The sequence below is a fragment of the Pseudomonas sp. W5-36 genome (assembly GCF_046540455.1).
Lineage (GTDB): Bacteria > Pseudomonadota > Gammaproteobacteria > Pseudomonadales > Pseudomonadaceae > Aquipseudomonas > Aquipseudomonas graminis_B.
The window spans coordinates 1-56,627 of sequence record NZ_JAXCIQ010000028.1 but is presented as its reverse complement, the minus strand read 5'-3'; the positions used below and the strand labels follow the sequence as shown (position 1 = coordinate 56,627).

50 protein-coding genes and 2 pseudogenes are annotated in these 56,627 nt (G+C 60.1%); 28 read left to right on the top strand and 24 right to left on the bottom strand.

Translation table 11 applies throughout. The features are described 5' to 3' along the window. The first annotated feature begins 590 nt into the window (after positions 1-590). Both SLW74_RS26465 and SLW74_RS26460 read left to right on the top strand, forming a co-directional pair. Positions 591-1,277, top strand: coding sequence for an SDR family oxidoreductase (locus SLW74_RS26465; protein ID WP_410930602.1), 687 nt, complete (start codon positions 591-593; stop codon positions 1,275-1,277). 170 nt (positions 1,278-1,447) lie between these two features. After that, positions 1,448-2,803, top strand: coding sequence for an 8-oxoguanine deaminase (locus SLW74_RS26460; protein WP_410930601.1), 1,356 nt, complete (start codon positions 1,448-1,450; stop codon positions 2,801-2,803). A gap of 68 nt (positions 2,804-2,871) precedes the next feature. Here the strand turns inward: SLW74_RS26460 and SLW74_RS26455 are convergent, their stop codons facing one another. Then, positions 2,872-3,963 (bottom strand): calcium:proton antiporter, encoded by a 1,092-nt coding sequence (locus tag SLW74_RS26455; RefSeq protein ID WP_065987533.1) that lies wholly within the window; start codon positions 3,961-3,963, stop codon positions 2,872-2,874. 329 nt (positions 3,964-4,292) lie between these two features. Here SLW74_RS26455 and SLW74_RS26450 point away from each other — a divergent pair, with 329 nt between their 5' ends. Beyond that, positions 4,293-5,246, top strand: a complete 954-nt coding sequence (locus SLW74_RS26450; RefSeq protein ID WP_065987534.1) for an adenosine deaminase — start codon at positions 4,293-4,295, stop codon at positions 5,244-5,246. A gap of 71 nt (positions 5,247-5,317) precedes the next feature. Here SLW74_RS26450 and SLW74_RS26445 read toward each other — a convergent pair whose 3' ends face one another. Then, positions 5,318-6,010 carry an ArsR/SmtB family transcription factor gene (locus SLW74_RS26445; RefSeq protein ID WP_065987535.1) on the bottom strand — a complete coding sequence of 231 codons (693 nt, stop codon included), beginning with the start codon at positions 6,008-6,010 and terminating at the stop codon, positions 5,318-5,320. Positions 6,011-6,723: 713 nt separating this feature from the next. Further along, positions 6,724-7,932: a Bcr/CflA family multidrug efflux MFS transporter gene (locus SLW74_RS26440; RefSeq protein WP_410930600.1), complete on the bottom strand. Its 1,209-nt coding sequence runs from the start codon at positions 7,930-7,932 to the stop codon at positions 6,724-6,726. Positions 7,933-8,158: 226 nt separating this feature from the next. On the opposite strand from SLW74_RS26440, the pseudogene SLW74_RS26435 reads away from it, so the two are divergent. Both SLW74_RS26435 and SLW74_RS26430 read left to right on the top strand, forming a co-directional pair. Beyond that, positions 8,159-8,517 (top strand): annotated as a pseudogene (locus SLW74_RS26435) (hypothetical protein). Positions 8,518-8,600: 83 nt separating this feature from the next. Further along, complete coding sequence (locus tag SLW74_RS26430) at positions 8,601-9,095, top strand: GreA/GreB family elongation factor (protein WP_410930599.1); 495 nt, start codon at positions 8,601-8,603, stop codon at positions 9,093-9,095. A 73-nt stretch (positions 9,096-9,168) separates the two neighbouring features. Here SLW74_RS26430 and ettA read toward each other — a convergent pair whose 3' ends face one another. Beyond that, positions 9,169-10,833: an energy-dependent translational throttle protein EttA gene (ettA, locus tag SLW74_RS26425; protein ID WP_410930598.1), complete on the bottom strand. Its 1,665-nt coding sequence runs from the start codon at positions 10,831-10,833 to the stop codon at positions 9,169-9,171. Positions 10,834-10,836: 3 nt separating this feature from the next. Between ettA and SLW74_RS26420 the strand changes: the two genes are divergently transcribed. The 3 genes from SLW74_RS26420 to glyA all read left to right on the top strand — a co-directional run bounded on the left by SLW74_RS26420 (position 10,837) and on the right by glyA (position 16,552). Continuing rightward, entirely contained in the window at positions 10,837-11,028 is a 192-nt protein-coding gene (locus SLW74_RS26420; protein ID WP_192132875.1) for a hypothetical protein, read from the top strand. A 217-nt stretch (positions 11,029-11,245) separates the two neighbouring features. Continuing rightward, a complete protein-coding gene (locus SLW74_RS26415) occupies positions 11,246-15,085 on the top strand; it encodes an EAL domain-containing protein (protein WP_410930609.1) in 3,840 nt (1,279 codons plus the stop codon). A 213-nt stretch (positions 15,086-15,298) separates the two neighbouring features. After that, positions 15,299-16,552, top strand: coding sequence for a serine hydroxymethyltransferase (gene glyA, locus SLW74_RS26410; RefSeq protein ID WP_410930597.1), 1,254 nt, complete (start codon positions 15,299-15,301; stop codon positions 16,550-16,552). A gap of 192 nt (positions 16,553-16,744) precedes the next feature. Here the strand turns inward: glyA and yjiA are convergent, their stop codons facing one another. The 3 genes from yjiA to SLW74_RS26395 form a co-directional block, all read right to left on the bottom strand. Then, complete coding sequence (gene yjiA, locus SLW74_RS26405; protein ID WP_410930596.1) at positions 16,745-17,716, bottom strand: GTPase; 972 nt, start codon at positions 17,714-17,716, stop codon at positions 16,745-16,747. A 132-nt stretch (positions 17,717-17,848) separates the two neighbouring features. Then, positions 17,849-18,046 (bottom strand): YbdD/YjiX family protein, encoded by a 198-nt coding sequence (locus SLW74_RS26400; protein WP_065987541.1) that lies wholly within the window; start codon positions 18,044-18,046, stop codon positions 17,849-17,851. 26 nt (positions 18,047-18,072) lie between these two features. Beyond that, on the bottom strand, positions 18,073-20,142 hold the full coding sequence (locus tag SLW74_RS26395; protein WP_410930595.1) for a carbon starvation CstA family protein: 2,070 nt from the start codon (positions 20,140-20,142) through the stop codon (positions 18,073-18,075). A gap of 153 nt (positions 20,143-20,295) precedes the next feature. Between SLW74_RS26395 and SLW74_RS26390 the strand changes: the two genes are divergently transcribed. Continuing rightward, the gene (locus tag SLW74_RS26390) at positions 20,296-20,664 is read left to right on the top strand and encodes a PilZ domain-containing protein (RefSeq protein WP_410930594.1); all 369 of its coding nucleotides are present in this window, start codon (positions 20,296-20,298) and stop codon (positions 20,662-20,664) included. 11 nt (positions 20,665-20,675) lie between these two features. Here SLW74_RS26390 and radA read toward each other — a convergent pair whose 3' ends face one another. Next, positions 20,676-22,043: a DNA repair protein RadA gene (radA, locus tag SLW74_RS26385; protein WP_074888638.1), complete on the bottom strand. Its 1,368-nt coding sequence runs from the start codon at positions 22,041-22,043 to the stop codon at positions 20,676-20,678. Between the two features lie 198 nt (positions 22,044-22,241). Here radA and mscL point away from each other — a divergent pair, with 198 nt between their 5' ends. After that, on the top strand, positions 22,242-22,691 hold the full coding sequence (gene mscL / locus SLW74_RS26380) for a large-conductance mechanosensitive channel protein MscL (protein ID WP_065987544.1): 450 nt from the start codon (positions 22,242-22,244) through the stop codon (positions 22,689-22,691). A gap of 239 nt (positions 22,692-22,930) precedes the next feature. Here mscL and SLW74_RS26375 read toward each other — a convergent pair whose 3' ends face one another. Further along, complete coding sequence (locus SLW74_RS26375) at positions 22,931-23,707, bottom strand: ferredoxin--NADP reductase (protein ID WP_410930593.1); 777 nt, start codon at positions 23,705-23,707, stop codon at positions 22,931-22,933. A gap of 320 nt (positions 23,708-24,027) precedes the next feature. On the opposite strand from SLW74_RS26375, the gene SLW74_RS26370 reads away from it, so the two are divergent. After that, on the top strand, positions 24,028-24,276 hold the full coding sequence (locus tag SLW74_RS26370; RefSeq protein WP_065987546.1) for a helix-turn-helix transcriptional regulator: 249 nt from the start codon (positions 24,028-24,030) through the stop codon (positions 24,274-24,276). 159 nt (positions 24,277-24,435) lie between these two features. Then, positions 24,436-25,560 (top strand): methyltransferase, encoded by a 1,125-nt coding sequence (locus SLW74_RS26365; protein ID WP_410930592.1) that lies wholly within the window; start codon positions 24,436-24,438, stop codon positions 25,558-25,560. An 82-nt stretch (positions 25,561-25,642) separates the two neighbouring features. Here SLW74_RS26365 and SLW74_RS26360 read toward each other — a convergent pair whose 3' ends face one another. From SLW74_RS26360 to SLW74_RS26325, 8 genes are all read right to left on the bottom strand, one after another. After that, positions 25,643-25,843, bottom strand: coding sequence for a DUF2474 domain-containing protein (locus SLW74_RS26360; RefSeq protein ID WP_410930591.1), 201 nt, complete (start codon positions 25,841-25,843; stop codon positions 25,643-25,645). Positions 25,844-25,900: 57 nt separating this feature from the next. Continuing rightward, positions 25,901-26,908 carry a cytochrome d ubiquinol oxidase subunit II gene (gene cydB, locus SLW74_RS26355; protein ID WP_369318969.1) on the bottom strand — a complete coding sequence of 336 codons (1,008 nt, stop codon included), beginning with the start codon at positions 26,906-26,908 and terminating at the stop codon, positions 25,901-25,903. 3 nt (positions 26,909-26,911) lie between these two features. Beyond that, positions 26,912-28,351, bottom strand: coding sequence for a cytochrome ubiquinol oxidase subunit I (locus tag SLW74_RS26350; RefSeq protein WP_065987550.1), 1,440 nt, complete (start codon positions 28,349-28,351; stop codon positions 26,912-26,914). Positions 28,352-28,688: 337 nt separating this feature from the next. After that, positions 28,689-29,624, bottom strand: coding sequence for an alpha/beta hydrolase (locus SLW74_RS26345; RefSeq protein ID WP_410930590.1), 936 nt, complete (start codon positions 29,622-29,624; stop codon positions 28,689-28,691). Positions 29,625-29,663: 39 nt separating this feature from the next. Further along, positions 29,664-30,605, bottom strand: coding sequence for a choline ABC transporter substrate-binding protein (gene choX, locus SLW74_RS26340; RefSeq protein WP_410930589.1), 942 nt, complete (start codon positions 30,603-30,605; stop codon positions 29,664-29,666). Positions 30,606-30,858: 253 nt separating this feature from the next. Continuing rightward, entirely contained in the window at positions 30,859-33,078 is a 2,220-nt protein-coding gene (locus SLW74_RS26335; RefSeq protein WP_410930588.1) for a xanthine dehydrogenase family protein molybdopterin-binding subunit, read from the bottom strand. Further along, the gene (locus tag SLW74_RS26330) at positions 33,078-34,064 is read right to left on the bottom strand and encodes an FAD binding domain-containing protein (RefSeq protein WP_065987554.1); all 987 of its coding nucleotides are present in this window, start codon (positions 34,062-34,064) and stop codon (positions 33,078-33,080) included. Before SLW74_RS26330 ends, SLW74_RS26335 begins: the two co-directional genes overlap by 1 nt. Next, entirely contained in the window at positions 34,061-34,585 is a 525-nt protein-coding gene (locus tag SLW74_RS26325; RefSeq protein ID WP_410930587.1) for a (2Fe-2S)-binding protein, read from the bottom strand. Before SLW74_RS26325 ends, SLW74_RS26330 begins: the two co-directional genes overlap by 4 nt. A 306-nt stretch (positions 34,586-34,891) precedes the next feature. Here SLW74_RS26325 and SLW74_RS26320 point away from each other — a divergent pair, with 306 nt between their 5' ends. The 10 genes from SLW74_RS26320 to SLW74_RS26275 all read left to right on the top strand — a co-directional run bounded on the left by SLW74_RS26320 (position 34,892) and on the right by SLW74_RS26275 (position 44,300). Next, on the top strand, positions 34,892-36,184 hold the full coding sequence (locus SLW74_RS26320; protein WP_133776863.1) for an NCS2 family permease: 1,293 nt from the start codon (positions 34,892-34,894) through the stop codon (positions 36,182-36,184). Next, a complete protein-coding gene (trmA, locus tag SLW74_RS26315) occupies positions 36,181-37,266 on the top strand; it encodes a tRNA (uridine(54)-C5)-methyltransferase TrmA (protein ID WP_410930586.1) in 1,086 nt (361 codons plus the stop codon). The genes SLW74_RS26320 and trmA overlap by 4 nt, the downstream gene beginning before the upstream one ends. A gap of 203 nt (positions 37,267-37,469) precedes the next feature. Beyond that, positions 37,470-38,762 carry an MFS transporter gene (locus SLW74_RS26310; RefSeq protein WP_410930585.1) on the top strand — a complete coding sequence of 431 codons (1,293 nt, stop codon included), beginning with the start codon at positions 37,470-37,472 and terminating at the stop codon, positions 38,760-38,762. A gap of 246 nt (positions 38,763-39,008) precedes the next feature. After that, positions 39,009-39,497 (top strand): Hcp family type VI secretion system effector, encoded by a 489-nt coding sequence (locus SLW74_RS26305; RefSeq protein WP_065987559.1) that lies wholly within the window; start codon positions 39,009-39,011, stop codon positions 39,495-39,497. 9 nt (positions 39,498-39,506) lie between these two features. Beyond that, on the top strand, positions 39,507-40,457 hold the full coding sequence (locus tag SLW74_RS26300) for a hypothetical protein (protein WP_410930584.1): 951 nt from the start codon (positions 39,507-39,509) through the stop codon (positions 40,455-40,457). After that, the gene (locus SLW74_RS26295) at positions 40,457-40,828 is read left to right on the top strand and encodes a hypothetical protein (protein ID WP_410930583.1); all 372 of its coding nucleotides are present in this window, start codon (positions 40,457-40,459) and stop codon (positions 40,826-40,828) included. Before SLW74_RS26300 ends, SLW74_RS26295 begins: the two co-directional genes overlap by 1 nt. A gap of 561 nt (positions 40,829-41,389) precedes the next feature. After that, entirely contained in the window at positions 41,390-41,776 is a 387-nt protein-coding gene (locus SLW74_RS26290; RefSeq protein WP_410930582.1) for a hypothetical protein, read from the top strand. Positions 41,777-42,024: 248 nt separating this feature from the next. After that, positions 42,025-42,195: a hypothetical protein gene (locus SLW74_RS26285; protein WP_167355777.1), complete on the top strand. Its 171-nt coding sequence runs from the start codon at positions 42,025-42,027 to the stop codon at positions 42,193-42,195. Positions 42,196-42,421: 226 nt separating this feature from the next. Then, positions 42,422-43,306, top strand: coding sequence for a neutral zinc metallopeptidase (locus SLW74_RS26280; RefSeq protein WP_410930581.1), 885 nt, complete (start codon positions 42,422-42,424; stop codon positions 43,304-43,306). A gap of 4 nt (positions 43,307-43,310) precedes the next feature. Continuing rightward, entirely contained in the window at positions 43,311-44,300 is a 990-nt protein-coding gene (locus SLW74_RS26275) for a hypothetical protein (RefSeq protein WP_065987565.1), read from the top strand. Positions 44,301-44,648: 348 nt separating this feature from the next. Here the strand turns inward: SLW74_RS26275 and SLW74_RS26270 are convergent, their stop codons facing one another. From SLW74_RS26270 to SLW74_RS26260, 3 genes are all read right to left on the bottom strand, one after another. Beyond that, the gene (locus tag SLW74_RS26270; protein WP_410930580.1) at positions 44,649-45,245 is read right to left on the bottom strand and encodes an HAD family hydrolase; all 597 of its coding nucleotides are present in this window, start codon (positions 45,243-45,245) and stop codon (positions 44,649-44,651) included. After that, positions 45,242-46,111 carry an acyl-CoA thioesterase II gene (tesB, locus tag SLW74_RS26265; RefSeq protein WP_065987567.1) on the bottom strand — a complete coding sequence of 290 codons (870 nt, stop codon included), beginning with the start codon at positions 46,109-46,111 and terminating at the stop codon, positions 45,242-45,244. The genes SLW74_RS26270 and tesB overlap by 4 nt, the downstream gene beginning before the upstream one ends. A gap of 128 nt (positions 46,112-46,239) precedes the next feature. Next, positions 46,240-46,803 (bottom strand): GNAT family N-acetyltransferase, encoded by a 564-nt coding sequence (locus tag SLW74_RS26260; protein WP_065987568.1) that lies wholly within the window; start codon positions 46,801-46,803, stop codon positions 46,240-46,242. A gap of 127 nt (positions 46,804-46,930) precedes the next feature. Here SLW74_RS26260 and SLW74_RS26255 point away from each other — a divergent pair, with 127 nt between their 5' ends. Together SLW74_RS26255 and SLW74_RS26250 are read left to right on the top strand one after the other, a co-directional pair. Then, complete coding sequence (locus SLW74_RS26255) at positions 46,931-47,848, top strand: histone deacetylase (protein ID WP_065987569.1); 918 nt, start codon at positions 46,931-46,933, stop codon at positions 47,846-47,848. A gap of 195 nt (positions 47,849-48,043) precedes the next feature. Next, on the top strand, positions 48,044-49,282 hold the full coding sequence (locus tag SLW74_RS26250; protein WP_192132912.1) for a TIGR03862 family flavoprotein: 1,239 nt from the start codon (positions 48,044-48,046) through the stop codon (positions 49,280-49,282). 23 nt (positions 49,283-49,305) lie between these two features. On the opposite strand, the gene SLW74_RS26245 is transcribed toward SLW74_RS26250, so the two are convergent. Further along, positions 49,306-50,481: an acyltransferase family protein gene (locus SLW74_RS26245; protein WP_410930579.1), complete on the bottom strand. Its 1,176-nt coding sequence runs from the start codon at positions 50,479-50,481 to the stop codon at positions 49,306-49,308. Between the two features lie 303 nt (positions 50,482-50,784). Here SLW74_RS26245 and SLW74_RS26240 point away from each other — a divergent pair. Together SLW74_RS26240 and SLW74_RS26235 are read left to right on the top strand one after the other, a co-directional pair. After that, a pseudogene (locus SLW74_RS26240) lies at positions 50,785-51,924 on the top strand (methyl-accepting chemotaxis protein); the annotation flags it as partial. Next, positions 51,901-52,779, top strand: coding sequence for a methyl-accepting chemotaxis protein (locus tag SLW74_RS26235; RefSeq protein ID WP_410930608.1), 879 nt, complete (start codon positions 51,901-51,903; stop codon positions 52,777-52,779). The pseudogene SLW74_RS26240 and the gene SLW74_RS26235, both read left to right, overlap by 24 nt. Here the strand turns inward: SLW74_RS26235 and SLW74_RS26230 are convergent. Further along, positions 52,764-53,018: a hypothetical protein gene (locus SLW74_RS26230; RefSeq protein ID WP_410930610.1), complete on the bottom strand. Its 255-nt coding sequence runs from the start codon at positions 53,016-53,018 to the stop codon at positions 52,764-52,766. The genes SLW74_RS26235 and SLW74_RS26230 overlap by 16 nt on opposite strands. Here SLW74_RS26230 and SLW74_RS26225 point away from each other — a divergent pair. Next, the gene (locus tag SLW74_RS26225; protein WP_065987573.1) at positions 52,953-53,744 is read left to right on the top strand and encodes a substrate-binding domain-containing protein; all 792 of its coding nucleotides are present in this window, start codon (positions 52,953-52,955) and stop codon (positions 53,742-53,744) included. The genes SLW74_RS26230 and SLW74_RS26225 overlap by 66 nt on opposite strands. A gap of 16 nt (positions 53,745-53,760) precedes the next feature. Here SLW74_RS26225 and SLW74_RS26220 read toward each other — a convergent pair whose 3' ends face one another. Then, complete coding sequence (locus SLW74_RS26220) at positions 53,761-54,228, bottom strand: metallophosphoesterase family protein (RefSeq protein WP_296309416.1); 468 nt, start codon at positions 54,226-54,228, stop codon at positions 53,761-53,763. A 3-nt stretch (positions 54,229-54,231) separates the two neighbouring features. After that, entirely contained in the window at positions 54,232-55,437 is a 1,206-nt protein-coding gene (locus SLW74_RS26215; protein ID WP_065987575.1) for an MFS transporter, read from the bottom strand. Between the two features lie 410 nt (positions 55,438-55,847). Here SLW74_RS26215 and SLW74_RS26210 point away from each other — a divergent pair, with 410 nt between their 5' ends. After that, the gene (locus tag SLW74_RS26210; protein ID WP_410930578.1) at positions 55,848-56,516 is read left to right on the top strand and encodes a hypothetical protein; all 669 of its coding nucleotides are present in this window, start codon (positions 55,848-55,850) and stop codon (positions 56,514-56,516) included. Positions 56,517-56,627 lie beyond the last annotated feature (111 nt).

Below are 56,627 nucleotides of genomic sequence, written 5' to 3'. Positions count from 1 at the left end.
CGGACCCATCGACGCCTTCCCGGCTAAAGCCGGTCCTGCAATGAGACGCGACGACCGTAATCGCCAGTGGATTTGCCCACATCTACTGTGCATCCGGCTGTGGACAAGCTGAGCACACACCGCCGCAGCCCTTGATCCATATGACTTGGCGGAGCTTGATCACTTTTTAGCCAAAACAGTGCCCTGTGAGTAAAACCTGTCGTAAAACAGGATGTTAACGCCAGTTATGCCAATGCAACCCCCGATTCGAGCGGACTGTGTCGCTACTCCACAGTTGCTCACATTACCTGTGGAGCAAACTGTGGATAACCCGTGCAAGCCTTCGCCGACTGCCGGGTACAGCACGCATTGGCGGAATTGGATATTTTTTATACAGACATACCGCCAGCAGGCACGAGCGTGCGCCATCCTGCCCCCTGAGCTTCCTGTGGGAAACGTCCACTCACATATGTCGCGAGCCTTTGTCATCCTCTGGCGCTAACGTGTGCGCCTCGCGGCAACACGGCGCTTCAAGAAACAAAATTCCCGTCGCGCCGTGCTGTCCATGGATTGAGCTAAATTTTTTGTTTGCCTGTAAAGGAGTCATTTCAATGTCCACCCCTAAAACAGCCCTGATCATCGGAGCGTCACGCGGCCTCGGCCTCGGACTGGTGAAACGTCTGACGGAACTGGGCTGGGAAGTCACTGCCACCGTCCGCGACGCTCAAAAGGCCGACGAGATCAAGGCACTGCCGAATGTTCAGTTGCAGACACTGGACATCGACGAGCCGTCTTCCCTCGAAGTGCTGACTCATAACCTCAAGGGCCAGAGGTATGACCTGCTGTTCGTCAACGCCGGCGTGATGGGTCCGATGCATCCCAACCCCACCGACGCCACTGCCGGCGAACTGGGTCAGCTGTTTCTCACCAACGCCGTCGCGCCCATCCGCCTCGCCAAACGCTTCGTCGACCAGATCCGTCCCGAGACCGGCGTGATTGCGTTCATGAGCTCGGTGCTCGGTAGCGTCACCATGCCGGACGCGCCAGAGATGGCGCTGTACAAAGCAAGCAAAGCCGCGCTGAACTCAATGACCCACACGTTCGTGACGCAATTGGCCGATAGCAAGCCCACCGTGGTATCGATGCACCCGGGCTGGGTCCGTACGGCGATGGGTGGCGAAGGCGCGGATATCGACGTCGAGACCAGCGTGCGTGGGATTGTCGAGCAGCTTGAGCGGTTTGCAGGGAAAGGCGGTCATCACTTCGTGAACTATAAGGGTGAGACGATTCCCTGGTGATTGCGATGCAAGTCGCGGCAGCATGAGCTGACGTGACTTGCCCGCGCCCGCCACACCATTCTAGAATCCGCCCTCGCCTCGCAGCACGTTCGATGCTGCGGCGACCCTGGATCAGCAGACAGGGCAACACTGAGCTGGCGACCTGAACCCACTTTCAGAGGAGCCGGCCAATGCCCGCGATCCGTACCTGGTTGAAAAACCCCCTCGCCGTTTTCACGGCCAATGAACTCGATGCTCGCGGCGGCCTGGTGGTCGAAGGCGGGGTTATCGTGGAGATGCTCCCGCTCGGGCAACAGCCTGCACAGCCTTGCGATCACGTATTCGATGCACGGGAGCATGTGCTGCTGCCCGGCCTGATCAACACTCACCACCACTTTTATCAAACGCTGACTCGCGCCTGGGGCCCGGTGGTCAATCAGCCGTTATTCCCCTGGCTGAAAACCCTGTACCCGGTGTGGGCGCGATTAACGCCGGAAAAACTCGCACTGGCCAGCAAGGTCGCCCTGACCGAGTTGCTGCTGTCGGGCTGCACCACCGCCGCCGACCACCATTATTTGTTTCCGCAGGGTCTGGAAGACGCCATCGATGTCCAGGTAGAAAGCGTCCGCGAACTGGGGATGCGCGCGATGCTGACGCGGGGTTCGATGACCCTGGGCGAGGCAGACGGAGGCCTGCCACCCCAACAAACCGTCCAGCAGGGCCAGGTGATTCTCGATGACAGCGTGCGGTTGATCGAGACCTACCACGAGCGGGGTGACGGCGCGCAAGTCCAGATTGCGTTAGCACCGTGTTCGCCGTTTTCCGTGACAACCGAGATCATGGCTGAAAGCGCGGCGCTGGCGGAGAAGCACGACGTGCGCCTGCACACGCATCTGGCCGAAACCCTGGATGAAGAGGATTTCTGCCTGCAGCGCTTCGGCCTGCGCACACTGGATTACCTGGACAGCGTCGGGTGGCTTGGCCCTCGTACCTGGCTGGCGCACGGGATTCACTTCAACAGTGAAGAGATCACGCGCCTCGGCCAGGCGGGCACCGGGGTCTGTCATTGCCCGAGTTCGAACATGCGCCTTGCGTCAGGCATCTGCCCCACGCTGAACCTGCTTGCGGCGGGCGCGACAATCGGTCTGGGCGTCGATGGATCTGCGTCAAACGACGCCTCGAACATGATGCTTGAGGCCAAGCAGGCGCTTTACCTGCAGCGCTTGCGTTACGGGGCGGAAAAGATCACGCCGGAACTGGCATTGGGCTGGGCGACCAAGGGCTCGGCGCAATTGTTGGGCCGGCAGGACATTGGCGAGTTGGCCGTGGGCAAACAGGCTGATCTGGCGCTGTTCAAGCTGGACGAGTTGCGCTTCTCTGGCAGCCACGATCCGCTCTCGGCGCTGTTGCTGTGCGGGGCCGATCGCGCAGATCGGGTGATGATCGGCGGCAAATGGCGAGTGATTGATGGTCAGGTAGAAGGGCTGGATCTGAAGGGATTGATCGCAGACCATCGGCAGGCCGCTGCGGAATTGATCAGGGGGTGATGCGCTGCTGCAGCGGTGGGGAAGTGAAACTGCTGACTCCCCACTGCTGCCCTCAAGCCAAAACCGGTCTACAGCCCCATCAAAGACAGCATGATGAAGGTGGCAAACAGCACAAAATGCGTCATGCCTTCGATGGCGTTGGTTTCGCCGTCGTTGAGGTTGATGGCGCAGACCAGCAAGGTGACGAAGATCATCACTGTCTGCACCGGCGTCATCGCCATCTGGAACGCCTGACCGCTGTAGAGCGCCATGCCTTCCATGACCGGAACGGTCAGGATCACCGTCGACAGCGAGGCCCCCAGCGCAATGTTGACCACTGACTGCATGCGGTTGGCCAGCGCGGCTCGCAAGGCGGTCAGGATTTCCGGCGCTGCCGAGATCGCCGCCACCAGAATCGCCGTCATGACAGGCGGCGCGCCGCTGCCTTCCAGACCCAGATCGACGGTTTTCGACATGACCTCGGCCAACGCGCCAATCACCACCACGCCGAAAACCAGCGTGGCGATCGAACGCGTCAGGTTGACTGGCTCGTGCGCTTCTTCGGCCTCACCCTTGCGGCGCTTCTTGTCCGGGTAGTTGTAGCTGAAGAAGTAACTGTGCGGCCCAACCTGCATACGCAGGAACAGCGCATAAAGCAGAATCATTGCGCCGATGGTGAAGGCCGAGTAAAGCTTCCACTTCCCTTCGGGAATGAATTCCGGCACCACCATCGACACCGCCATGGCAGTCAGAATCATCACGCTGTAAGACCGCGCGGAGTCATCGTTGTAAGACTGTTCGCCGTGCTTGAGCCCGCCCATCAACGCGGCCAGACCCAGAATCCCGTTGATGTCGAGCATTACGGCCGAGTAGATGGTGTCCCGCACCAGCGTGGGTGAAGGTTCGTTGCTCATCATGATCGCCAGAATCACGACCTCAACCAGCACCGCCGACAAGGTCAGGATCATCGTGCCGTAGGGATCACCAACCTTTTCCGCCAGCAACTCGGCATGGTGAGCCACGCGCAGCGAGGCGCATATGATGAAGCCCACCAGGGCGATGCCCGCGATCAGCGCGATGGTGTTCCCATTGCTGAGCAACTGATGTTCGTAGAAGTACGCGAAAAAGGTCGCAATGACCGCCAGTAGAAGAAACTTTTCCTGCTTTAGAATCGTGCCCATCGCTGCCTTTTAGCCCCTTGCGACCCTGGCCGCACATCCATGAAGTGAAGTTTACTGAAGCGCTTGAGAGTGTGGATGTAAACAAAGGTTTCAAGACAGGTTAGCAGCGGGTCGCGACACATCGTCGCGCCGCCCCATCAAATTGTCTTCAATCTGACGGTGTTCAGGACCGGCAGTCGCCTATAAACGCCGGCAACTGCGGCGTATCGTCGCCTGAACCGTTGGTGATGCAAGCCAAAGTACCGTGTGAACCGTCCGGTCAGGTTTTATTCAGCCCACGCGCCTGACTCTGTAGAATGCCCGACATTGCACCTTAAGAGACAACGCCCATGTACGACTGGTTGAACGCCCTGCCCAAGGCAGAACTGCACCTGCATCTGGAGGGCTCGCTGGAGCCGGAACTGTTGTTCGCTCTGGCTGAGCGCAACAAGATCGCCCTGCCCTGGGCAGACGTCGAAACCCTGCGCAAGGCCTATGCCTTCAATAATCTGCAGGAGTTTCTCGACCTGTATTACCGCGGCGCCGACGTGCTGCGCACCGAGCAGGATTTCTACGACCTGACCTGGGCCTACCTGGAGCGCTGCAAGGCGCAGAACGTCATTCACACCGAACCGTTCTTCGATCCTCAGACCCACACCGATCGCGGCATTCCCTTTGAAGTCGTGCTTAACGGCATTGCCGGCGCCTTGAAAGACGGCAAGGAAAAACTCGGCATCGGCAGTGGCCTGATCCTCAGCTTCCTGCGCCATTTGAGCGAAGACGAAGCGCAGAAAACCCTCGATATGGCCCTGCCCTATCGCGATACCTTCGTCGCCGTCGGCCTGGACAGCTCGGAAATGGGCCATCCGCCGAGCAAGTTCAAGCGCGTCTTTGATCGCGCTCGCGGTGAAGGCTTCCTGACTGTTGCCCATGCCGGTGAAGAAGGTCCGCCGGAGTACATCTGGGAAGCACTGGATTTGCTGAAGATCCAGCGTATCGATCACGGCGTGCGCGCCATCGAAGACGAGCGCCTGATGCAGCGCATCATCGATGAGCAAATCCCCCTGACGGTCTGCCCGTTGTCCAACACCAAGCTCTGCGTTTTCGATCACATGGGTCAGCACAACATTCTGGACATGCTCGAGCGCGGCGTGAAAGTGACCGTCAACTCCGATGATCCGGCGTACTTCGGGGGCTACGTGACCGAGAACTTCCACGCGCTGCACACCCATCTGGGCATGACCCAGGATCAGGCCAAGCGCCTGGCGCAAAACAGCCTCGACGCCCGCCTGATCAAGCCCTGATCAGTCACCTCCTTTGATGAGCAAAAGCGTGTCGACGTTCTGCGCCACACGCCGCGCTTCCTCCGAGGGCGTCACGCCGCCGAAGCGATCTTGCTGATTTCGCGCTGACCATTGGAAGAGACCTGCAACGTAGAGGCCTCTTCCGTCGTCCGCAGCCAACCCAGCTGCATGAACAACTGCAAAAGCCCTGCCCCCAAGGCGCCGCCCAGGTGCGGCCTGCTTTCATGGCAGTCAACACAGGCACACACGGCTTCGCGTCGTCTGTGGGCCAGCGCGGGAATAAAAATCCCCCGTTCGGCAAAGCGGGAAATACCGACACTGGTGACTTCGAGACGGTGCTCGGATTGTTCGATCCAGCCCGCGCCCAGCATCCTCAAATACAGCTCGGCCCCCATTTCGCCACCCAGGTGATCCGCGCAGACACTGGCACGACACAGCGGCAGTGGGGGCAACGGTTGCGCCATGCTGCGGCTGATCAGATCCGCGCTGACCATTGATGCACTGACCAGCGCCTGGACGGCGGTGCGGACTTCCGGGGCAGCGAGCCTGAAGTAGCGCTTGCGGGCACGCACTTCGTGGCGCAGCAATCCCCCGGCGGCAAGGCGCGCCAGATGCGCACCGGCGGAGGAAGTGGAAAGACCCACCAGCGAAGCTACTTCATTGGCCGCCCGCGATGTTCCGTCCATTAATGCCCACACGATCGCACTGCGTTTGGGGTCGGCGAGCAACGCAGCGATCTGGCTGATGCAAGGTACATATTCCATGTCTTCACTCCCTGTTGAACATTATCTAAGCGGACCGGCGCCGGTGCGCAGGTCGAGGCGTGCATTGGCGCGGGATCACGGGCGTAATCAGTCGAAAGCGCCGGGCCGCTGCTGTGGTGGACCATCATCGGTGTTTAAGGCGAAAACGAACCTTGATTTAAATCACCTCATACGAACTCTGATTGCTTGAACTTGCAGGCCATACAGATAGCTGCGCCATCGCAATACAGTTAGAAAAATGAGAATTAAATCGGATCCATGGCGGCGCTTAGTATAAGACCTGCAGCCGATCGGCGGATCAACTTGTCCATGGGCTTGCCCTTTGTTTGTGGGCCGTTTTGGCGAATGTTCAGCATAATCCGGCATATCATTTGATGGACAGACTCAGCTGGATAGCCGCCCTCCCCCCTTAAAGGACGGGCATTTGCGGGAATGACGGCAGTTCGCGAATTTAGCGCCAGGGCGATTGCCTACAACGGAAACTCCTGAGCCCTTCAAGAAAATAATCTGCTGACGGGGGATGTCAGAAGTGAACTTCTCTGGATAAATCACGCGACTCCCTTAAGCGTTGTGATTCTCTGTAAGAAGTTTCCAATTCGGAAGTAGTAAACAACCTCATATAACCCACTCTTTTTCAACAGGCTGAACATGCTTGTACAGGCACACATTAAACCCGGTGAAAATCGGCAACGCGTTAACGTTGCCGACGTCGGTTAAATACGCACATCCGTGTGGGGAGTCTGCGCGTCTCGCTTCTGCTGCGACCGGCGAGTGATCATGGCAAGCGTCACAGCCAGCACACCACACAAGGTAATGACGGTCGCCATCGGCACGGCTGTTCCGTCATGCAGTACGCCAACCAGTGCCGCAGCGCCCGCTGCGACACTGAATTGCAAACACCCCAACAAGGCCGACGCGCTGCCCGCGCGTTTGCCCTGCCCGCTCATCGCGCACGCTGAAGCGTTAGGGATGATGCAGCCCAGGCTGGCGATATAGATGAACAGCGGGATCAGCAGCGGCCACAGCTTTTCGGTGTGCAGGGAGGCGATGGTCAAGAGCACGAGAGCGGCAGCGAGATAGATCCAGACAGTCCGCGACAGCAACCACGCCGGACCATAGCGGCCAACGAGTCGGGCGTTCACCTGGGCGATGAGGATGAAGCCGGCAGCGTTGATGCCGAACAACCAGCCGTAGTGTTCCGCCGGGACGCCGTAGAGCTTGATGAAAACGAAAGGCGAGCCAGCAATGTAGGAGAACATCCCGGCCATCGCGATGCCGCCGGTGAGCGCGTGGCCCAGAAAGATCCGGTCGCCCAGCAGGTTCCAGTAAGAACCCAGCGCGCCCGAGAGCGGCAGTCGCGGGTGGCCGGCCGGCATGCTTTCCGGCAAGCCCCTGAATACCGCCACTGCGGTGAGTGCGCTGAATACCGTCAAGGTCAGGAAGATGGCCTGCCAACCCACGACGTTGACCAACAACCCGCCCAGCATGGGGGCCAGAATCGGCGCCAGGCCCATGACCAGCATCAATTGCGAGAACACCTTGGCCGAGTCGACGGGTGAGCATTTGTCGCTGACGATCGCCCGCGACAGCACCATGCCGGCACATCCGCCCAACGCTTGTACGAAGCGGGCAGCAATCAGCCACTCCAGTGAAGGCGCCAGGGCGCACGCCAGGGATGCGAGGGTGAACAAGCCGACGCCAAACAACAGCGGGATCCGACGGCCGAAACGATCGGCGATCGGGCCATAGGCAAGCTGGCCGATGCTCAGGCCGAGGAAATAAGAGGCCAAGGTCAGCTGAACGTGTTTCTCGTCGGTGCCGAACGCCAACGCGATGGCCGGGAAACCTGGCAGGTAAAAGTCGATGGCCAATGGGCCAAAAGCGCTGAGCGCGCCGAGGATCAGAATCGTTCTGAGGTTCATCAATCTTCCTAAACGGTTTTGCGCAGCGCGACAGTTTAACAACCTTGAATCTGCACGGCCCGCTCAGAGGAAAATTACCGGATGTTTTTCAATCTATCGTCGCCAAGCAAACAAGGCGGAACTTATTGCGCGTGACCGGGCATCGGTTAATGGATTTCCTACAGCGTTTTTACCAATAACTCACAGAAGCGCTTCTAAACTTTTCTCAAGCAGTGAGGAAATCAAAATGAATGCGCGATGGGCTGTGCTGTGGTGCGTTGTAGTCTTCGCCGGATGTCAGTCTACCCACGACCAGTTAGTGGCTGAAGGTTACCCACCGGCATTCGCTGACGGTTTTCAGGATGGCTGCGGGAGCGGGCGGCAATCCATCGATCTCATGAAAGGGCAATTCAAAAAGGACGTGCCGCGCTATTTGCGTGACACGCTGTATGCGCAAGGCTGGTCGGACGGATTCCGCCAGTGCCAGGCGCAACTTGCCAACAGCAATGTCCAGGATCAGGGCCGCGACAGCATCTGGAATGACCGGGACCGCATGGGGACCGTCAGCGAACCCAGGACGCCGCCAAAGCCTACCGCTCTCATTGAAAGCCTGCCGCGGCGGACAGCGCGTGAAACTATCGGGGACTCACTATGGCCCAATGTGATCAAGCCATGAACAGGAGCCCGCCATGAGTCGCGCCTTCGTCAACGAAGACAACGCCGCCGCGCAAATCGACCCGCCGGTTGAACGGCAGATCAGCGCCCAGATCAACTACGTCACCCAGCGCGGCTTTGATCAATTGCACGTTCAGGTTGAGCAGCTGCAAGCGCAATACAGCGAACAGAACGCCCAAGGTGATGACGCCGACAAACAGCGCATGGCCGAAATCGAACGCGACCTGCGTTATTTCAACCAGCGCCTGCAGAGCGCCCACGTGGTCAGCAGCACGTCAGAGGACAAGGTTCAGATTGGCAGTTGGGTGACCTTTGCCGACGAGGACAGTGTCGAGCAGCGCGTGCAACTGGTCGGAGAGGATCAGGCCGATGCTGGCAGTCAGTTGATCAATTGGGCGTCGCCGCTGGGCAAGGCGTTGCTCGGCGCCAGTGTCGGTGACGAAGTCACCTGGCAGCGGCCGGTCGGCGACGCAGTCATCGAGGTCATAAACATTGAGGCCGGCGACTGACCCCATCGACCCGCAGTAAGCCAGACATAAAAAACGGAGCCCGAAGGCTCCGTTTTTTTAAAACCAACCTGAATCAGGCCAGCTTCTTGTGACGCACGCGGTGCGGCTGAGCGGCTGCGTCGCCGAGGCGTTTCTTGCGATCGGCTTCGTACTCGGTGTAGTTGCCTTCGAAGAACACGGCTTGCGAGTCATCTTCGTACGCGAGGATATGAGTCGCAACGCGGTCAAGGAACCACCGATCGTGAGAGATCACAATGGCAGCGCCCGGGAAGTCCAGCAGGGCTTCTTCGAGGGAACGCAGGGTTTCAACGTCGAGGTCGTTTGACGGTTCGTCGAGCAGCAGGACGTTGCCACCCTCCTTCAACGTCAGCGCCAGGTGCAGACGACCGCGCTCACCGCCAGACAGGTCCTTCACGAACTTCTGCTGATCGCCGCCTTTGAAGTTGAAACGGCCGACATAGGTGCGCGAAGGGATCTCGTAGTTGCCGATCTTGATCTGATCGGAGCCGTCGGAAATCTGCGCGAACACGGTTTTGCTGCCGTCCAGGTCGTCGCGGCTTTGATCGACGCACGCCAGTTGCACGGTTTCGCCGACTTCGATGGAGCCGGAATCCGGTTGCTCCTTGCCCATCAGCATGCGGAACAGCGTTGACTTACCGGCACCGTTACCGCCGATCACGCCGACGATGGCGCCTTTAGGCATGGAGAACGACAGGTTGTCGATCAGCACGCGATCGCCATAGCCCTTGGTGACGTTCTTGAACTCGATGACCTTGTCGCCCAGGCGCGGACCAGCCGGGATGTAGATCTCGTTGGTTTCGCTGCGCTTCTGGAATTCCTGGGACTGGAGCTCTTCGAAGCGCTGCAGGCGGGCCTTGGATTTCGACTGGCGCGCCTTGGCGCCTTTACGGACCCACTCGAGTTCTTCTTTCATGGCCTTTTCATGGGCCGACTGCTGCTTCGATTCGGCCGCCAGACGATCGGACTTGGCTTCAAGCCAGCCGGAGTAGTTGCCTTCGTACGGAATGCCCGCACCGCGGTCGAGTTCCAGAATCCAGCCAGCGACGTTGTCGAGGAAGTACCGGTCGTGGGTGATCGCCACCACGGTGCCCGGGAAATCGTGCAGGAAATGCTCGAGCCAGGCGACAGAATCGGCGTCCAGGTGGTTGGTCGGTTCGTCGAGCAGCAGCATGTCCGGAGCGGACAGCAGCAGGCGGCACAGCGCGACGCGACGTTTCTCACCACCGGACAGGTGTTCGACCTTGGCATCCCAGGCCGGCAGACGCAGCGCATCGGCGGCGACTTCCAGCTGGCGCTCCAGGTTGTGGCCGTCGCTGGCTTGCAGGATGGACTCCAGCTTGGCCTGCTCGGCCGCCAGCTTGTCGAAATCAGCGTCCGGCTCCGCGTAGGCGGCATAGACTTCGTCCAGACGCGCTTGAGCGTCCTTGATCACGCTGACCGCTTCTTCGACCACTTTACGTACGGTCTTGGTCGGGTCGAGCTGCGGCTCTTGGGGCAGATAGCCGATGTTCAGCTCGGGCATCGGGCGCGCTTCACCATCAAACTCGGTGTCGACACCGGCCATGATTTTCAGCAGCGTGGATTTACCCGAACCGTTGAGGCCGAGGACGCCGATCTTGGCGCCGGGGAAAAACGAGAGGGAGATGTTTTTCAGGATTTCCCGCTTCGGCGGAACAACTTTGCTCAGCCGATGCATGGTAAAGACGTATTGAGCCATGGAATGAAAACCTGGAATGAGACGGTGAATAAAGGAGCGAGCTTGGTGCTGCGTCGCAAAAAATGCGTTTATCTTCGCGCCGCAGCTTGCCGTAGCGCGATTCCGGGCCTTGAATTGATCAGGCCGAAGCGGCGCGGCGGGGACAAACTTCCGAGCACCGGTATTGAAGCTGGAGCAATGCTTGCAGTCTTTTGAAGCATGCAAGCACACCGTGCAGAAACCGGCGCGTCGCGCGTGGCGCAAAGCTACCCGAATGCACGCAGCAGGGCAAACCGTCCGGCCCAATAGCGCTGGCACTTTGCCATAGCTCGGTGGCATGCTAGCCGCCTTTTGCGCACCGGGCTTATAGTGCGTATCGCACATGCTGATTCAGTCCAGTAGTCAGGATCACAGTTTGTTCAAACCGACACCCATCTCACCCCTGCGCCCATCCGATAGCGCAACGAATGTGCCTTTCAGAGGCGTACTCAGAGGTGCGCTCGCGGTCCTGGTTCTGATGATGTTGATGCTGTTGTTATGGCAGATGATCGAGCAGTTCCAGCAGTCTCAGGAGCGTCAGCACAAGCGCAGCATTGATTACAGCGTGCAGCTCGCCGACCGGTTGGGGCTGAACATGGCCCTCAGCGCGCAGGTGGCACTGAACGTGCTCGACGAGGCGCACGACGCTTCGCAATCTGCAGACGAATCAGCGGCAGTGCTGGCCAGTCTGCGTCAGTCCATGCCGGCGCTGAAAAGCCTGGTCTGGCTCGACAGCGACGGGAATGTCGCTGTTGACAGCGACGGCGATACCCGTGACGTCGGCTTTTTGACCCAGATGCATTCGGTCGTCCAGGGTCACCCATACTTTTATGCCAACGACTCGAGCGCCTCGACGCTCTACCTGTTCATCCGGCAGCCGGGCACCGGCACCGGCACCGGCACCGGCAACGAGCGCTACTGGGCGCTACGGCTCAAGCCCGACATGCTGAAATCCCTGTCCCACCAGAGCAACCTGGATTTCCAGCCCGCTTGGCGACTGGAAGATATCAGCAGTCACCGCCCCCTTTACAAAAGCCTGCCTGACGCCGATGAGTCCGCTGACAGTGAGCTGCAGACCGTCCTTTTGCAGCCGCTGACCCACAGCGACTGGCAACTGCGTGGCCTGTTCGACCCGCAGAAAGCTCGCCAGACTCTGCTGCTGCCGCTGATCGGCAAATGCCTGCTCGCCCTGCTCTGTTCAATCATCCCGTTGTTCGCGTTGCGCAGCCTGCGCCGCCGCCAACTCCAGTTGCATCAAAGCCGTCGCCGCTACAAAGACATTTTTGAAGGCTCTGGCGTCGCGCTCTGTGTGCTGGACCTCTCAGGTCTGCCGGCCTGTCTGAAGCACCTGCACGTGAACAGCGGCGAAGAACTGAACGCGCGCCTGACCCGCCAGCCTGAGCAAATCAGCGATCTGCTTCAGCAGTTGCGCATCACCGAAGTCAATCAGGTCGCCGCTCAACTGTTGCACGCAGAGTCGGCCCAGCATGTCTGGCAACAGCTCATCGAAGGTTGCCCCCGCCTCAAAAACGGCATTGGTCTGCAGATCCTTCAGGCCGTCCTCGACGGGCAACGTCAACTGGAGCTGGAAATCCTGCTACCCGGCGCTCAGGGCAGTGACCAGCATCTCTGGCTGGTCATGCGTTTGCCCGAGCAGCCCGAAGACTTCAACGCCGTCATCCTCAGCATCAGTGATTTTACTAACCGCAAGCAGGCCGAGCTGTCGCTGCAGGAGCGGGAGCGGTTCTGGTCGGATGTGGTGCGAACCGTTCCCGACCATTTGTACGTACAGGATGTGGTCACGCGCAGAATGATCTACAGCAACCACCACTTGGGCCAGACGCTGGGTTACAGCCGGCCCGAGCTGGAGGAGATGGGCGAATACTTCTGGGAGCTCTTGCTGCACCCGGATGATCTCAGCGCCTACGAGCAGTTACGCAGGACCCATGGCGAGCCTTGCAGCGGCGAGACGATTCATCGTCAGCTGCGCTTTCGTGACCGGCATGACGGCTGGCGCTTGCTCGACATCCGCGAACAGGCGCTGGCGGCGGATGACGACGGTCAGGTGCGGCGCATTGTGGGCGTCGCCAAAGACATCACCGAGCAAGTGGAGGCCAGTAAGTCCCTGCGCGAGAGCGAACAGCGTTACCGCATGCTGGCGGAGAGCATCAGCGACGTCATCTTCTCCACCGACCCATTATTGCGGGCCAACTACATCAGCCCTTCTGTCCACACCGTACTGGGTTACACCGCCGAGTGGATCCTGCAGAACGGCTGGAAAGCGATCATCGCCAACCCTCAGCAGCTCAGCGGCTTCAACGGGCTGCTGCAGCGGATCAGTAAGGCGTTGAAAAAGCCCGAAACCCTGGCAGACCTGCGCAGCGAGGTCACGACTCAATTGTTCCTGTTCGATTGCATGCGCGCTGATGGTCGCAAGATTCCCGTGGAACTGCGTCTGGTTCTGGTGTGGGATGAATCCGGGACCTTCGAAGGCGTTCTCGGTGTGGGACGTGATGTCAGTCAGCAGCGGCGCGCCGAAAAAGACCTGCGCATGGCAGCCACGGTATTCGAGCACTCTACCTCGGCTATTCTGATCACCGACCCTGCGGGCTACATCGTGCAGGCCAACGACGCCTTCACCCGGGTCAGCGGCTACGCCGTGTCGCAAGTGCTGGATCAGATGCCGATGATGCTGACCGTCGAGAACCAGCAGGCAGCGCACTTGGGCTACATCCTCAAACAGCTGAGCCAGCGCGGTAGCTGGGAGGGTGAGCTGTGGCTCAAACGGCGCGACGGCGAGCACTACCCGGCGTGGGTCGGAATTACTGCGGTGCTCGACGACGAAGGCGATCTGGCCAGCTACGTGTGCTTCTTCAGCGACATCAGCGAGCGCAAGGCCAGCGAGCAGCGTATTCATCGGCTGGCTTATTACGACGCACTGACCCATCTGCCCAACCGCACACTGTTTCAGGACCGCCTGCACAGCGCGTTGCTGCACGCCGAACGTCAGCAAACGTGGGTGGTGTTGATGTTCCTCGACCTCGATCGCTTCAAGCCGATCAACGATTCTTTGGGCCATGCTGCCGGCGACCGAATGCTCAAGGAAATGGCCTTGCGACTGCTCGGATGCGTCGACGAAGACGACACCGTAGCGCGCATGGGCGGCGATGAGTTCACGCTGCTGCTGCAACCTCGCCCCACTCAACAGGCGGCGCTGAACCGTGCGATTCATGTGGCCGAACAGATTCTTGCCAGTCTGGTGAAACCCTTCGTGCTGGAAGGGCGCGAGTTTTTCGTCACGGCCAGTATCGGCGTCGCGCTCAGCCCTCAGGACGGTAACGAACTGAGTCAGCTGATGAAGAACGCCGACACGGCGATGTACCACGCCAAGGAACGCGGCAAGAACAACTTTCAGTTTTACCAAGCCGACATGAACGCCAGTGCCCTTGAGCGTCTGGAGCTGGAGAGCGACCTGCGCCATGCCCTGGAGCAGGGCGAGTTCACGCTGTATTACCAGCCGCAGTTCAGTGGCGACGGCAAGCGTCTGACCGGCGCCGAAGCGCTGCTGCGCTGGCGTCACCCGCGCCGCGGTTTGGTACCGCCAGTGGAATTCATCCCGGTGCTCGAAGAGCTCGGGCTGGTGGTCGAAGTCGGCGAGTGGGTGCTCAAGGAGGCCTGCCGCCAGTTGCGCGAGTGGCACCTGGCGCGGGTTCGCGTGCCCAAGGTGTCGGTGAACATTTCCGCACGGCAGTTTTCGGACGGTCAGCTGGGTACGCGCATTGCCGGCATCCTTCAGGAAATCGGTCTGCCGCCCGCCTGCCTCGAGCTGGAACTGACCGAGAGCATCCTGATGCGTGAGGTGAGCGAAGCCATGCAAATTCTGGCCGGGCTCAAGCGACTGGGCCTGAGCATTGCGGTCGATGACTTCGGCACCGGCTACTCGTCGCTGAATTACCTCAAGCAGTTCCCCATCGACGTGCTGAAGATCGACCGCACCTTCGTTGATGGCCTGCCGTCCGGCGAACAGGACGCGCAAATCGCCCGGGCGATCATCGCCATGGCTCACAGCCTCAATCTGTCAGTGATCGCCGAAGGCGTGGAAACCCACGAGCAGCTGGAGTTTTTGCGCGAACACGGCTGCGACGAAGTGCAGGGCTATCTGTTCGGGCGTCCCATGCCGGCGACGCGGTTCGAGGCGCAGTTCAGCAACGATGCGCTGTTCATGCTCGACTGACGCGAGTTGCAAGCTTCAAGCGGCAAGCTACAAGCAGAAGCCGCGCCGCATTCAGCTTGAAGCTAACGGCTTGAAGCTTGAGGCTTGAGGCTTGCAGCCAGGCTTTAGCCTTGCATCACGCTCATCACGTACATGACCCGCTTTCATATGCCAGATAAAACCCGATGGGTTAGAATGCCCCCCTTTTCTACTGCCCGATCCCCGAGGACCGCCATGTTCAGCCGCAATTTGACCATCGCCAAGTACGACTCCGACCTGTACGCCGCCATGGAACAGGAAGCCAAGCGTCAGGAAGATCACATCGAGCTGATCGCCTCGGAGAACTACACCAGCCCGGCCGTCATGGAAGCCCAGGGCTCGGTCCTCACCAACAAGTACGCTGAAGGCTACCCCGGCAAGCGTTACTACGGCGGCTGCGAATACGTCGACATCGTCGAGCAACTGGCCATCGACCGCGCCAAGCAACTGTTCGGCGCCGATTACGCCAACGTCCAGCCACACGCGGGTTCCCAGGCCAACAGCGCGGTGTACCTGGCGCTGCTCAATGCTGGCGACACCATTCTGGGCATGAGCCTGGCCCACGGCGGTCACCTGACCCACGGCGCCAGCGTTTCTTCCTCGGGCAAGCTGTACAACGCTGTTCAGTACGGCATCGACGGCAACGGCCTGATCGACTACGACGAAGTCGAGCGTCTGGCTGTTGAGCACAAACCAAAGATGATCGTTGCCGGTTTCTCGGCCTACTCGCAGATCCTCGACTTCCCGCGTTTCCGCGCCATCGCAGATAAGGTCGGCGCTTACCTGTTCGTCGACATGGCGCACGTAGCCGGTCTTGTCGCTGCAGGCGTTTACCCGAACCCTGTTCCCTTCGCTGACGTCGTCACCACCACCACCCACAAAACCCTGCGCGGCCCACGCGGCGGCCTGATCCTGGCGCGCGCCAATGCCGAGATCGAGAAGAAGCTGAACTCCGCTGTTTTCCCGGGTGGCCAGGGCGGTCCTCTGGAGCACGTCATCGCGGCCAAGGCGATCTGCTTCAAAGAAGCGCTGCAGCCTGAGTTCAAGACCTACCAGGAACAAGTGGTGAAAAACGCCAAGGCCATGGCCGGCGTGTTCATCGAGCGTGGTTTCGACGTGGTGTCCGGCGGTACTGAAAACCACCTGTTCCTGCTGTCGCTGATCAAGCAGGACATCTCCGGTAAAGACGCCGACGCCGCATTGGGCAAAGCGTTCATCACCGTGAACAAGAACTCGGTGCCAAACGATCCACGCTCCCCGTTCGTCACCTCCGGCCTGCGCTTCGGCACCCCGGCCGTGACCACGCGCGGCTTCAAGGAAGCAGAGTGCAAAGAGCTGGCCGGCTGGATCTGCGACATCCTGGATGATCTGAACAATGAAGCGGTGATCAACGCCGTTCGTGAAAAGGTCCAGGCCATCTGCGCCAAGCTGCCGGTTTACGGCGCTTGATCTGACGCAGTAGCAGTTGCATAAAAAAGCCCGGCTCTTGAGCCGGGCTTTTTTGTAGCTGACGAGTGAAGATCAAACCTGTGGGAGCGAGCTTGCTCGCGAAGGCGTCGGTTCAGTCCCATCGAATTCGTCTGACCTGGCACTTTCGCGAGCAAGCTCGCTCCCACAGGGGATTGTGCACATCCGAAAATGTCAGTCCGCCGCCACCTTCGAAAACCCCGATCGGATCTTGTCCTCCGGCAGCTCATCAGCAATAAACACGATCACGCTTTCGCGCTTTTCGCCTTCCGCCCACTCTACATCGAAATCAAATCCGTAGAGCTTCAGCACCCCCTGAAACACCAGTTTGCGATCCTCACCGGCGATGTTCAGCACGCCTTTGTAGCGCAGCAGTTGTTTGCCGTGCTCTTCAAGCAACTCGTTCATGAAGGTGCTGAGCCTGTCGATATCCAGCGGCTGGTCACTGCGCAGGACCAGGCTGCTGATCCGGTCGATGGAGCGGCCTCCAGGGGCTGCCGGTCGCAAGGTCATCCCGCCGATGTCAGCGTTGAGGTTGAAGCCGCGCACGTCCAGCAGTTCGGCCAGATCGATCTTGCCGTGCTCGACCACACGGATCGGCGCACGTCGGTTGATGCGGGTCAAGCGCTCGCTCAATGCATTGAAGGCTGCTTCGTCCACCAGATCGGTCTTGCTCACCAGCAGACGATCCGCGAAGCCGATCTGCGCCTGGGCAATGGTCTGCTCCAGGTGCGTGTCGGCATGGGCGGCGTCGACCAGCGTAATGATGCCGTCGAGGATGTAGCGCTCACGCAGCTCCTCGTCGATGAAGAAGGTTTGCGCCACCGGTGCGGGGTCTGCCAGACCGGTGCACTCAATGACCAGCCGATCGAAAGCTATTTCGCCGCTGTCGAGCCGCTCCAGCAAAAGGAATAGCGCTTTGGTCAGGTCGGTGTGAATGGTGCAGCAGACGCAACCGTTGGACAGGGTCATGACCTGCACGGGCTCATCGCCCAGTAATTGGGTATCAACGCCGGCGTCACTGAATTCGTTCTCGATCACGGCGATCTTCAGGCCGTGCTCCTCCTTGAGCAGATGGCGCAGCAAGGTGGTTTTGCCGGCGCCGAGAAAGCCGCTGAGGATCGTGACGGGGATAGGTGTGAACAAAAAAAAGACCTCGATTCGCTGAAAAAAAACAGGAGTGAGGTTGCGGGCGATTCGAAATGTCAGTCAGTACAGCGGCGACTGAATTAACGCATCGCGAGCAAGCTCACTCCTGCATGACCACGGGTCACATCATTAGCAACACTTTGGACCGCCCTTCCCGCCGTACCGTGCGTCCTGGCGTTCCCGGAAGAACGCTTCGTAGGACATCACCGGCTTGTCGGGGTGGGTCTTCTGCATATGCTCAACGTAGTTGTCGTAATCCGGCATGCCCACCATAAGGCGGGCGGCCTGACCGAGATACTTACCCAAGCGACTCAGATCGTTGAACATAAACAGTTCCTCGCGTTACAGCGCACTCAGTGGGATTCCGGGAAGGCCTGGAACGGCGATTCCTTGTCGGTACGCTCTTTCTTGACCCACGCCGCACGACCGACCTTCAGCGCATAAAACAGAATGCTCAGGACCACGAACAGGAACAGCGTGGTCAGGGTGGCGTTGGTGTAGGCGTTGAAGATCACATGCTGCATCTGGTCCATGGTCTTGGCCGGGGCCAGTACCTGACCGGCATCTGCCGCCGCGCTGTATTTCTTCGCCAGCGCCAGGAAGCCAACCGCTGGGCTCGGGTCGAACAGCTTGATGAAGCCGGCGGTTACGGTACAGATCAGCAGCCACGAAGCCGGCAGGATGGTGACCCAGACGTACTGCTGACGCTTCATTTTGATCAGCACCACCGTCGCCAGCATCAGCGCGATACCCGCGAGCATCTGGTTGGAGATACCAAACAATGGCCACAACGTGTTGATCCCGCCCAGCGGATCGATCACGCCCTGATACAGCAGATACCCCCACAGCGCGACACAACCACCGGTGCCGATGGCGTTGGCGGTCCAGGACTCGGTGCGTTTCAGTGCTGGGACAAAACTGCCGAGCAAATCCTGCAGCATGAAGCGGCCGGCACGGGTACCGGCATCGACTGCGGTCAGGATGAACAGCGCTTCAAACAGAATCGCGAAGTGGTACCAGAACGCCATGGTGTTCTGACCCGGGAACGCCTGGTGCAGGATCTGAGCGATCCCCACGGCCAGGGTCGGTGCACCACCGGCACGTGCCAGCACAGTGTTTTCGCCGATGTCCTTCGCCACCGCGGTCAATTGATCCGGCGTGATGAGGAAGCCCCAACTGCTGACCATCTGCGCGACCGAATTGACGTCGGAGCCGACGATCGCCGCCGGGCTGTTCATCGCGAAGTACACGCCTGGCTCGATGACCGAAGCCGCGACCATCGCCATGATCGCCACGAACGACTCCATCAGCATGCCGCCGTAACCGATGTAACGGGCGTTGACTTCGTTATCCAGCAGCTTCGGCGTGGTGCCCGAAGAAATCAGCGCGTGGAAACCGGATACCGCGCCACAGGCGATGGTGATGAACAGGAACGGAAACAGGGTGCCTTTCCAGACCGGACCGGTGCCGTCGGTGAACTGCGTCAGCGCAGGCATTTTAAGCTCTGGCGCGAGAATCAGGATGCCGATCGCCAGGGCGATGATGGTGCCGATTTTCAGGAACGTGGACAGGTAGTCGCGAGGCGCCAGTACCAGCCAGACCGGGAGCATGGCGGCGACAAAGCCGTAGCCGACCAGCATCCAGGTGATCTGAACGCCAGTGAACGTGAACATCGGCGCCCACTCAGGACTCGCGGCCACCAGACCACCGACCCAGATCGACAGCAGCAACAGCACGACGCCCACCACCGAGATCTCGCCGATACGGCCCGGACGGATGAAGCGCATGTAGATGCCCATAAACATCGCGATCGGAATCGTTGCCATGACCGTGAACATGCCCCATGGGCTCTCGGCCAGTGCCTTGACGACGATCAGCGCCAGCACCGCAAGGATGATGATCATGATCAGGAAGCAGCCGAACAACGCAATGGTGCCGGGAATGCGGCCCATTTCTTCGCGGACCATGTCGCCCAGAGAGCGCCCGTTACGGCGCGTGGAAAGGAACAGGATCATGAAGTCCTGAACCGCACCGGCCAGCACGACACCGGCAATCAGCCACAGCGTACCGGGCAGATACCCCATCTGCGCGGCGAGCACCGGACCGACAAGAGGGCCGGCGCCGGCAATGGCAGCGAAGTGGTGACCGAAGAGGATGTGTTTATTGGTGGGAACGTAGTCGAGCCCGTCATTTTTCAGCACCGCGGGGGTGGCCCGGGTCGGGTCGAGTTGCATGACCTTAGTTGCGATGAACAGGCTGTAGTAACGATAAGCGACCAGATAAATGGCCACTGCGGCGACCACAATCCAGAGTGCGTTGATCGCCTCCCCGCGACGCAACGCAACCACTCCCAGCGCCCAGGCCCCAAGGATGGCAACCATCAGCCAGGGCACGTGGCGCAGCAGACCATTATTGTTTTTCATTTTTTTTGATTCCAACTGAGTGGACTTATTTTTATTCAGCAAGCGGAGTTTAGCGCCGCCGGAGCGAAAGGCTACCCCCACGATGGTCTAGCGCGATATTTGTCCTATAGTCAACGCAGTGGGCGCTTGAGGCGCAGAAGGAGTAGTAGCGTAATGACCGAGAATCACAATGAACGTCGTCGCTTCAAACGCGTTGCATTCGACGCGAAAACCAAACTCAACCAGGGCGGCAAAACCTGGACAGTTCAGCTGATCGACCTGTCGCTCAAGGGGCTGCTGATCGAGAAGCCCACCCCCTGGGAGGGCGATCCCAACGAGCGCTTCATGGTCGACATCGAGTTGCAGGACGGTATAGACGTCGTGATGGAGGTGCAGCTGACCCACGATGATCACAATCACCTGGGATTTGTCTGCAAGCACATCGAGCTCGATTCAGTGACGCACCTGCGTCGACTGATCGAGCTCAATATTGCCGATCACGATGAACTGGAGCGCGAGCTGGGTGCGCTGATACATCTATAGGCCGCGCCGCCTTATTCGAACAACGCGTCCAGCGCTTGATCAAGGCGAGTCACGCCGATGACCGTCAGGCCCGGCGGCGACTCTTTCGGGGCGTTGCCCTTGGGCACGATGGCGCGCTTGAAGCCGTGCTTGGCCGCCTCTTTGAGTCGCTCCTGCCCACTGGGTACGGGCCGCACTTCTCCCGACAAGCCCACTTCACCGAACACCAGCAAGTCGCCCGGCAGCGCCCGGTTGCGCAGGCTGGACATCACGGCGGCCATCAAGGCCAGGTCGGAAGCGGTTTCCAGCACTTTCACCCCGCCCACGACGTTGAGAAACACATCCTGGTCATGGGTGGGAATGCCGCCGTGGCGGTGCAGTACGGCCAGCAACATGGCGAGCCGGTTTTGATCCAGCCCCAACGTCACGCGACGCGGGTTGGACAGGTGGCTGTCATCGACCAGCGCCTGCACTTCGACCAGCATCGGCCGGGTGCCTTCCCACGTGGCCATGACCACGCTGCCCGCGACTTCTTCCTGCGCGCGGGTGAGAAAGATCGCCGAGGGATTCGAGACTTCTTTCAAACCTTTGTCGGTCATGCCGAAAACGCCCAGTTCGTTGACGGCACCAAAGCGGTTCTTCACGGCGCGCAGCAAGCGCAGGCGGCCATCGGACTCACCTTCGAAATACAACACGGTGTCGACCATGTGCTCCAGGACGCGAGGCCCGGCCAGCGCGCCTTCTTTGGTCACGTGGCCGACCAGGAAGATCGCGGTACCGCTCTGCTTGGCGTATCGCACCAGCAACGCGGCGCTCTCGCGCACCTGGGATACGCCGCCGGGCGCAGATTGCAGCTGTTCGGTGAAGATGGTCTGGATCGAATCGATCACCATGACCTTCGGCTGCTCGATGCGCGCCGTGGCAATGATGGTTTCGATGCAGGTCTCGGTCATGACCCGCAGCTTGTCTTGGGGCAGGCCAAGCCTGCGGGCACGCATCGCGACCTGCTGCTGCGACTCTTCGCCGGTGACGTACAGCGCCGGCATGCGCTCGGCAATGGCGCAGAGGGTCTGCAACAGAATGGTCGACTTGCCAATGCCGGGGTCACCGCCGATCAGCACCACCGAGCCATCTACCAGGCCGCCGCCAAGGACGCGGTCCAGTTCAGTGGAGTTGGTGGAAAAACGCGGGATTTCTTCGACACTGACTTCGGCCAGGGTTTTGATCTGCGCCTGTTGGCCGGTCCAGCCGGAACGACCGCTGGGCGCAGCCGCTGTGCTGTTGTCGATTACGGTTTCAACAAGGGTGTTCCATGCGCCGCATTCGCTGCACTGGCCGGCCCATTTGGGAAACGTCGAACCGCACTCGGTGCAGCCGTACATGCGTTTGGCCTTGGCCATGACACCCCCGATGTAAAAAGGGGCAATCATACCCGATGCGTCAAACCGTCGGGCGCAGCGCTACCGGGCATGCATGCTTTTGGAGGATTAAATAAAACTTACCGGGTCGTACCCGGTCGATTGCATGGTTTAAGCGGGATGCAACTAGCTGACTTACACTACATTTACCCCTCACATCTGTAACAAAGGAATACACCCATGAGCGTACTAAGCGAGTTCAAAGCCTTTGCCGTAAAAGGAAACGTCGTCGACATGGCCGTCGGTATCATCATCGGCGCGGCATTCGGCAAGATCGTTTCGTCGTTCGTAGGCGATGTAATCATGCCGCCCCTCGGGTTGCTGATCGGCGGCGTGGACTTCAGTGATCTGTCGGTCGTGCTGCGACCTGCGGAAGGTGCCGCGCCAGCGGTGGTGCTGGCTTACGGCAAGTTCATTCAGACCGTGATCGACTTTATCATCGTGGCATTCGCCATCTTCATGGGCGTCAAGGCAATCAACCGCCTGAAACGCGAAGAAGCCAAAGCCCCGACCCTGCCGCCAACGCCGTCCAAAGAAGAACTGCTGCTGGGCGAAATCCGCGATCTGCTGAAAGAGCAGAACAGCAAACCGGCTGCGCCACTGCCAGTGACGCCCGACCGGTTCGTTTAAGGGCTGAGGGCTGCGAGCATCCGGCTGTTTGCTCTGCATACTGAACGCGAGCTTCGCGAGCAAGCTCGCTCCCACAGGATCGGGGGATGGCTCGGAATCACCGCTCGCTGCTGGACGTGTGGGAGCGAGCTTGCTCGCGAAGACGGCATACCGGCGGCTGGAAACTCAGCGGATGCACCCCCATCTACTCGAGCAAGCCCGCTTCTGTGCGGGTCTTGCGATTGCAACGCTGTATGAACCTACCAGTAATTCTCCACCGCAATCTGTCCCGGCTTGCGCGTCAGCGCCAGGCGCATGTCGCGGGTCTTCAGTATCGCGCGAGTGTCTTCGATCATCTGCGGATTGCCGCAAATCATCACCCGTGAGTGCTCGGGTGTCAGCTCCACACCGGCCGCCTTCTCCAACTCACCGTTTTCGATCAGCGTGGTAATCCGTCCGCTGAGCGCCCCCGGATGCGACTCCCTCGTTACCGTCGCGATAAACGTGAATTTGTGAGCGTACTCAGCCAGGTATTCGCGCTGGGTCAGCTCGGCAATCAGCTGCTGGTAGGCCAGCTCCCGGGACTCGCGAGCGCTGTACACCAGAATGATGCGCTCGAATTTTTCCCAGACCTCAAAGTCCTGCAGAATCGACAGAAACGGCGCCACGCCAGTGCCTGTGGATAACATCCAGAGGTCGCGACCATCGGTGAAGCGATCCAGGGTCAGGTAACCCACCGCCTGTTTTTCCACCATCAGCGTGTCGCCCTGACGAAGCCGGCTCAACTCGCTGGTAAATTCGCCGTTGGGCACCACGATCGAGAAAAATTCGAGGAATTCATCGAAGGGTGAGGACACCACCGAGTACGCCCGCCACACCGTCGCGCCATCGGGTTTGATGACGCCCAGACGTGCGAATTGTCCCGCCGTGAAGCGGAAACCGGGATCGCGGGTGGTGCGAAAGGTAAAGAGACTGGGAGTCAGCGGCGTAACGTCCAGCAGCGTTTGCCGGGTGAATTTCTCTGCACTGGCAGTCATGGGGCGCTCCTGGCTCCTGTCTCGCAAAAAAGGGTGATCAGTGTCCCGCAAACCCGCCGCGATAAACACCGTCGGTTTGTAGTGATATCCGCAGCGGACTGAGCGATTTTTAGAGTATTTCGCTATCGGTGTAATCGCGAAGTGGCTCGCAACGGCGCACTAACGCTGCCCTAACCTTTTGATTTTATGGTCGTTTAAAGATGCCGCTGGTAGCTCATCAGTCACCACTCCGGCTTGTTCCCCAGGCGCGACGCTTTTGAGGCCGTGATTGTTTCCTAGACTTCGATCAGGACGATCAAGACTGAGCATGGAGGCACGCGATGGACATCGGCAAGAGGGGGGACGGCTGCACGACGAGCGCGGAGACGCTCACCTACAAGGGCCTGACGATCAGAGAGGTAGAGGTATTGAAGTGGTGCGCTACGGGCAAAACGGCGGCAGAAGTCGCGTTGATCCTTGATGTTACAGCGCGCACCGTTAATTTCCACGTGGGCAAAGCCATTCAGAAGATCGGCGCCTGCAACAAGATGTCGGCAGTGGTCCAGGCAACGAAAGACGGGGTGATCTAGGCATAAGGCGACGCTGGGGCGAAGCCAGGACGAAAAGCCCGGTGCGTGTGGGCAAAAAACACGTAAAATCGCCGGCTTCGCGAACCTCGTGACGCCGGCACAGGTGCAACTCCCGCCAGCACGCCGATCACGCCATCAACGACTGGAAACGCTCCGCCCATGCCCCTGCTTACCACCCCGCTTGCCCAGCTCGACCTGATCCGCCAGCCGGAACAGTCGGATGAGCCACTGCAGGCCTTCGATGCCGCTGACGAGTACCTGCTCAACCACGTCGCTGAACAGGGCGTGACGCTGCAAACACGGGTGCTGGTGCTCAACGACAGTTTCGGCGCGCTCGCAGCCAGTCTCGCGCCCCATGCCACAGTGGTCAGCAGCACGGATTCGTACCTCGGCGCCCAGGCTCTGGAAAAGAATCTGGTGCGCAACGGCCTGACCTATGACGCGGTGCCGGTGATCCCGGCCAGCGCGCCGTTGACCGGCCCCTTCGACTGGGTGCTGATTCGCGTGCCGAAGACACTCGCCTTGCTGGAAGAACAGCTGATTCGTTTGCAGGACCAACTGGCCCCGAACGCCAAAGTCGTCGCCGCCGGGATGATCAAGCACCTGCCCCGCTCGGCTGGCGAGCTGATGGAAGAGTACATCGGCCCCGTGCAGGCATCCCTCGCCGTGAAAAAAGCGCGGCTGCTGTTCTGCACCCCTGAAGTCAAAACCGTTCAGCCTTCGCCCTACCCCACCCGTTACACACTGGACGAGCCGAAGATCGAACTGGTCAACCACGCCAACGTGTTTTGCCGTGACGGTCTGGACATCGGCACGCGGGCCTTCCTGCCGTACTTGCCCAAAGGCCTGGGCTCGGCGCGGGTCGCGGATCTGGGCTGCGGCAATGGCGTGCTCGCCATCGCCAGTGCCCTGGACAACCCTGACGCGCATTACACGCTGGTGGACGAGTCGTTCATGGCGGTGCAGTCGGCGCAGGAGAACTGGAGACTGGCCCTCGGCGAGCGGCCGGCGGTGATTCACGCAGGTGACGGGCTGGCGTCGCAGGAACCCGACTCGCTGGACGTCGTCCTGTGCAATCCGCCGTTTCACCAGCAACAAGTGGTCGGCGACTTCCTCGCCTGGCGAATGTTCCAGCAGGCGCGCTCGGCGCTGGTCACCGGCGGCGCGCTGTACATCGTCGGCAACCGGCATCTGGGCTATCACAGCAAACTGGCGCGACTGTTCCGAGGCGTGGAGCAAGTGGCGGCGACGCCGAAGTTCGTGATCCTCAAGGCGCGTAAATAGCTCACCGCGCTCGTCGTCCTGACTTCAGATGTGCAGCCAAAAAAAACCCGCCGAGGCGGTTTTTTTATCGAGCGGGAATAACTCAATGCGACTTCATGCCTGCCGCTGTCATGAACATGCGCAGCAGCATGGCGACCACGAACAGAGCCAGCACGCTGCCGGTCCAGATGATCAACAGCCAGCCGATGCGCTGCCACAGTGGCTTGCCTTGCGCTGGATCAACCTCGCGCTTGTGCTCATGCTGATTCCGACCTTCGTACTGAACAGATTCTTTAACCGACATCGCTAAACCCTCCTCTCCCGCAGTCAGGCCCCGGCAATAACCCGGGGCCACTGGCTGCTAGTGATAGCCGTGTTCGTGGGTGACTTTGCCGCGGAATACGTAATAGCTCCAGAACGTGTAACCCAGGATCAGCGGAATGATGAACAGCGTACCGACCAGCATGAAACCCTGGCTCTGTGGCGGCGAGGCAGCGGCCCAGATGGACACGGTTGGCGGAATGATGTTCGGCCACAAGCTGATGCCCAGACCGCTGTAGCCAAGGAAGATCAGCACCAGCGTCAACAGGAACGGTGCGTAGTTGGCGTTGCGCGCCACCGCTTTGAACAGGCCGTACATCGTCAGCATGACCAGCGCCGGCACCGGCATGAACCACAACAGGTTTGGCAGGCTGAACCAGCGATCGGCGATGGCCTGATGGGCCAGTGGCGTCCACAGGCTGACGATCGCCATGACCACCAGCGTGGCCAGGGCCAAAGGTCGTGCCAGATCGTGCATGGCTTTCTGCAACGCCCCTTCGGTCTTCATGATCAGCCAGGTGCAGCCGAGCAATGCGTAGGCCACGATCAGCGCCAGACCGCAGAAGATCGAGAACGGCGTCAGCCAGTCCAGGCCACCGCCGGCATAGGCTCGGTCGACCACGGGAATGCCGTCGATGTACGCGCCCAGTGCCACGCCCTGGAAGAATGTCGCCACCAGCGAACCGCCGATGAACGCCTTGTCCCACAGGTGGCGCTTGATATCAGTGGCCTTGAAGCGAAACTCGAAGGCCACGCCGCGAAATATCAGCCCGAACAGCATGAAGATCAACGGCAGGTACAGCGCTTCGAGCACGACCGAGTAGGCCAGCGGGAAGGCGCCGAACAAGCCGGCCCCGCCCAGTACCAGCCAGGTTTCATTGCCGTCCCAGACCGGTGCGACGGTGTTCATCATCACGTCGCGGTCCGTCTTGTCCTTCATGAAAGGGAACAGTATCCCGATGCCCAGATCGAAGCCGTCCATGATGACGTACATCATGACGCCGAAGATGATGATCACGGCCCAGATCAGTGGAAGATCGATACCCATGGCTCAGTTCCCCTCAGTCAGGCTGTCTTTACGGTGGTCCGTGCTGCTTTCATCAGCAGCAGAGAGAGGACGCGCCGGGGTGCGTTTCTGCCCTGGTCCGCCATGTGCCGGCGTGTCGCCTTCATGGGTTTTTGGCCCTTTGCGCACCAGACGCATCATGTAGCCGAAGCCCGTGCCGAACAGCAGGAAATACACCACCACGAACAGCACCAGAGTGATGCTCAGCTGTTCAACGCTGTGTCTGGACACGGCATTCGCCGTGCGCATGATCCCGTAGACCACCCAGGGCTGACGCCCGATTTCGGTGGTAAACCAGCCCGCCAGCATCGCAATCAGACCGGCCGGACCCATGCACATGACCAGCCGCAGGAACCAGCGATTGGTGTACAGCCCGCCGCGCCAGCGCAACCAGGCACTCCACAGACCGACCGCGATCATCAGCATGCCCAGCGCCACCATGACGCGGAACGACCAGAACACGATCAGCGCATTCGGACGGTCTTCCGGCGGGAAGGACTTCAGCGCCGGGATCTGCTTGTCCAGGCTGTGGGTCAGGATCAGGCTGCCCAGATACGGAATCTCGACCGCGTATTTGGTGCGCTCTTCTTTCATGTCCGGGATGCCGAACAGGATCAGCGGGGTCGGCTCGTCACCGACGTTCTCCCAGTGACCTTCGATGGCTGCGATCTTGGCCGGTTGATGCTCAAGGGTGTTCAGGCCGTGAGCGTCGCCCACCATGGCCTGAATTGGCGCAACGATCAGCGCCATCCACATGGCCATGGACAGCATCCTGCGAATCGCCGGATTGTCACGACCACGCAGCAGATGCCAGGCCGCCGATGCGCCGACGAAGAACGCCGTGGAGACGAAGGCGGCGATTGCCATGTGCATCAGGCGGTACGGGAACGACGGGTTGAAGATCACCGCGAACCAGTCCACCGGGATGATGCGGCCATCAATGATCTCGAAGCCCTGCGGGGTCTGCATCCAGCTGTTGGAGGCCAGAATCCAGAAGGTCGAAATCAGCGTGCCAACCGCGACCATGGACGTGGCGAAGAAGTGCAGGCCGCGACCGACACGGTTCCAGCCGAACAGCATGACGCCCAGGAAGCCCGCTTCGAGGAAGAACGCCGTGAGCACCTCGTAGGTCAGCAAGGGCCCGGTCACAGCACCGGCGAAATCGGAGAAGCGACTCCAGTTAGTGCCGAACTCGTAGGCCATGACCAACCCGGAAACCACACCCATGCCGAAGTTGACGGCAAAGATTTTCGACCAGAAGTGATAGAGGTCGCGATAAGTGTTGTCATGGGTTTTCAGCCACAAGCCTTCGAGCACCGCGAGGAAGCTCGCCAGACCAATGGTGATGGCAGGGAAAAGAATGTGAAATGAAACAGTGAACGCAAACTGGATTCGGGCGAGATCGAGCGCCTCTAAGCCGAACATAGGTCTTCCTCTATCAGGTGGAACTGGCTTCAGACTTGGGGCCTGCAGCGACTGCCCCCACGGTGTATTGAGTACGAGGTGTGGCCGTTGTTCTCGTGGTTTCGTACTCAGGTCGGCGACCGGGGAGATGCGTCAGGCGGCCAGTTCGACCAATACACGCCAAGGTATTGATCCAGGTCAGCTGACATGGAAAGAGTAGTCCCATTTCGGCACTTGCTCTGCGTGGTCTTTTGTCGCGTGGCGAGTTGACTCACCTTTCAGGGCAGTGCAGTTGACGGGAAGCAGAGCAGAGCGGCGAATCTGCAGCACGGCAGTTAAAACCTCCAGGTGCAAGGCCCTACAAAGGATCGCGAATAAAGCCCAACAGCGCGCAAACCAGCCGCTGATAAAGCGCGTCCACTTCCGGCACCTGGCCTTTGCCCCTGAGACTGCCGTGAAGCAGCCCGAGCCCGGGATCGAACTCGGTGCGCACACCCGCTTCGCGCAATGCACGCTCGTAGCAGACGCCGTCATCACGCAAGGGGTCGAACTGCGCGACAGCAATGAACGCAGGCGCCAGATCATTGAAATTTCCGGCGTGGAGGGGCCGGGCATAGGCCGATTGTTCGTCCGCCGTCATGTAGAGCTGCCGGTAATACGCCAGCTCAGTGGTGGAAAGAAGCGGCGCGTCGGCGCATTCATGGCGCGACGGCAGATCGTTGGCGCCGCCCAGTTCCGGGTAAATCAGCGCCTGCCCCACCGGCTGGCGCTCACCGGAATCGCGCAATGCCAGGCACACTGCAGCGGCAAGATTGCCGCCGGCGCTGTCCCCGGCGATGGCGATACGGCGTGGGTCGATGTCCAGCCGCTGTGCGTGTATCTGCAAGGCGTGCCAGACCGCCAGACAGTCGCCGAACCCTGCGGGAAATGGATGTTCGGGCGCCAGCCGGTAATCCACGGCGATGACCACGGCATTGAGGTCGGCCGCCAGTGCCGCGGTCAGAAAGTCGTGGGAATCGAGATCGCCCACCACCCAGCCGCCGCCGTGGAGGTACATCACGCACGGCGCCGGGTGTTCGAGGGACAGTCGGTGAGGCCGGTAACTGCGCACCGCCACGCCGCCGAGGGCGAAGTCCCTTACATCGAGCTGCCCCGGACGGGTGGGCGTGAACGCTTCACTCATCCGGGAATACGCGCGGCGCTGCTCGTTGATGTCCTCGGACGTGCTGCTGAAACTCAGGGTATGGGTCACGAACGCCGACATTTCGGGGGACAGCGGGTAAGACGTGGGCATTGGCTGCTCCAGCCCGAGCCCTTGGCCAGGCGTGCTTGGTTACTTGTTCACCGCCACTTGCACGGCGGACGCTGCGTCTTTGCCATCGAAGGTTGTCACGCCATCCAGCCAGCGCTTCATGTCTTCAGGATGATCCTTGAGCCACTGGCGAGCAACGTCGGTTGGCGCCTTGCGGTCCATGATCGGCACCATCATCTGGCTTTCCTGAGCGGCCGTGAACTTAAGGTTGCTCATCAGCTTGCTGACGTTCGGGCAGCGCGATGCGTAATCCGGCGCCGTGACCACGGAAACGGTCGCAGCGCCTTCACCCGGCCCGAACACATCTTCGCTGCCGGTCAGGTAGGCGATCTTCATGTTGATGTTCATCGGGTGCGGGGTCCAGCCAACGAATACCACCCATTCATTACGCTTGATCGCACGCTGCACCGCCGCGAGCATGCCTGCCTCCCCGGACTCGACCAACTGGAAACCGCCGAGCCCGAACTGGTTCTTCTCGATCATGCCCTTGATGTTGGCGTTGGCGCCGGTGCCGGGCTCGATGCCGTAGATCTTGCCACCGAGTTTGTCTTTGAATTTTGCGATATCGCCGAATGTTTTTAATCCGCCTGACGCCACGTAATCCGGCACCGCCAGAGTCGCCTGGGCATCACTCATGCTCGGCACGTCGAGGACTTTGACCTGATTGGCGGCCACAAAGGGCGCGATGTTCTTGTCCATCGCCGGCTTCCAGTAACCCATGAACACGTCGAGTCGATCGTCACGCAAACCGCCGAAGACGATTTGCTGAGCGGCGCTGGTCTGTTTGACCTCGTAGCCCATGTTCTGAAGCAGCACTTCGGCAACAGCGCTGGTGGCGACGACGTCCGTCCAGTTGACCACATCCATGCGCACGTTTTGGCATTTGGCGGCTTCTGCAGCCATCAGGGCGTTGCTGCTCAGCATCAACACAGCGCAACTGATATGACGAATAAATGAGTTCATGGGTGCTCCTCGGGTCGGCTCGTTATTTTATTCAGCTCTTTTCGGCAGTTTTTCAAGGCGTGAAGACCCACGGCAATTCGGTGGCTGCCGCGTTGGTGCAAGGTACGCAGCAGGCCTGAGCAACAAGCGCACCAGCGCGACCTGTGCTTGCACTGGGGCGACATTGAATGAGGGGGATTCGAGGGCACAGCAGAGAAAATGATCGTTCCCACGCAGAGCGTGAGAACGATCAGGGCACAAGATACGGCGTTGGTTACAGCACTTTATCCAGCGTAATCGGGAATTCCCGGACCCGCTTGCCCGTGGCGTGGTAGATGGCATTGGCAATGGCCGAGGCCACGCCGACGATGCCGATCTCGCCCACACCCTTGGAGCCCAGGTCATTGACGATGCTGTCGTTCTCTTCCACGAACAGCACGTCGATCTCGCCGATGTCCGCGTTCACTGGAATGTGATACTCGGCCAGGCTGTGGTTCATGAAGCGCCCGAGGGTGTGGTCGGTCTGGCTTTCTTCCTGCAACGCCTGACCGATACCCCAGACCACGCCGCCGAGAATCTGGCTGCGCGCGGTTTTCGGATTGACCACACGGCCCGCCGCAACGGCGTCGACCACCCGATTGACGCGGACAGTGCCCAGGTCTTCGTCCACCAGCACTTCGACGAATACCGCCGAGTGCGTTGCCGTCGAATAGCCTTCGCGCTTGTCGTCAGGCTTGGCGTCGATCTGCACTTCAAGCGTCTCGTGGGACGACTCGCGGACGATGTCGGCGTAAGCAAAACGCTCATCGTCGATGAGCAAGTAGCCGTCGCCACAGACAACATCGGCCATGTCCACCACCGCGTGTTGCGGATGCGCCATGCGCACGGCGTCGAGCAACTTGGCGCGCAAGGCACGACAGGCCTGCTGCACCGCCGTGCCCACGGACGACACCGTGAACGAGCCACCCTGCAATGGCGACGTCGGCAGCGACGAATCACCCAGTACGAAGGTGACGTCCTCAGGCTTCACGCCAGCGGCCTCAGCGGCGATCTGGGTCATGACCGTGTAAGTGCCAGTGCCGATGTCGGTGGTGGCGCTGCTGACGGTGATCTTGCCGCTGCTATCGATACTGGCCTTGGCGCTGGCGGGCATCTGCATGGCTTCCCATACACCTCCGGCCATGCCCCAACCCACCAGTTGCCGGCCCTGACGCATGCTGCGCGGCTCTGGGTTGCGCTTGCTCCAGCCGAAACGCTCGGCGCCTTGTTCGTAACACGCCAGCAGTTCTTTACTGGAGTAAGGCTTGCCTTCGTTGCCGTTGCTGTCGGCAAAGTTGACCACTCGCAGCTGCACGGGGTCGATACCGGCCGCAATGGCCAGCTCGTCCATCGCACATTCCAGCGCGACCATGCCGGAAGCGGCGCCCGGTGCACGCATGTCCAGCGGCGTGTAAACGTCCAGCGGCGCGAGCTTGTAGCTCAATGCCACGTTGTCGCACTGATAGAGCATGCCGCTCCATTCAACGACGTGCTCGGCAAAGTCCTCAAAGCGCGAGGTCTGACCGATGGCGTCGTGGGCGACCGCCATCAGCTTGCCGTCTTTGGACGCCCCGAGCCGCATGTGCTGCAAGGTTTGCGGACGATAGCCGAAGGTAAACATCTGCTGGCGGGTCAGGGTCAGACGCACCGAACGCTGGAGCTTCAATGCCGCCATGACGGCCAGCGGCAACTGGTATTGCGGACGCAGGCCGGAACCGAAGGCGCCACCGACGAAGGCTGCGAGGATGCGGATCTTCTCTTTCTCCAGACCGAACACACTGTGCAGGTAGTCCTGGCAGTTCTGCGTGCCTTGGGTTTTATCGTGGATCTCCAGGCTGCCGTCAGCCTTGAAGAACACCGTGGAGGCGTGCGGCTCCATCGGGTTGTGGTGTTCGTTGGGCGTGCTGTAGTGGCTGTCGACCGTGACCGCCGCCTGGGCGAATGCGCCCGAAAAATCCCCACGCGGTTTCGGCGTTTCGGCCGGCGCGGTGTGGGCGTCACTCTGACCCACACTGAGGTCGGTCTGGTGCGGCTTGGTTTCGTACTCAATGCGCACGAGGGAGCCGGCATGCCGCGCCAGTTCAAGGGTGTCTGCCACTACCAGCGCCAGCGGCTGGCCGCTGTAAAGCACGTGGTCGTTGTAGAACGGGCGGAACGGCGAGCCTTCGGCGGCGTCGGCGTCCTGATAGTCCTCGTCATAGCTGGCGATGTGCGGGCGATTGGTGTGATCGATAACCGCGATCACGCCAGGAACCGCCAGCGCTTGCGAGGCATCGATACGCACGACGCGACCCGAGGCGATAGTGCTGGAGACCACGCTGGCATGCAGCAAGCCTGCCTCCGGGTACTCGCCGGCGTAGCGGGCCTGGCCGGTGACTTTCAGGCGTCCATCGACGCGGTCCATCGGTTGGCCCAGCGCGGAGGCCGTTCCCGGGGTGGGTGTATTGGCGTTCATTAAACAGTTCCTCCCAAGGTGGCATCGCTCAAGGCGCGAACGATCGCGCGGCGGGCCAGCTTGATCTTGAAAGCGTTGTGCGCCAGCGGCTGAGCGTCGCGCAGCATCGCGTCGGCGGCGGCAACAAAGTTTTCCCGCGAGACCGGCTGACCTTTGAGCGATTGCTCGACGGCCGTGTCGCGCCAAGGCTTGTGCGCCACGCCACCCAGGGCGATGCGCACGTCACGGATGACGTCGCCATCAAGCTCGACAGCCGCGGCCACTGAGATCAGGGCAAAGGCGTAAGACGCGCGGTCACGGATTTTCAGGTAGTGGCTGTGCTGCTGAAAACGTGGCGCTGGCAGCTCGACAGCGGTGATCAGTTCATCGTCGGCGAGCTGGTTGTCGCGCTGCGGCGCATCTCCCGGCAAGCGATGGAAGTCAGCGAACTCGATCACCCGGGCACCGGCGCGCCCCTGAACGTGGACGCGGGCTTCGAGCGCAGCCAGGGCCACGCACATGTCCGAGGGGTGAGTCGCGACGCAGGCATCGCTGGCGCCCAGGATCGCGTGGATGCGGTTCAGGCCCTCTTTCGCCGGGCAACCCGTGCCAGGCTCGCGCTTGTTGCACGGCACGGTTGAGTCGTAGAAGTAGTAGCAGCGGGTGCGCTGCAGCAGGTTGCCACCGGTGCTCGCCATGTTGCGCAACTGCGGCGAGGCGCCCGCCAGAATGGCTTGGGACAGCAGCGGATAATCGCGCTCGATCAGCGGATGCCAGGCCAGGTCGGCGTTACTCACCAGCGCGCCGATCATCAGGCCGCCACTGTCGGTTGCGCGGACGTCTTTGAGCGGCAGCCCGGTGATGTCGATCAGGTGCTCGGGGCGGGCGATGTTTTCTTTCATCAAATCCAGCAGGTTCGTACCGCCAGCAATGAAACGGCTGGCAGGACCTGCAAGATTGACCGCCTGAGCGATGTCGGAAGGCTTGCTGTAGCTGAAGGGATTCATTGGCCGCGCCCTCCCTGATCCGGTGCGGCATTCATCGATGGCAAGACTTCCACCACCGCCGCGCGGATGTTGCTGTAGGCGCCGCAACGGCACAGGTTGCCGCTCATCAGTTCTTTCACTTCGTCGTCGGTGCTGGCGCGGCCTTCGTTGGCCAGGCCCACTGCCGAGCAGATCTGCCCGGGCGTGCAGTAGCCGCACTGGAAGGCGTCATGTTTGATGAACGCTTGCTGCATCGGGTGCAGCGTGTCGCCTTCGGCAAGCCCTTCGATCGTGGTCAGCTCGGCGCCGTCACACATGATCGCCAGGGTCAGGCACGCATTGATGCGTTTGCCATCGCGCAGCACGGTGCATGCACCGCATTGGCCGTGGTCACAGCCCTTTTTGGTGCCGACCAGATCGAGCTGCTCGCGCAACAGATCCAGCAGCGTGGTCCAGGGCTGCACGTCCACTTGTTGGGTCTGGCCGTTCAACGTCAGGGCGATGGAATGCCCTGCGAACGCCTGTTCATTGGTTGCACTCATGGGAAGCCTCACGGTAGGTACTCGATCAGCGCAGTGATCTGCGTCTTAAGGGGTACGACTTGTGCGGTTTCGGAAACGTTCAGGGTTTGTGATGAGCGTTTTGACGCAGCGGGGCGCCCGGATGAGGCAAGCCGATCCGGACATTTGCAATCCGACGACACGCGCCAGGCCCCATCGCCCGGAGCTGCTGGTATGATGCGCGGCTTTTTGCAACTGGCAGAATTTGTGCAAGCCGTTTCGGTGAGCTGTGCTTTGCTGTTTCAGTCGACTACATAAATGACGCGGAGCGTCACCGGGGAGCCTTAAATGCTGGAGCGGTTGTTTCAACTCAGGGCACATAACACCAATGTGCGCACCGAAATTCTGGCCGGGGTCACCACCTTCCTGGCCATGGCCTACATCCTGTTCGTAAACCCGAGCATTCTTGGCGAGACCGGCATGGACAAGGGCGCGATCTTTGTCGCTACCTGCCTGGCGGCGGCCATCGGCTCCACCGTCATGGGGCTGATCGCCAACTACCCGATCGCGCTGGCGCCGGGCATGGGCCTGAACGCCTTCTTCACCTACACCGTCGTGCTGCACATGGGCCACACCTGGCAAGTGGCGCTGGGCGCGGTGTTCATTTCGGCAGTGATGTTTTTCCTGCTGTCGATCTTCCGCATCCGCGAATGGATCATCAACAGCATCCCGCTGCCGCTGCGCTCGGCCATTGCTGCCGGTATCGGGCTGTTCCTGGCGCTGATTGCGCTGCACAACGCCGGCATCGTGGTGACTAACCCGGCCACCATGGTTGGCCTGGGCGATCTGGCCAAACCGGCACCGATCCTCGCGGCTCTAGGGTTCGCGCTGATCGTGGCCCTGGAAGCTTTGAAAGTGCGCGGCGCCGTGCTGATCGGCATTCTGGCCGTCACCATCATTTCGATTGTGATGGGCTTCTCGCCGTTCGGCGGTGTGGTGTCGATGCCGCCTTCGCTGGCGCCGACCTTCCTGCAGCTGGACATTCCCGGCGCACTGAACATCGGTCTGGTGAGCGTGATTTTTTCCTTTCTGTTCGTCGACCTGTTCGACAACTCCGGCACCCTGATCGGCGTCGCCAAGCGCGCGGGCCTGATGGGCAAGGACGGCCACATGCCGAAGATGGGCCGTGCGCTGATCGCCGACAGCACCGCGGCCATGGCCGGGTCTCTGCTGGGCACCTCGACCACCACCAGTTACATCGAATCCGCGGCGGGCGTGAGTGCCGGCGGCCGGACCGGTCTGACGGCTATCGTGGTTGCGGTTTTGTTCCTGCTGGCGTTGTTTTTCGCGCCGCTGGCTGGCAGCGTTCCAGCATTCGCCACCGCCCCTGCCCTGCTGTTCGTGGCTGTGTTGATGACCTCGGGCCTTGCCGAAATCAACTGGGACGACATCACTGAAGCAGCACCTGTGGTGATCACCGCCCTGGCCATGCCATTCACGTATTCGATCGCCAACGGCATCGCCTTTGGCTTCATTTCCTGGACCGTGATCAAGCTGTTGTCGGGCCGGGGCCGCGAGCTGAATTCGGCGCTGGTCGTGCTGTCGATTCTGTTCGTGATCAAGCTGGGCTTTTATCCATGAGTTCTACGTTCGACCCTGCAAACTACGCCGCTCAGCTCGATGAAAAGGCCGCGCGCCTGCGCGAGCTACTGGCGCCTTTCGAGGCGCCCGAGCCTCAGGTCTTCGATTCGCCACGCGAGCATTACCGCCTGCGCGCCGAATTCCGCCTGTGGCGCGACGACGGCAAGCGTCACTACGCGATGTTCGCGCCGGGCGACAAGCACACGCCGATCCTGATCAACGACTTCCCTATTGCCAGCCAGCAGATCAACGCGCTGATGCCGGTGCTGCGGGATCGCTGGGAGGCCAGCAAGACCCTCAATCACAAGCTGTTTCAGGTGGATTTTCTGACCACGCTGGCCGGCGACGGCATGATCACCCTGTGCTATCACCGCCCGCTGGATGAGGCCTGGCAAGTCGAGGCGGAGCAATTGGCGGCTGATCTGAAGGTCAGTGTGATTGGCCGCTCGAAAGGGCAGCGACTGGTGATTGGCCGCGATTACGTGACCGAGCAGCTGGACGTCGCTGGCCGGACTTTCAGTTATCGCCAGCCGGAGGGCGCGTTCACCCAGCCCAACGGCACGGTGAACCAGAAAATGCTGAGCTGGGCGTATGACGCGCTGGGCGACCGCGACGATGATTTGCTGGAGCTGTATTGCGGCAATGGCAACTTCACGCTGCCGTTGGCGACCCGCGTGCGCAAGGTACTGGCGACCGAGATCAGCAAGACGTCGGTCAACGCGGCGCTGAGTAACCTTGCGGACAACGCTGTGGATAACGTGTCGCTGGTGCGACTGTCGGCTGAGGAGCTGACAGAAGCCCTGAATGAGGTGCGCCCGTTCCGTCGTCTGGCCGGTGTCGACCTGAAAAGCTACGACTTCGGCAGCGTGTTCGTCGACCCGCCCCGCGCCGGCATGGACCCGGACACCTGTGAGCTGACGCGACGTTTTGAGCGCATCCTGTACATCTCGTGCAACCCGGAAACCCTGGCCGCCAACATCGCACAATTGCACGACACCCACCGGGTCGAGCGGTGCGCGCTGTTTGATCAGTTTCCGTATACCCATCACATGGAGTCGGGGGTTTTGCTGGTTCGCCGCTGACAGCGCGATTCCGTCGTTCCCGGCTGAAGCCGGTCCTACTATCATCAGTAGGACCGGCTTCAGCCGGGAACAGGCCTTCTGATCTCCATGCGCCCGCAGCATATCCCGCACCATCCATCATTAAATTCCTGACAGCTAGCGGCGAACCGCGCCAGACCGGTGTATAACTCTCGGCCGTCTTTCGCTTCGATGGATGCCTTGCCTTGAGCTCCGAATCGCCCGCCTCATCGTCTGAATCTTCCGCCAAAAGCGCCCTGCGGCTGCCCGGCTTTTTCGCCTTCCTGACCGCGCGCCTTGCTGCCGTTTTCGCCATGCAGATTCAGGCGGTGGTTGTCGCCTGGCAGGTCTACGACATGACCCGCAGCCCGATTTCGCTGGCGTATGTAGGCCTCGCGCAGTTCATTCCCATGCTGCTGCTGTTGATGCCGGCCGGCGACTTGATCGACCGCTATGATCGCAAGATGATCCTGACCATCAGTTGGTCGGTGCAAGCCGTATGCAGCCTGATGCTGATGCTGTTCTCTGTGACCCATCATCAAGACACACGGCTGATTTACGCCACCCTCGCCTTGTTCGGTTGCGCGAGGGCGTTCACCGGGCCGGCGTTGCAGAGCCTGCTGCCACAAGTCGTCCCGCGTGAAAAACTCGCGTCGGCCATCGCCACCAACAGCATGATCATGCGCATTGCAACCATCGCCGGGCCGCTAGTCGGCGGCGGTCTGTATGCAGCAGGCGGCGGCGGGCTGACCTATTCCGTGTGCATGGCCAGCTTCATCGCTGGCGTGCTGTTGCTGATCCGCGTGCCGGTGCTGTACGCCGGCAAAAAGCAGATTCTCGAATCCACGGCCTGGAAGCGTTTCACCGCCGGCATCGCCTTCATCCGCTCGCGGCCGATTATCCTCGGCACCATCTCACTGGATCTATTCGCGGTGCTACTCGGCGGCGTGGTGGCGCTGCTGCCGATTTATGCCCACGAAGTGCTGCACCTGGGCCCCCAAGGGCTGGGCGCGCTGCGCAGCGCGATGAGTCTGGGTGAGGTCAGCACGGGTCTGTATTTGAGTTTCCGGCCTTTTGATCGACACGTCGGTCTGGTCATGTTCATCGCCGTCGCGGTGTTCGGCGTCGCCAATCTGGTGTTCGCCCTGTCGACGCTGTTCTGGCTGTCGCTGCTGGCTTTGATGATCGCCGGTGCGGCGGATATGGTCAGCGTCTATATCCGCTCCACACTGGTGCAATTCTCGACGCCGGACGACATGCGCGGGCGGGTCAATGCGGTGAATATGTTGTTTATCGGTTCGTCCAACGAGCTGGGCGAATTCCGCGCCGGCAGCAGCGCGGCGCTCTGGGGGGCCGTGCCCGCCGCGATCATCGGCGGCGTGTGCACACTGGGTGTCGTTGGCGCCTGGATGGTTGGCTTCAAGGCCCTGCGCCAGGTGAACCGCTTCGCCGACGCCTCGCCGGTCGAGACCATCGAGAAGCAGACGGCGCGGGTTTGATGTAAGCGCTCTCGGGTATTTACTGTTGGCGCGCACCCTCTGCGCGCCACGCGAATCCGGCAGTTTCCAGCCCTTTTGAACGACTACTGCGGCGAACATCACCCGTTACGGAATCTTCCGTAAGACGTGCCAAGGGACCAGTGTAGGACCGTTCTGAAAATCACTTTCAGCCCCCCTCGCCGCGCTTCAAAGCCCAATGCCCTCTCCCTATCCTTGCTGGATCTGACCTCAGCAAGGACACGCAGCATGGCATTTGACGGATTCATCAAGGTGAACGGGATCGACGGCGAGTCGCTGGATGAGCGCAACAAGGGCTGGATCGAAATCGTGGCCTACGACTTCGGCGTTAGCCAGAGTACTTCGGCCACCGCCAGCTCGAACGGCGGCGCGGGCTCGGGTCGGGCCAGCCTCAGCGACTTCAGCTTCAGCAAACGCCTGGATCAATCCAGCGCTGCGTTGTTTGAAGCCAGTTGCGCGGGCACGCACATCAAGGACCTGACGTTGTGCCTGTACCGCGCGGGAGGCGACAAGCTCAAGTACTACGAAGTGCGCCTCGAAGAGGTGATCATTTCTGACTTCAGCCAAAGCGGTGAGAGCGGCGAGCCGCTGGAACACGTGCAAATCAACTTCGGCCGCGTCCGCATTCTGTACACCCAGCAGAAACGCAGCGATGGCGCGGCAGCCGGCAATGTAGTTGGCGGCTGGGACCGCATCGCCAACAAGCGCTTTAGCTGAGGACAGCCCGTGTCCAAACCACATGTGTTTATCAATGACCGCATACAGACCTATTTCACACTCAAGGCACGGGTGGGCGGAGGTGCGAAGTTCGATGTGCTTAACGCACATATCCGAAACGTTGTGGTGATGCCCGGTCAGTTGGTGCTTGTCAGCGACCGTTCAACCGGCACTCTGACGGCGGAAGAAATCGAGCTGATGAACCTCGCTCGAAACGTCCATCGTCAGGTGAAAGGCGCGGGCAGCCAGCTCATCGAGAACTACGACCTGCTGCAGAACATGCTCAGTTATGGATCGCTGGGTATCGGCGCTGCCACCGGGAGTTGGGGCAAGCACCTTGAAGGTGTGAAGAAAACCCTGGAAGAGATCGAGCGGCTTTACAAATTATCGCTGGCGCGCGGAACACCCATTGCCCGGCAGGAGTTCATCAACCAGCGAAGAGCGCTGTTTGCCACGCTTGATAAACAACTGGAAGGCATTGCTCGCTGGGGCACCGGGCTACGGAAAAAGGGCCCGCTTAAGAAGATGCTGGGGTTGTCGACCAAGAGTTATCTGCATACGGGCGAGATCCAGGGGTATGCGGAGCGGGTGGGGCGAATCGCTAGAGTGGCGAAGTTGCTGAAATTCGGGACGCCTGTTGGGATTGGGCTGAATGCAATTTCAGCAGGCCTTGAAATCAAGGAGGCATGTTCGACGGGGCGGGAGGAGTTTTGTCGGAAGGCGCAACACATCGAAGGTGGCAAATTTGTCCTCAGCACAATGTTTGGTCACGTCGGCGGTGGAGTGGGCGCGTCAGCAGGAGCCTCGATTTGTGCAGTTGTTTTGGGAGTTCCTACCTATGGAGTCGGCGTAATTGGCTGTGGAATCGTCGGCGGCGTGGTTGGCGGATACAGCGGAGGTCTAGTTGGTGAATTTGTCGGCGAATTGACCGGCGAGTACATCTATGAGTGGGGCCAATAATGGCAGATATCCCCACCGGACTCTTGGCACTGATATTGACAGTGATCACGACCTTACATCTCGCCGGCTACTACATCTTCTTCTACATCAATTTGGAAAAGATCGAAAACCATCTATGCGATATTGAAATGTTTTCATTGAACAGAGAGTTCTACGGAGACAGTTTTCTCGGACGAAGGATGAGGGAAATCTTCGTAATGCTGGTTGCAGTGGCCCCAGAGATCTTCTGGAGACAGGAACGCATCCCCAGGCAAAAGCTTCTCAAATTACCTCCCCGATTGCTGTGGGGAGTGCGGATAGTTTATGGCTCTATGATTTTCATAAGCGTTTATGGGGGATTGCTCTATTATTTTCGTGCGCCACACGGCTAAACAGCGACAAAGTGCGGCCAACTCAAATGATAGTTTTAGTCGGCGGTTTCGAAATCTCAATCACAGAGTTAGCTTTCTGATTTCTTGAATATTGAGCAGTCACGGGTCGCGCCAACTCGACGGATAGGGGGGAGGGAATCCTTGAGATAGTAAAAAATTCTGCCCGATCGTGAATTACTATAAGGTTAAACACATGACTTGCCCTACGACTACTGGCCTGCTCGGACTGACTTTAATAATATCAATGTGGATCAATAACCTCCTCATGGCATGGTTCACCTATCGAAACATTAACCATCTTGAAAACCGACTATCTCACTGCAAGTGCATCAGTGACACCAAAGCCCTTTGGCAAGGAGGATTAATAGCCAGGCAAATGCGGTTAAACATGGTAGTTACAGTCATTACGCTGCCCAAAGCAATGTATCGGCGAGGCCACATCACAAAAAATGCTCACCACTCTGTGCCTCTCCAGCTTAAATTGAGGATCTGGGGAATATACAGCTGGCTTTTCGTTAACTGTACCTGCTTGGCTATATTGGCCTCGCTAACAAAATGATTATGCTCGAGAAGGCCTGGTGGGTGATGGCGGTATTTGGAAGCATATTCGCCAATATCATCATAATGATTTACTTCCAGCTCAATAAGTTAGCCACTATGGAGGAACTGCTATCAGATGTGAAACTAGTCCATCTAAATGACTGCAGATGCATATCTGATGCTCGAAGGATGTGGGACGACGGCATTATCGGAAGACAGATGCGCATGAACATGGTGACTGTCCTCCTTACTTTTCCGAATTTGATGTACCTCCGTGGAGATATTTCAAAAGACGCAAACTTAAGAGTCCCACCACATTTAAGGGCCTGGATACTCTGGCTCCACATCAATCTAAATACAGTATTTGTATGCATGATCGGGCGTTATGCCTTTATCACAGCACAGTGAGAGAAGTGACAAAAATGACCGAAAAGTATCTCTATGAATGGACATCGTGATGGATGACATCCCGACTGGACTACTCTCACTCATCATACTATTGCTCACCGCCGCCCACATTGTGTGGCTCCCATATATTCTTCTACATATACCTGGAAAAGATCGAAGACTACCTATGTGATATCGAGATGTTCTCATTGAACAGAGCGGTCTGCGGCGACAGTCTTTTCGGACGAAGAATGAGGGAAACCTTTGTAATGCTGGTCGCAGTCGCACCTGAAATCTTCTGGAGGCAGGAGCGCATTCCCAGGCAAAAACTTCTCAAACTGCCTCCCCGGCTGCTGTGGGGAGTGCGGATAATTTATGGCTCGATGATCCTCATCGGCGTGAGTAGCGGACTGCTCTACTATTTTCGCGCGCCTCATTGACGCACTCAGAGGGCGCTGCCTTGGCATGGGTCTACTTCTCCGCAGGTTGAAAAACACAAATAAGGTTCCATGCTGCCAACCCCCACCAAGCAGCTCTGCAGGTGAGCAACACCTCTGAAGAACCGATTCGCGAACTATTCCCCCTCCTCTCCTCTCTTAGTCCAGCAGACCAGACGTCGCACGCCCGCCGTCTACACTTCCCACACGACCAAAAGAGGATTCCCACATGCTATGGAAAAAAGGACGTCGCAGTGACAACGTCGTGGACGCACGTGGCGATTCCGGGGGCGGCGGGATGCGCATTGGCGGCAAGGGGTTGGGGCTTGGGGGGATCGTGATCATCGTCGCGATTGGTCTGCTGACCGGCCAGGACCCGATGCGGATTCTGGGTGAGATCACCGGCCAGATGGGTTCGGATCAGACCGCCGCGGTCAACCCGCAAACGCGCCAGGCGCCGCCGGCCAATGACGAGCAGGCTGATTTCGTGCGCGCTGTCCTGGGCGACACCGAAGACACGTGGCAGCAGGTGTTCCAGCAAATGGGGAGCCAGTACAAGGCGCCGACGCTGATCCTGTTCAGCGGTCGGGTGCAATCGGCCTGTGGCTCGGCTTCATCGGCCAGCGGCCCGTTCTATTGCCCGGCTGACCAGCGCGTTTATCTGGACATGGAGTTTTTCCGTGAGATGAGTCAGCGCTTCAAGGCGGCGGGAGATTTCGCTCAGGCGTACGTGATTGCGCACGAAGTTGGCCATCATGTGCAGACCTTGCTGGGGGTTTCGGCTAAAGTTGACGCCGCCCGCCAACGCGGCATGAAAATGGAAGGTGACAACGGTTTGCTGGTGCGTCAGGAGCTGCAAGCTGACTGCCTGGCAGGCGTTTGGGCCAACAACGCACAAAAGCGTTTGAACTGGCTGGAGCCGGGTGATATTGAAGAGGCGCTGAACGCCGCCAATGCCATTGGCGACGACCGCTTGCAGCAACAGGGTCAGGGCCGGGTCGTGCCAGACTCGTTTACCCACGGCACTTCTGCTCAGCGCGTGCGCTGGTTCAAGACAGGTTTTGCCGCAGGACAAATCAACCAATGCGATACATTCGCCGCCAAGAGCCTCTGATCACATGATGAAACCGCTTTCGATCCTGTTGTTGGGCACCCTGATGAGCCTCAATGCTCATGCGGCGGATCAGGCGGTTAAATCCATCAGCCCCGACCGGCTTCAGATCAACGGGACGACCCAGGCCACGCTCGGCCTGAGTCAGAGCTGGGTTCGTCCAAGCCCGCAGGTCCAGCGGGTTGTCATTGTCTTTCACGGTCGGCTGCGCAACGCGCAAACCTACCTGCGCAGCGTCGAGCGCGCGGCCAACCAGTCGCATCAGCGCTCGAAAACGCTGTTGATCGCGCCGCAATTTCTCGATGAGAAAGACATTTCACAGCACCGCCTGCCCGAATCGGTGTTGCGCTGGCACGCCAATGACTGGATGGCAGGCGAAAAGTCGTTGGGCCCCAAGCCAGTCAGCTCGTTTGTGGTCATCGATCACATCCTCAAGCGTCTGAGCGACAGCAAGCTGTTCCCGAATCTGAAGGAGATTGTGATCGCTGGCCATTCCGGCGGTGCTCAGGTGGTGCAGCGTTACGCGATGATCGGCGGCAAGGAGGATGCGTTGCTGAAGAAGGAAGGCATCAAGCTGCGCTATGTGATCGCCAATCCGTCTTCTTATGCGTATTTCGACGCGACCCGGCCGCTGCCGGTCGATGCGGCGAGCTGCCCGACCTTTGACACTTGGAAGTACGGTCTTAACAAACTGCCAGCCTATGCCGGCAAGGAAACACCGGCCGAGCTTGAGGCTGCTTACGTGAAGCGCGACATTACTTACCTGCTGGGCGAACTGGACACCGATCCGGAGCACCCGGCGCTGGACAAGGATTGTGGCGCCGAAGCACAGGGGCCTCAGCGTCTGGCCCGTGGTCACAACTACTTCGATTACCTGACCAAGCGTCATCCGGAAGGCTTGAATCAGCGCTTGGTGGAAGTGAAAAACGTCGGGCATAACGGCGAAGCGATGTTCACTTCACCTGAAGGTCAGACGGCGTTGTTCAAGGCGAATTGAGAGCACTGCGCTAGCAGGACCTGCTTTAAGCGGGAAGAGGCCGGTGCGTACACCACTCATTTTGTAGTGAATTGCCTGACGCTTTCCCGGCTAAAGCCGGTCCTACTCTTTAAACGTAATCAGACAGCAGGATCCGCTTTAGCCGGGAAAAGGCCGGTGCGTATACCACTAATTTTGTGGTGAATTGCCTGACGCTTTCCCGGCTAAAGCCGGTCCTACTCTTTAAACGCAATCCGTCAGTAGGACCGGCTTCAGTCGGGAAGAGGCCAGCGTGGGCACCACTAATTTTGTGGTGAATTGCCTGCCGCTTTCCCGGCTAAAGCCGGTCCTACTATTTGAATGCGCGTCCTATTTCACTTCAATCATCTTTCTTAACGCCGCGCAATCCGCCGCATGCCAATCGGTCAACTCCGGCCACGGGTTGTCCGGCAGATTGACCAGCACGGTCTGACTCCCAGCTGCGCGACCGCAGGCCAGGTCGAACTGATAGTCACCCACCATCACCATGTCCGACGGCTTCACATTCCACGCTTGGGCCAGCTTCAGCAGGCCTCCCGGATCGGGTTTCGGCGCCGCTTCGTCGCGACCGAGCACGTCGTCCACCGCAAAGCAGTCCGCGATGCCGATGGCTTCCAGTGTCACGTGAGCAAGCTCCCGGGCATTACGGGTCAGGATGCCCAGACGATACCCCCGCCCTGCCAGCTCCCTCACCAACTCGACAGCCCCCGTCGCGGGTTTGGACTCAATCGCCACCGCGCGCTCGTGCTCCAGCAGCCAGGCATGTTTGGCCGCTGCGACGTTGGCCGGCAACGCAGCGAGATGCCCGAGGATGTCGTCTTCCTGCGGGATATCCAGCGCCCGTTTAATGGCCGGAAAATCATGGGCGGCGACAGTCAGCGTGCCGTCCATGTCGAATACCCAGTGGCGTACCTGTTTAAGGCTCATGACCAATCCTTGCGGTGGCGAATCAAACCTTCCTGAGTGACGGAAGCCACGAGCTTGCCCGCGCGGTTGAACACGCTTCCGCGGGAAAATCCGCGCGCATTGCCGGCCCATGGACTGTCCATGGCATAGAGCAGCCAGTCGTCGGCGCGCAGTTCGCCGTGGAACCACAGCGAGTGATCAAGGCTGGCGATCTGCATGTCCTTCTGCCAGACCGTCCTGCCGTGGGGCAGCAGCGACGTGGTCAACAGATTGAAATCCGAGGCGTAGGCGAGCATGTAGCGGTGCAACGCGGGGATGTCGGGCAACGTGCCGTCTGCGCGAAACCACACATACTTCACTGGGTCCGCAGGCTTGGGATTGTAGGGATCAGACTCGGTGACCGGGCGGAATTCGATGGGCTTGGGGCACAGCAGCTTGTCCTTCATGTGCTCGGGGATGAGGTGCTCGCGCTGACGCATCAGTTCAAGCTCCGACGGCAGGCTCTCGGGGCCGACCACCTGTGGCATCTGAGTCTGGTGCTCGAAGCCCTCTTCGTCGTACTGGAACGACGCGCTGCAGGTGAAGATCGGCTGCCCCTTCTGAATCGCCGTCACCCGGCGCGTGCTGAAACTGCCGCCGTCACGGACCCGGTCGACCTGGTACACCACCGGCAGGTGCGCGTCGCCGGGGCGCAAAAAATAGCCATGCAATGAATGCACATGGCGCGCGTCTTCGACCGTCTTGCTCGCCGCCGACAGCGACTGCCCCAGCACCTGACCGCCAAACAGCTGGGGAAAGCCAAGGTCCTGGCTGCGCCCGCGAAAGAGGTTTTCTTCGATCGGCTCCAGGCTCAACAGCGACACCAGATCATCCAGCACGTGACTCATTCAGGGTTCCTCACACGGTCGTCTCGCCGACCGTCATCGCATCAATCAGGCCATGGGCGCCGAAGGTCGGCGCAGATGGAAGTGGGACGAAATGATACAGAGGTTTGTAGCCCGATTCCCGCAGCGAATCACAGGGTCGCCAGCCAGCCTGGCCGGTTGATGCGATACAGCACGTGGGGCCTGAGGGGATGACCCTCGGGCAATTTGGGATGATTGAAGTTGTCGGCCGGATCGTTGCGCATGCCGATGGCCTGCATGACCTTTTGCGAGGGCAGGTTGTTGACCGCCGCGAACGCCACGATTTCATCCAGATCCAGGTGCTCGAAACCGCAGCCGAGCACCGTCCACGCGGCTTCGCTGGCGTAACCCAGGCCCCAATGCTCGCGAGCCAGGCGCCAGCCGATTTCCACCGCAGGCGTGAACGCCGCTTCAAAGCCCACCACGCTCAAACCGGTGAAACCGATGAATTCGCCGGTGTCCTTGCGCTCAAGGGCCCAGAACCCAAAACCGTATTCGGCAAAATGCCCGCGCACGCGGCCAATCAGCTTGGCGCTCTCCATGCGGCTCAAGGGCTGCGGGAAATGGCGCATCACTTGGGGATCGGCGCACATCTGCGCGAAAGCCGGCAAATCATCATCTCGCCATTGACGCATCAACAAGCGTGCGCTGTTGAGCTCAAGAATCGGCTCCATCGATCGTCTCCCTGTGCCTCGCCTTTCAAATTACCCGCCGGCTGGCGATTCTCCCGCTCAGGCAAATCGCTGTGCGGTGGTCGTCAGAACTGGCAAGATTCCCCTTCGAACCAGACGCGTGCACACCATGCCCCTGCCCCTCATTTACCACGAAGACTACAGCCCGGACTTTCCGCCGGACCATCGCTTCCCGATGGACAAGTTCAGACTTCTGCGCGACCACCTTATCGACAGCGGCCTGACAACAGATGCTCAATTGTTTCGCCCGCAGGTCTGCCCAACGGACATCCTGGCGCTGGCCCATGACCCCGGCTACATCAGCCGTTATATGGAAGGCGCGCTGTCGCGCGAGGATCAACGTCGTCTTGGCCTGCCCTGGACCGAGGATCTGGCCCGACGTACGGTGCGGGCGGTAGGTGGTTCTTTGCTGACAGCGGAACTGGCGCTGCAACACGGGCTGGCCTGTCACCTCGCCGGCGGCACCCATCATGCCCATTACGATTACCCGGCCGGGTTCTGCATCTTCAATGACCTGGCGATCATCAGTCAGTACCTGCTGCACAGCGGACGCGTCGACCGGGTGCTGATTTTCGACTGCGACGTGCATCAGGGCGACGGCACCGCGCGGATCCTCGAACACACCGATGATGCGATCACCGTGTCGCTGCACTGCGAGAAGAACTTTCCCGCGCGCAAGGCCCAAAGTGACTGGGATATTCCGCTGCCAATGGGCATGGGGGATGACGATTACCTGAAGGTGGTCGACGACACGCTGAATTACCTGCTGCCGCTGTATCGGCCAGATCTGGTGCTGTACGACGCCGGCGTGGATGTGCACAAGGACGATGCGTTGGGTTACCTACAGCTGACGGACGCGGGGGTTGCCCGCCGTGACGAGGCGGTGATGCGTCATTGTCTGGGCCGCGACATTCCGGTGATGGGCGTGATTGGCGGCGGTTACAGCAAGGACCGCGAAGCACTCGCCCGGCGGCACGGCATTCTGCACCACAGTGCGCAGCGGGTGTGGGTGGAGCGCGGGCTTTGATTGACCACAGAACTTACCCACATCCGCTGTGGAACCGCCTGTGGATAACCTGAGCGCAAGGCCACGATCCCCTGATAACACTGGGTCTGGAGAATACTGTACGTTTTTTGATCGATTAGTTTTCCACAGGGTGGCTGCGTTTCACGAAGCTCGCGTAGAATGCGCGCCCCTCACTCAACCAATGTCCGCTTAGCCATGACGCTACCCGCCACTTCACGCACCCAGACAGTCGCCATCATCGGCGGCGGCCCTGCCGGCCTGATGGCCGCTGAAGTGCTGAGCCAGGCGGGGCTCAAGGTGGATCTTTATGACGCCATGCCCTCGGTCGGGCGCAAGTTCCTGCTGGCCGGCGTGGGCGGCATGAACATCACCCACTCCGAGCCGCCACCTGCGTTCGTGTCCCGCTACGCCGAACGCGCCCCGCTGATCGCGCCCATGCTGCGCAGCTTCGGCGCCGAAGCGCTGTGCGAGTGGATTCACGGCTTGGGCATCCAGACCTTCGTCGGCAGTTCGGGCCGCGTGTTCCCCACTGACATGAAAGCCGCGCCACTGCTGCGCGCCTGGCTCAAGCGGCTGCGGGAGTCCGGCGTAGTTATCCACACCCGTCACCGATGGATGGGCTGGAATGCCGACAATACGCTGCGGATCGCCGGCCCTGAAGGTGAACTTGCCCTGCGCCCTGCCGCCACGTTGCTGGCATTGGGCGGGGCAAGCTGGTCGCGGCTGGGCTCGGACGGCGCGTGGGTACCGCTGCTTGAACACCGCGGAGTCAGGATCGCGCCGCTGCAGGCTGCCAATTGCGGGTTTGAGGTCTCGGCCTGGAGCGAACTGCTGCTCAGCAAGTTCGCCGGCGCGCCGCTGAAAAACATCGCGATGGGCCTGGAGGGGCACACCCTTCGACTGGGCGAATGCGTAATCACCCAGACAGGCGTGGAGGGCAGCCTCGTTTACGCGCTGTCCGCGCAGATCCGCGAGGCGATCAATCGATCAGGCTCGGCCACGGTCGAGATTGATTTGCTGCCCGGCAAGACCATCGCCGAGGTGCAAAAGGCCCTGAGCAAACCGCGCGGTTCACGTTCGATGTCCAAGCATCTGCACAGTCAGTTAGGGCTCGACGGCGTGAAGGCGGCGCTGTTGCGTGAGCTCACCCCCGCGACGACATTCGCTGATCCGGCCCTGCTCGCGATGGCGATCAAGACCTTGCCGCTGCCACTGATCAAGCCGCGCCCGCTGGATGAGGCCATCAGCACGGCGGGCGGGGTGAGGTTCGAAGCGCTGAACGAGCAATTGATGATCCCGTCGCTGCCCGGCGTGTTCTGCGCCGGCGAGATGCTCGACTGGGAGGCGCCCACCGGCGGCTATTTGCTCACCGCCTGTTTCGCCAGCGGCCGCGCGGCAGGGCTGGGAATGGTTGACTGGTTGCGCCGCGAGTAAGGCTCAGCGCAACCCTTACGGATTCACGCCGCGCGATCGACCTGCGGCTTCAAGCTACCACCAAGCCCCTGATTGACCGGCGCCTTGCCCTGCGAAGGCCCGACCATCCGTTTGCCCAACGCGACGCCCTTCAGTTCGATGTACGTGTGAGCCAAGGCAGCCAGGCCGATCGCCACGAGGGTGACGGCGACCACCAGCGCGTTGTTGCCCAGCTCTGACCCGGTGTCCATGAACCGCTGACCATTGATCATAGGCGCCAGGTCGCGGCGCGTGAGCTTCTGCGCCACGATGAACACCGTCGACAGGCAAAACAGCAGCGCAGCGTGGGTCATGTAGATGGAGTACGACAATTTGCCCAGCAGCCTGAACACCGCGGTTTTCAGGAACGTCGATACCAGCCCGGCCTCGAACGCGAACACCAGCACCAGCACGCAGAACGTCAGACTGGCGATGGGCGAGCGGTCGCTGTAGTCGTTCATCACCATCCAGTACGTGGTGCCTGTCAGCGCCACTTCGAACACCGTCATCAGCCAGCGCACCGGCACGAATCGGTCGCGAACCAGCAAGTAGGCCAAGTACGTGATGTTGCCGGCGAAGAAGCAGGACAGACCCAGCATCGCACGCCAGACCAGCGGCTCGTTTTCGGTGAAGATCATCGTGAACGCGACGACGGCCACGCAGGCAAACGTCGCGAAACGGCTTCTCAGCGAAAGCAGGCACAGGGCGCCAAAGAGCATGTAGATGTAGAACTCGATGCTGATGCTCCATGACGGGTAGTTGAACGACATGGTCTCAGTGAGCGGCGTCCAGGCTTGCACCAGCAGCAGATTGGGCAGGATCTCTATCGGGTCGAACAGCCCGGTGAACGGCACGTTGTTGAGGGTGAAGCCTTTCTTCCAGGCCGCCCAACGCACGCCTTCGAAGCCAATAAACACCAACAGCATCACCACGTGCAGCGGGTACAGGCGGAACAGGCGCGAGATGACGAAACGCTTGAAACCGAACTGCGGCTTCAGCCCATACGAGTGGGCCAGAACAAAACCGCTGAGCACGAAGAAGAAGTTAAGCAGGATGTCAGCTCTGCGGAAAAACGGCAGCTCGATGAAAGCGCCCACGACATGCAGGTGGTAGAACACCACCAGCAAGGCGAACACGCCCCTGAAGCTGTCGAGCGTCGTAAATCGCTGAACTGATCCCATGGCCCACCGCCCCGTCCTGAGTGAGAAAACGCCTTTGGCGGCCGCGAATTCTCGCGGCCTTTACACGGTAGGGGGCTGGCCGGCTTATCAACAGTTGAAATATTTCATGTCCGGTACATCCGACGGCGCAAAGATTGACGCCAGCGTTTGTCAGTCGTGACCAATGAGTCACTTTGAGGATTTCTGGTCGCAGCAGCAACGACACCCGTCAATACTTTGCTGCCAGCCTCGCCGTCGACTGTCGGACAATTCCTACATCGGTTTCAGATTCTCGCGAACCTGCCGATGCACTCGTACACATGAATGTTTTGCTGGCTCCATAACAAAAAACCTCCAGCTGACGATTTCAAATATTACGGATTCTGGAGAAATGGAATGAACAACTGGATGGCCAATATCAGCGTCAACAAGAAGCTAGCCCTCGGCTTCGGCGTCGTGCTTGTACTGACTGCCCTGCTGGCCCTGGTGGGCTGGAACAGCTTGGGCCAGATGAGCTTGCGCAGCCAATGGGTGGGTGATATCACCAAGCTCAGCCAGAAGCTCACAGACCTGCGGGTGACGCGCCTGCAATATATGCTCAGCAACGGCGACGAAGTGGCCGCGCGAAGCGTTCAGACCGCGCTCGACGCATTCAAGGCGCAGCAGCAATTTCTGCAAAAAACGTTCACTAACCCACAGAATGTGCCGCTCATCAAAACGATGGGCGAGCAACTCAGCGCTTATGAGACCTCGTTGAAAAAAATGCGCGAGGCCTACCAGGCGAGCGCCGGGGTGCGCGATAGCATGGGCGTCGACGCGGTAAAAGCAGCGGAGCTGATTGCCGCGATCAACGATGATGTGATGAAGCTCGACCCTACGGATGAACGTCGTTCCGAGCAGTACCAGGCCGTCATTAAAGCCCGCGAAGACGTGATGCTGGTGCGCTACGAAGTGCGCGGCTACACCGCCGGCGTCTCGGCCAAAACTGAGGAAGCGGCCATGCGCCAACTGACCGTCGCCCTTGACGGCCTCGCCCCACTCAACGCCATGTTTGGCGGTACTCAGGCCGAGCGCCTGAAGCAGCTGGAAGCGGCGCTGATCGGCTATCGCAACTCGGTGCAGGGATTCAAGCTCGCCACTGGCAATATCAATGCTGCGCGCACAGAGATGACCGAGGAACAGGGTGTCATCGTCAAGCTGGCACAACAGCTCACTGATCTGCAGAACACCTTGGGCCAGGCTGACATTCAGCAAGCCCGTATGCTGCAGTTGGCCGGCACGCTTCTGGCGCTGATCCTTGGCACCTTGGCGGCGATCATCATTACCCGTCAGATCACCCGTCCGCTTCAGCAGACCCTGGCTGTCGTTGATCGCATTGCCTCCGGCGACTTGTCCCACAACATGGTCGTGACCCGTAAAGATGAGCTGGGCGTTCTGCAAATGGGCATCCAGCGCATGGGCGCCACGCTGCGCGAATTGATCGGTGGCATTCGTGACAGCGTTACGCAAATTGCCAGCGCTGCTGAAGAGCTGTCGGCGGTGACCGAACAGACCAGCGCCGGGGTCAACAGCCAGAAAGTCGAAACCGACCAGGTCGCCACCGCGATGCACGAGATGTCAGCCACTGTTCACGAGGTCGCGCGCAACGCCGAGCAGGCATCGGTTGCCGCCTCCGCCGCTGACAAGCAGGCACGGGAAGGCGACAAAGTGGTGGGCGAAGCGATCATACAGATCGAGAAACTGGCCAGTGAAGTGGTCCGTTCCACTGACGCGATGTTCGTGCTGGAACAGGAAAGCGACAAGATCGGCAAGGTCATGGACGTGATCAAAGCCGTTGCCGAGCAGACCAATCTGCTGGCCCTTAACGCGGCAATCGAGGCGGCCCGTGCCGGTGAAGCCGGTCGCGGTTTTGCCGTGGTCGCCGATGAGGTCCGTGGCCTGGCGCAACGCACTCAGCAATCCACCGAAGAGATCGAAGGCCTGGTCGCCGCACTGCAAAACGGCACACGCCAGGTGTCGGAGATCATGCTCAGCAGCCGCAACCTGACTGACAGCTCGGTTACCCTGACCCGCAAGGCCGGGACGTCGCTGGAAAGCATTACCCAGACGGTGTCGAACATTCAGGCCATGAACCAGCAGATCGCGGCAGCTGCCGAGCAGCAAAGCTCGGTGGCCGAAGAGATCAGCCGCAGTATCGTCAACGTGCGCGACGTGTCTGAACAGACGGCTGCCGCCAGCGAAGAAACCGCCGCTTCAAGCGTCGAACTCGCACGACTGGGCAATCAGCTGCAAATGCTGGTCAGTCACTTCAAGGTGTAAACCGGTTTTATCTGCGTCGGACGAAAAGCCGTCCGGCGCAGGCGGTGCAAGGGGTTGAAGACGAACAGCGCGGGTGCGTTGGCAAGAAAGGGATTTACTGATCCTACAATTGCCACATACTGCCCGCGCTGTTTTATTTCGTCATATTCATCTCCAACGCCGGGTTTATCTCCATGAAAAGAATGTTGCCTTATCTCCTCAGTGCTGCCCTCTCCCTCGTTCCAGTCGCCTTCTCCCATGCCGCCACGGCACCTGCACCTGTCCAGCTGATCGTGCTGAGTTCCGGCGGAATCATGGGCGCGTTCAAAGCAGTAGCCCCCGATTACGAACAGCGCGCCGGTGTGAAGCTGCAGGGCGAAGTCGCGCCGTCAATGGGCGCGACGCCCCAGGCCATTCCCAACCGACTGGCCCGCCATGAGCCGGCCGACGTGGTGTTGATGGTCGGTGCAGCGCTGGACAAGTTGATCAAGGACGGCAAGGTCGATCCGAAAACCCGCGTCGATCTGGGCAAATCCTACATCGCCATGGCCGTGCGTCATGGTGCGCCGCACCCTGACATCAGCACCATGGAAGCCTTCAAGCAGACCCTGCTGGACACTAAAAGCATTGCGTACTCGGACAGCGCCAGCGGCGTGTACCTGTCCCGTGTGCTGTTCAGTCAGATGCACATCGCCGACCGGATCCAGAGCAAAAGCCGCATGATCCCCGCCGAGCCCGTCGGCGAAGTCGTGGCACGGGGAGACGCCGAGATTGGCTTTCAACAGCTGAGCGAGCTCAAGCCGGTGGACGGTATCGACATCATCGGCCTGATCCCCGACCAGGCGCAGCAGATGACCCTCTACTCCGCAGGCGTCGTCACTCAGAGCAAACACCCTGAACAGGCGAAACAGTTTCTGGAATTCCTGAGTTCATCGGCAGCGGCGCCGGCCATCAAAGCCAGTGGCCTGGACCCGATCGCGAAGTAGCTGGATGCCCGGCGGCTTATTTGAGCGCCAGCTCGATCAACTCGCCGCGCACCTCATCGCCGTCGATGTGCAGCAGACCCACCGTGATCGGCAACTTGAAGCGACGCGGCCCGGCGCTGCCCGGGTTGATGAACAGCACGCCATCGCGCGTCTGCTGCAAGGGTCGGTGTGAGTGCCCGGTGACCACCACGCGTATCCCCTCCGGCAGCGATTTCGGTACGTCGGCCAGTATGTGCGTGGTGTAAATCCCTACGTCGCCAATCCGCAAAACCGCCTCATAGGGCACGTCGCAAGCCCAGGCGTCATCGGTGTCGTTGTTGCCTCGCACCACCGTCAGCGGCGCGATGGCCTTCAACGCGTCGAGGATTTCCGGCTTGCCGATGTCGCCGCCGTGGATCAGGTAATCGCAGCCCTGCAACGCCTCCAGTGCCTGAGGGCGCAGCAGACCGTGGGTGTCCGAGATCAAGCCGATTTTGACGCTCATTGCTCAGCTCCCGGACGCCGACAGAGCGGCCTGTCTGGACTGCACGCGTTTCATGCTGATCATCGCCAGCAAGGCAACCACCGCCACCAGCGAGGCAAAGAATTCGCCCACATGCTCAAGCCCGAACACTCGCACGCTGAAACCCACCGCCACCACCGGCACCGAAATCGACACGTAAAGCACCACGAAGAAGGCGGACGTCACGGCAGCCTTCTGATCAGGCGGGCTGCTGGCGGTGACCGCGCCCATCCCGGCGCGCAGGATCATGCCCTGGCCGATACCCGCCACCAGACCCGCCGCGATCAACAGCCCCAACTGCGACGTGGCAATGCTCAGTCCCAGACAGATCATGCCGACAATCAGCCCGACGCAACCGAGGGTCATATGCCGGTCCTTCGGCAGCACCTGCAGCAGCGCCTGGCCGATGATCGACGCGACGAAGAACAAGCCGATGACCGCGCCGATCAACAGCCCGCCTTGCTCGTGCATGACGTGAATCATCACCGACGGCACCATGCTGGTGAACAGGCCTGCCACGCTGAAACCCGCCAGTCCGGCGATGGACGCGGAGATAAACACGCTGCGCACGGACGCCGGCACGGAAGGCTTTTGAATGCCCAGTTTCAGCACCGCCGGACGCTGCACGGTTTCGCGAATCAGCGCGATACCGACCGTCGCCAGCAGGAGCATGCCCAAGTGCACGTAGAACACCAAGTGCAGCGCGTCCGGCAGAAACTGGGAGGTGTAGCCGGCGAGCAGAGGCCCGATGCCGAGGCCGAACATGTTGGCGGCCGTGGCCACCAACGTGGCGTTCTTCCAAGTCTTGGGGGCCAGCTCGATGACGGCCACGGTGGCCGTGCCGGTCATGATGCCCGCGCTGAAGCCGGAGAAGAGCCGTCCTGTCAGCAGGCCGCCAATCGAATCGCTGAACAGAAAGATGACCGCACTGATCGCCCCCATTGCCAGCCCTGCCAGCAGCAACGGCTTGCGCCCCAGTTGATCGGACCAGCTGCCCACCGCCAGCAGCGCTGCGATAACGCCCGCCGCGTAGATCGAGAAAATGATTGTCAGCCAGCTGGCGTCGAAGCCGAGCCGCTGTTGATAGAGGGCATACAGCGGCGTCGGCAGCGTGGTGCCGACCATGGCAATGAGCAACGCGCAGGCGGCGAAGATGAAGTCGCGCGTGGAGGTAGAAGCAGGCAAAGACATGAGCGCTCCGGGCACCGGTATAAACAAGACACGCAGTGTCGCTGATACCGGCCAGGCAAGGTAGACCTGCAAGCGTTATCGGGGCTCATGCTCAGGGCAGTTTTGATGTATGCGTGAAAATATTCATCATCAGGTTAAACACTTTGACTTTGCGTGCGTCTCGCCCATTCGCGCGGATCAACGCCCTAACGCAACAATATTGAGAGAACAATCAGGCCAACAGGGCAGATTTAAAAAACCGCAATACCGGATACCGCAAAAGACTGTTACTGAATGGAAGAATAACTAAAGGAGAGCACTAAGCGGCCGTTTGGCTAACCCGGAAAAGTTCTTTAGAGTCCCGGCCTTAATACCCGCTCAACAGTGAAAAACGTGTGAATAACGATCTACAACTTGTTAAGTCAGCACTGATGCGTTTCGCCGTCATGCTAACGCTGACGCTCTTCAGTATCGGCATGGTGTTCATCGACATCTTTGTCGCCAAGACCGACATTCTCGAAACCTCGTTCACCGAGGTCAGTCAGGAAGTCATGCTGGCGCTCATCGCCGGTGTGTTCTGGCTTTCGGCGCGTCAGCCAGGGCAACGTGGCGTTGGCATCCTGATTGGCGGCTTCTTCGCCTGCATGCTGATCCGTGAGCTGGACGGGTTGTTTGACCCGATCAGTCACAGTTTCTGGCTGTGGCCTGCACTGCTGACGGCTGGTACCTGCGTCTATAAGGCATTGGGTTACAGGAACGCGTGGCGCGACGTGGTCTCGGGGTTGGCTCGTTTTTCAGTGCGCCCGGCCTTCGGTTTCGTCATGGCGGGCCTGTTGGTGCTGATCTTCTCGCGACTCTTCGGCATGGGCTCGCTGTGGCACGGCATCCTTCAGGGCGGCTACGCGCGACTGGCGAAAACCACTGTCGAAGAAGGCGTCGAATTGCTGGCCTACAGCATCTGCCTGAGCGGCGCGCTGGATTACATCCTTGAACTGCGCCGCGAGCTTTCGCGCTTTGACGAGTTCACCGAATTGCAGATTTCCATGCCCGTCAAAGCCAGACCTCGTGCCGTCGCCGAGGCCATGGAAACCAGCCTCTAAACCCGGCGCCTGCGTATTGGGCGGGCGGCCTGGGGCCGGGGGCCCACCGCCCCCAAAAAAACCAAACGTTTTGCTCTGAGGCCCGACATAGCCATCCCCTTTGGGGGCGCC

Bases quoted from the DNA above. Each gene is read 5' to 3' on its own strand.
- SLW74_RS26465 (WP_410930602.1), top strand. From the start codon at position 591: ATGTCCACCCCTAAAACAGCCCTGATCATCGGAGCGTCACGCGGCCTC.
- SLW74_RS26460 (WP_410930601.1), top strand. From the start codon at position 1,448: ATGCCCGCGATCCGTACCTGGTTGAAAAACCCCCTCGCCGTTTTCACG.
- SLW74_RS26455 (WP_065987533.1), bottom strand. From the start codon at position 3,963: ATGGGCACGATTCTAAAGCAGGAAAAGTTTCTTCTACTGGCGGTCATT.
- SLW74_RS26450 (WP_065987534.1), top strand. From the start codon at position 4,293: ATGTACGACTGGTTGAACGCCCTGCCCAAGGCAGAACTGCACCTGCAT.
- SLW74_RS26445 (WP_065987535.1), bottom strand. From the start codon at position 6,010: ATGGAATATGTACCTTGCATCAGCCAGATCGCTGCGTTGCTCGCCGAC.
- SLW74_RS26440 (WP_410930600.1), bottom strand. From the start codon at position 7,932: ATGAACCTCAGAACGATTCTGATCCTCGGCGCGCTCAGCGCTTTTGGC.
- SLW74_RS26430 (WP_410930599.1), top strand. From the start codon at position 8,601: ATGAGTCGCGCCTTCGTCAACGAAGACAACGCCGCCGCGCAAATCGAC.
- ettA (WP_410930598.1), bottom strand. From the start codon at position 10,833: ATGGCTCAATACGTCTTTACCATGCATCGGCTGAGCAAAGTTGTTCCG.
- SLW74_RS26420 (WP_192132875.1), top strand. From the start codon at position 10,837: ATGAAAACCTGGAATGAGACGGTGAATAAAGGAGCGAGCTTGGTGCTG.
- glyA (WP_410930597.1), top strand. From the start codon at position 15,299: ATGTTCAGCCGCAATTTGACCATCGCCAAGTACGACTCCGACCTGTAC.
- SLW74_RS26400 (WP_065987541.1), bottom strand. From the start codon at position 18,046: ATGTTCAACGATCTGAGTCGCTTGGGTAAGTATCTCGGTCAGGCCGCC.
- SLW74_RS26395 (WP_410930595.1), bottom strand. From the start codon at position 20,142: ATGAAAAACAATAATGGTCTGCTGCGCCACGTGCCCTGGCTGATGGTT.
- SLW74_RS26390 (WP_410930594.1), top strand. From the start codon at position 20,296: ATGACCGAGAATCACAATGAACGTCGTCGCTTCAAACGCGTTGCATTC.
- radA (WP_074888638.1), bottom strand. From the start codon at position 22,043: ATGGCCAAGGCCAAACGCATGTACGGCTGCACCGAGTGCGGTTCGACG.
- mscL (WP_065987544.1), top strand. From the start codon at position 22,242: ATGAGCGTACTAAGCGAGTTCAAAGCCTTTGCCGTAAAAGGAAACGTC.
- SLW74_RS26375 (WP_410930593.1), bottom strand. From the start codon at position 23,707: ATGACTGCCAGTGCAGAGAAATTCACCCGGCAAACGCTGCTGGACGTT.
- SLW74_RS26370 (WP_065987546.1), top strand. From the start codon at position 24,028: ATGGACATCGGCAAGAGGGGGGACGGCTGCACGACGAGCGCGGAGACG.
- SLW74_RS26365 (WP_410930592.1), top strand. From the start codon at position 24,436: ATGCCCCTGCTTACCACCCCGCTTGCCCAGCTCGACCTGATCCGCCAG.
- SLW74_RS26360 (WP_410930591.1), bottom strand. From the start codon at position 25,843: ATGTCGGTTAAAGAATCTGTTCAGTACGAAGGTCGGAATCAGCATGAG.
- cydB (WP_369318969.1), bottom strand. From the start codon at position 26,908: ATGGGTATCGATCTTCCACTGATCTGGGCCGTGATCATCATCTTCGGC.
- SLW74_RS26350 (WP_065987550.1), bottom strand. From the start codon at position 28,351: ATGTTCGGCTTAGAGGCGCTCGATCTCGCCCGAATCCAGTTTGCGTTC.
- SLW74_RS26345 (WP_410930590.1), bottom strand. From the start codon at position 29,624: ATGCCCACGTCTTACCCGCTGTCCCCCGAAATGTCGGCGTTCGTGACC.
- choX (WP_410930589.1), bottom strand. From the start codon at position 30,605: ATGAACTCATTTATTCGTCATATCAGTTGCGCTGTGTTGATGCTGAGC.
- SLW74_RS26335 (WP_410930588.1), bottom strand. From the start codon at position 33,078: ATGAACGCCAATACACCCACCCCGGGAACGGCCTCCGCGCTGGGCCAA.
- SLW74_RS26330 (WP_065987554.1), bottom strand. From the start codon at position 34,064: ATGAATCCCTTCAGCTACAGCAAGCCTTCCGACATCGCTCAGGCGGTC.
- SLW74_RS26325 (WP_410930587.1), bottom strand. From the start codon at position 34,585: ATGAGTGCAACCAATGAACAGGCGTTCGCAGGGCATTCCATCGCCCTG.
- SLW74_RS26320 (WP_133776863.1), top strand. From the start codon at position 34,892: ATGCTGGAGCGGTTGTTTCAACTCAGGGCACATAACACCAATGTGCGC.
- trmA (WP_410930586.1), top strand. From the start codon at position 36,181: ATGAGTTCTACGTTCGACCCTGCAAACTACGCCGCTCAGCTCGATGAA.
- SLW74_RS26305 (WP_065987559.1), top strand. From the start codon at position 39,009: ATGGCATTTGACGGATTCATCAAGGTGAACGGGATCGACGGCGAGTCG.
- SLW74_RS26295 (WP_410930583.1), top strand. From the start codon at position 40,457: ATGGCAGATATCCCCACCGGACTCTTGGCACTGATATTGACAGTGATC.
- SLW74_RS26290 (WP_410930582.1), top strand. From the start codon at position 41,390: ATGCTCGAGAAGGCCTGGTGGGTGATGGCGGTATTTGGAAGCATATTC.
- SLW74_RS26285 (WP_167355777.1), top strand. From the start codon at position 42,025: ATGCTGGTCGCAGTCGCACCTGAAATCTTCTGGAGGCAGGAGCGCATT.
- SLW74_RS26280 (WP_410930581.1), top strand. From the start codon at position 42,422: ATGCTATGGAAAAAAGGACGTCGCAGTGACAACGTCGTGGACGCACGT.
- SLW74_RS26275 (WP_065987565.1), top strand. From the start codon at position 43,311: ATGATGAAACCGCTTTCGATCCTGTTGTTGGGCACCCTGATGAGCCTC.
- SLW74_RS26270 (WP_410930580.1), bottom strand. From the start codon at position 45,245: ATGAGCCTTAAACAGGTACGCCACTGGGTATTCGACATGGACGGCACG.
- tesB (WP_065987567.1), bottom strand. From the start codon at position 46,111: ATGAGTCACGTGCTGGATGATCTGGTGTCGCTGTTGAGCCTGGAGCCG.
- SLW74_RS26260 (WP_065987568.1), bottom strand. From the start codon at position 46,803: ATGGAGCCGATTCTTGAGCTCAACAGCGCACGCTTGTTGATGCGTCAA.
- SLW74_RS26255 (WP_065987569.1), top strand. From the start codon at position 46,931: ATGCCCCTGCCCCTCATTTACCACGAAGACTACAGCCCGGACTTTCCG.
- SLW74_RS26250 (WP_192132912.1), top strand. From the start codon at position 48,044: ATGACGCTACCCGCCACTTCACGCACCCAGACAGTCGCCATCATCGGC.
- SLW74_RS26245 (WP_410930579.1), bottom strand. From the start codon at position 50,481: ATGGGATCAGTTCAGCGATTTACGACGCTCGACAGCTTCAGGGGCGTG.
- SLW74_RS26235 (WP_410930608.1), top strand. From the start codon at position 51,901: ATGGGCATCCAGCGCATGGGCGCCACGCTGCGCGAATTGATCGGTGGC.
- SLW74_RS26225 (WP_065987573.1), top strand. From the start codon at position 52,953: ATGAAAAGAATGTTGCCTTATCTCCTCAGTGCTGCCCTCTCCCTCGTT.
- SLW74_RS26230 (WP_410930610.1), bottom strand. From the start codon at position 53,018: ATGGGAGAAGGCGACTGGAACGAGGGAGAGGGCAGCACTGAGGAGATA.
- SLW74_RS26220 (WP_296309416.1), bottom strand. From the start codon at position 54,228: ATGAGCGTCAAAATCGGCTTGATCTCGGACACCCACGGTCTGCTGCGC.
- SLW74_RS26215 (WP_065987575.1), bottom strand. From the start codon at position 55,437: ATGTCTTTGCCTGCTTCTACCTCCACGCGCGACTTCATCTTCGCCGCC.
- SLW74_RS26210 (WP_410930578.1), top strand. From the start codon at position 55,848: ATGCGTTTCGCCGTCATGCTAACGCTGACGCTCTTCAGTATCGGCATG.